Source organism: Priestia sp. FSL W8-0524, assembly GCF_038005965.1.
Lineage (GTDB): Bacteria > Bacillota > Bacilli > Bacillales > Bacillaceae_H > Priestia > Priestia zanthoxyli.
Map to the genome: position 1 here is coordinate 3271159 of NZ_JBBOUG010000001.1, position 57671 is coordinate 3328829.

At 34.7% G+C, this 57671-nt stretch carries 52 protein-coding genes, 2 pseudogenes and 1 other annotated feature (3 of these 55 cut by a window edge); of the genes and pseudogenes, 16 read left to right on the plus strand and 38 right to left on the minus strand.

The window, feature by feature from the left end; all coding sequences use genetic code 11:
* Window positions 1-576, plus strand: the 3' portion of a protein-coding gene (locus NST66_RS17125) for a LysR family transcriptional regulator (protein ID WP_340843576.1). 297 nt of this gene lie to the left of the window's left edge; the window shows 576 of its 873 coding nt (coding positions 298-873); its start codon lies beyond the left edge, outside the window; the stop codon is at window positions 574-576.
* Window positions 577-732: 156 nt separating this feature from the next.
* Here NST66_RS17125 and NST66_RS17130 read toward each other — a convergent pair whose 3' ends face one another.
* The 4 genes from NST66_RS17130 to NST66_RS17145 all read right to left on the minus strand — a co-directional run bounded on the left by NST66_RS17130 (window position 733) and on the right by NST66_RS17145 (window position 2877).
* A complete protein-coding gene (locus tag NST66_RS17130) occupies window positions 733-951 on the minus strand; it encodes a hypothetical protein (RefSeq protein WP_340843577.1) in 219 nt (72 codons plus the stop codon).
* Window positions 944-1321: an immunity 22 family protein gene (locus NST66_RS17135; protein ID WP_340843578.1), complete on the minus strand. Its 378-nt coding sequence runs from the start codon at window positions 1319-1321 to the stop codon at window positions 944-946. The genes NST66_RS17130 and NST66_RS17135 overlap by 8 nt, the downstream gene beginning before the upstream one ends.
* A 239-nt stretch (window positions 1322-1560) precedes the next feature.
* The gene (locus NST66_RS17140) at window positions 1561-2079 is read right to left on the minus strand and encodes a MepB family protein (protein ID WP_340843579.1); all 519 of its coding nucleotides are present in this window, start codon (window positions 2077-2079) and stop codon (window positions 1561-1563) included.
* 492 nt (window positions 2080-2571) lie between these two features.
* On the minus strand, window positions 2572-2877 hold the full coding sequence (locus tag NST66_RS17145) for a hypothetical protein (RefSeq protein ID WP_116740038.1): 306 nt from the start codon (window positions 2875-2877) through the stop codon (window positions 2572-2574).
* Window positions 2878-3423: 546 nt separating this feature from the next.
* Between NST66_RS17145 and NST66_RS17150 the strand changes: the two genes are divergently transcribed.
* Window positions 3424-4332, plus strand: coding sequence for a DMT family transporter (locus NST66_RS17150; protein ID WP_340843580.1), 909 nt, complete (start codon window positions 3424-3426; stop codon window positions 4330-4332).
* A gap of 254 nt (window positions 4333-4586) precedes the next feature.
* Here the strand turns inward: NST66_RS17150 and NST66_RS17155 are convergent, their stop codons facing one another.
* Genes NST66_RS17155 through NST66_RS17165 form a run of 3 tightly spaced genes read right to left on the minus strand, consistent with a single transcriptional unit; the run spans window position 4587 to window position 7001 of the window.
* On the minus strand, window positions 4587-5378 hold the full coding sequence (locus tag NST66_RS17155) for an amidohydrolase family protein (RefSeq protein ID WP_340843581.1): 792 nt from the start codon (window positions 5376-5378) through the stop codon (window positions 4587-4589).
* Window positions 5368-5775 (minus strand): carboxymuconolactone decarboxylase family protein, encoded by a 408-nt coding sequence (locus tag NST66_RS17160; protein WP_221817694.1) that lies wholly within the window; start codon window positions 5773-5775, stop codon window positions 5368-5370. Before NST66_RS17160 ends, NST66_RS17155 begins: the two co-directional genes overlap by 11 nt.
* Complete coding sequence (locus NST66_RS17165; protein WP_340843582.1) at window positions 5775-7001, minus strand: MFS transporter; 1227 nt, start codon at window positions 6999-7001, stop codon at window positions 5775-5777. Before NST66_RS17165 ends, NST66_RS17160 begins: the two co-directional genes overlap by 1 nt.
* Before the next feature lie 104 nt (window positions 7002-7105).
* On the opposite strand from NST66_RS17165, the gene NST66_RS17170 reads away from it, so the two are divergent.
* Window positions 7106-7942 (plus strand): helix-turn-helix transcriptional regulator, encoded by an 837-nt coding sequence (locus NST66_RS17170; RefSeq protein WP_340843583.1) that lies wholly within the window; start codon window positions 7106-7108, stop codon window positions 7940-7942.
* Window positions 7943-8132: 190 nt separating this feature from the next.
* On the opposite strand, the gene ltrA is transcribed toward NST66_RS17170, so the two are convergent.
* Together ltrA and argS are read right to left on the minus strand one after the other, a co-directional pair.
* Window positions 8133-9782, minus strand: a complete 1650-nt coding sequence (gene ltrA, locus NST66_RS17175) for a group II intron reverse transcriptase/maturase (protein ID WP_060744830.1) — start codon at window positions 9780-9782, stop codon at window positions 8133-8135.
* 709 nt (window positions 9783-10491) lie between these two features.
* Window positions 10492-12180 (minus strand): arginine--tRNA ligase, encoded by a 1689-nt coding sequence (gene argS / locus NST66_RS17180; RefSeq protein WP_221817697.1) that lies wholly within the window; start codon window positions 12178-12180, stop codon window positions 10492-10494.
* A 51-nt stretch (window positions 12181-12231) separates the two neighbouring features.
* Window positions 12232-12447, minus strand: a binding site (T-box leader).
* A gap of 426 nt (window positions 12448-12873) precedes the next feature.
* Between argS and NST66_RS17185 the strand changes: the two genes are divergently transcribed.
* Window positions 12874-13290: a hypothetical protein gene (locus tag NST66_RS17185; protein ID WP_221817698.1), complete on the plus strand. Its 417-nt coding sequence runs from the start codon at window positions 12874-12876 to the stop codon at window positions 13288-13290.
* A gap of 343 nt (window positions 13291-13633) precedes the next feature.
* On the opposite strand, the gene NST66_RS17190 is transcribed toward NST66_RS17185, so the two are convergent.
* Window positions 13634-13918, minus strand: coding sequence for a hypothetical protein (locus NST66_RS17190; RefSeq protein WP_221817699.1), 285 nt, complete (start codon window positions 13916-13918; stop codon window positions 13634-13636).
* A gap of 197 nt (window positions 13919-14115) precedes the next feature.
* Between NST66_RS17190 and NST66_RS17195 the strand changes: the two genes are divergently transcribed.
* Together NST66_RS17195 and NST66_RS17200 are read left to right on the plus strand one after the other, a co-directional pair.
* A complete protein-coding gene (locus NST66_RS17195) occupies window positions 14116-14697 on the plus strand; it encodes a DUF2087 domain-containing protein (protein WP_221817700.1) in 582 nt (193 codons plus the stop codon).
* Between the two features lie 92 nt (window positions 14698-14789).
* Window positions 14790-16016: an MFS transporter gene (locus NST66_RS17200; protein WP_098433885.1), complete on the plus strand. Its 1227-nt coding sequence runs from the start codon at window positions 14790-14792 to the stop codon at window positions 16014-16016.
* A gap of 88 nt (window positions 16017-16104) precedes the next feature.
* Here NST66_RS17200 and NST66_RS17205 read toward each other — a convergent pair whose 3' ends face one another.
* The 6 genes from NST66_RS17205 to NST66_RS17230 form a co-directional block, all read right to left on the minus strand.
* On the minus strand, window positions 16105-16368 hold the full coding sequence (locus NST66_RS17205) for a hypothetical protein (protein ID WP_221817701.1): 264 nt from the start codon (window positions 16366-16368) through the stop codon (window positions 16105-16107).
* A gap of 842 nt (window positions 16369-17210) precedes the next feature.
* Complete coding sequence (locus NST66_RS17210) at window positions 17211-18953, minus strand: hypothetical protein (RefSeq protein WP_340843584.1); 1743 nt, start codon at window positions 18951-18953, stop codon at window positions 17211-17213.
* 153 nt (window positions 18954-19106) lie between these two features.
* Entirely contained in the window at window positions 19107-20666 is a 1560-nt protein-coding gene (locus NST66_RS17215) for an ISL3 family transposase (RefSeq protein ID WP_325078032.1), read from the minus strand.
* 120 nt (window positions 20667-20786) lie between these two features.
* Entirely contained in the window at window positions 20787-21551 is a 765-nt protein-coding gene (istB, locus tag NST66_RS17220) for an IS21-like element helper ATPase IstB (RefSeq protein ID WP_047932902.1), read from the minus strand.
* A complete protein-coding gene (gene istA, locus NST66_RS17225; RefSeq protein ID WP_080967575.1) occupies window positions 21548-22810 on the minus strand; it encodes an IS21 family transposase in 1263 nt (420 codons plus the stop codon). Before istA ends, istB begins: the two co-directional genes overlap by 4 nt.
* Before the next feature lie 84 nt (window positions 22811-22894).
* Window positions 22895-25222, minus strand: coding sequence for a hypothetical protein (locus NST66_RS17230; RefSeq protein WP_340843585.1), 2328 nt, complete (start codon window positions 25220-25222; stop codon window positions 22895-22897).
* Between the two features lie 236 nt (window positions 25223-25458).
* Here NST66_RS17230 and NST66_RS17235 point away from each other — a divergent pair, with 236 nt between their 5' ends.
* Together NST66_RS17235 and NST66_RS17240 are read left to right on the plus strand one after the other, a co-directional pair.
* Window positions 25459-26340 carry a hypothetical protein gene (locus NST66_RS17235; RefSeq protein ID WP_221817704.1) on the plus strand — a complete coding sequence of 294 codons (882 nt, stop codon included), beginning with the start codon at window positions 25459-25461 and terminating at the stop codon, window positions 26338-26340.
* Between the two features lie 496 nt (window positions 26341-26836).
* The gene (locus NST66_RS17240; protein WP_340843586.1) at window positions 26837-28102 is read left to right on the plus strand and encodes a Y-family DNA polymerase; all 1266 of its coding nucleotides are present in this window, start codon (window positions 26837-26839) and stop codon (window positions 28100-28102) included.
* A gap of 102 nt (window positions 28103-28204) precedes the next feature.
* On the opposite strand, the gene NST66_RS17245 is transcribed toward NST66_RS17240, so the two are convergent.
* The 5 genes and pseudogenes from NST66_RS17245 to NST66_RS17265 all read right to left on the minus strand — a co-directional run bounded on the left by NST66_RS17245 (window position 28205) and on the right by NST66_RS17265 (window position 33215).
* The gene (locus NST66_RS17245) at window positions 28205-29218 is read right to left on the minus strand and encodes an excalibur calcium-binding domain-containing protein (RefSeq protein ID WP_340843587.1); all 1014 of its coding nucleotides are present in this window, start codon (window positions 29216-29218) and stop codon (window positions 28205-28207) included.
* 99 nt (window positions 29219-29317) lie between these two features.
* Entirely contained in the window at window positions 29318-29980 is a 663-nt protein-coding gene (locus tag NST66_RS17250) for a hypothetical protein (protein ID WP_328153076.1), read from the minus strand.
* A gap of 292 nt (window positions 29981-30272) precedes the next feature.
* Window positions 30273-31097, minus strand: a pseudogene (locus tag NST66_RS17255) (metallophosphoesterase family protein).
* Between the two features lie 584 nt (window positions 31098-31681).
* Window positions 31682-32593, minus strand: coding sequence for a hypothetical protein (locus tag NST66_RS17260; RefSeq protein WP_340843588.1), 912 nt, complete (start codon window positions 32591-32593; stop codon window positions 31682-31684).
* 22 nt (window positions 32594-32615) lie between these two features.
* Window positions 32616-33215, minus strand: coding sequence for a hypothetical protein (locus NST66_RS17265; protein WP_340843589.1), 600 nt, complete (start codon window positions 33213-33215; stop codon window positions 32616-32618).
* 309 nt (window positions 33216-33524) lie between these two features.
* On the opposite strand from NST66_RS17265, the gene NST66_RS17270 reads away from it, so the two are divergent.
* Entirely contained in the window at window positions 33525-33725 is a 201-nt protein-coding gene (locus tag NST66_RS17270) for a cold-inducible protein YdjO-related protein (RefSeq protein WP_033580116.1), read from the plus strand.
* A gap of 232 nt (window positions 33726-33957) precedes the next feature.
* Here the strand turns inward: NST66_RS17270 and NST66_RS17275 are convergent, their stop codons facing one another.
* The 4 genes from NST66_RS17275 to NST66_RS17290 form a co-directional block, all read right to left on the minus strand.
* Window positions 33958-34158, minus strand: coding sequence for a cold-shock protein (locus NST66_RS17275; RefSeq protein ID WP_033580115.1), 201 nt, complete (start codon window positions 34156-34158; stop codon window positions 33958-33960).
* 893 nt (window positions 34159-35051) lie between these two features.
* Window positions 35052-35348 carry a hypothetical protein gene (locus NST66_RS17280; RefSeq protein WP_340843590.1) on the minus strand — a complete coding sequence of 99 codons (297 nt, stop codon included), beginning with the start codon at window positions 35346-35348 and terminating at the stop codon, window positions 35052-35054.
* A gap of 57 nt (window positions 35349-35405) precedes the next feature.
* A complete protein-coding gene (locus NST66_RS17285; RefSeq protein WP_340843775.1) occupies window positions 35406-36587 on the minus strand; it encodes an MFS transporter in 1182 nt (393 codons plus the stop codon).
* A gap of 366 nt (window positions 36588-36953) precedes the next feature.
* The gene (locus tag NST66_RS17290; protein ID WP_034267237.1) at window positions 36954-37232 is read right to left on the minus strand and encodes an ArsR/SmtB family transcription factor; all 279 of its coding nucleotides are present in this window, start codon (window positions 37230-37232) and stop codon (window positions 36954-36956) included.
* A gap of 284 nt (window positions 37233-37516) precedes the next feature.
* On the opposite strand from NST66_RS17290, the gene NST66_RS17295 reads away from it, so the two are divergent.
* Window positions 37517-38395 carry a LysR family transcriptional regulator gene (locus NST66_RS17295; protein WP_179212598.1) on the plus strand — a complete coding sequence of 293 codons (879 nt, stop codon included), beginning with the start codon at window positions 37517-37519 and terminating at the stop codon, window positions 38393-38395.
* 172 nt (window positions 38396-38567) lie between these two features.
* On the opposite strand, the gene NST66_RS17300 is transcribed toward NST66_RS17295, so the two are convergent.
* Both NST66_RS17300 and NST66_RS17305 read right to left on the minus strand, forming a co-directional pair.
* Window positions 38568-38987, minus strand: coding sequence for a MarR family winged helix-turn-helix transcriptional regulator (locus NST66_RS17300; protein ID WP_340843591.1), 420 nt, complete (start codon window positions 38985-38987; stop codon window positions 38568-38570).
* A 228-nt stretch (window positions 38988-39215) separates the two neighbouring features.
* On the minus strand, window positions 39216-40403 hold the full coding sequence (locus tag NST66_RS17305) for an MFS transporter (protein ID WP_340843592.1): 1188 nt from the start codon (window positions 40401-40403) through the stop codon (window positions 39216-39218).
* Window positions 40404-41718: 1315 nt separating this feature from the next.
* Here NST66_RS17305 and NST66_RS17310 point away from each other — a divergent pair.
* Complete coding sequence (locus tag NST66_RS17310) at window positions 41719-41886, plus strand: gamma-type small acid-soluble spore protein (protein WP_033580113.1); 168 nt, start codon at window positions 41719-41721, stop codon at window positions 41884-41886.
* Between the two features lie 51 nt (window positions 41887-41937).
* Here the strand turns inward: NST66_RS17310 and NST66_RS17315 are convergent, their stop codons facing one another.
* Window positions 41938-42978 carry a zinc-binding dehydrogenase gene (locus NST66_RS17315; protein WP_340843593.1) on the minus strand — a complete coding sequence of 347 codons (1041 nt, stop codon included), beginning with the start codon at window positions 42976-42978 and terminating at the stop codon, window positions 41938-41940.
* 299 nt (window positions 42979-43277) lie between these two features.
* A pseudogene (locus tag NST66_RS17320) lies at window positions 43278-43433 on the minus strand (glyoxalase); the annotation flags it as partial.
* 24 nt (window positions 43434-43457) lie between these two features.
* Between NST66_RS17320 and NST66_RS17325 the strand changes: the two are divergent.
* From NST66_RS17325 to NST66_RS17335, 3 genes are all read left to right on the plus strand, one after another.
* Window positions 43458-44669, plus strand: a complete 1212-nt coding sequence (locus NST66_RS17325; RefSeq protein ID WP_340843594.1) for a macrolide family glycosyltransferase — start codon at window positions 43458-43460, stop codon at window positions 44667-44669.
* 233 nt (window positions 44670-44902) lie between these two features.
* Entirely contained in the window at window positions 44903-45133 is a 231-nt protein-coding gene (locus NST66_RS17330) for an HTH domain-containing protein (RefSeq protein ID WP_321201997.1), read from the plus strand.
* A complete protein-coding gene (locus tag NST66_RS17335; RefSeq protein ID WP_321201996.1) occupies window positions 45126-45365 on the plus strand; it encodes a hypothetical protein in 240 nt (79 codons plus the stop codon). The genes NST66_RS17330 and NST66_RS17335 overlap by 8 nt, the downstream gene beginning before the upstream one ends.
* 604 nt (window positions 45366-45969) lie before the next feature.
* On the opposite strand, the gene NST66_RS17340 is transcribed toward NST66_RS17335, so the two are convergent.
* Window positions 45970-47070: an L-dopachrome tautomerase-related protein gene (locus NST66_RS17340; protein ID WP_221816496.1), complete on the minus strand. Its 1101-nt coding sequence runs from the start codon at window positions 47068-47070 to the stop codon at window positions 45970-45972.
* A 425-nt stretch (window positions 47071-47495) separates the two neighbouring features.
* Between NST66_RS17340 and NST66_RS17345 the strand changes: the two genes are divergently transcribed.
* Entirely contained in the window at window positions 47496-47861 is a 366-nt protein-coding gene (locus NST66_RS17345; protein ID WP_321201995.1) for an SDR family NAD(P)-dependent oxidoreductase, read from the plus strand.
* A gap of 415 nt (window positions 47862-48276) precedes the next feature.
* A complete protein-coding gene (locus NST66_RS17350; RefSeq protein ID WP_255219759.1) occupies window positions 48277-48765 on the plus strand; it encodes a CBO0543 family protein in 489 nt (162 codons plus the stop codon).
* Window positions 48766-49545: 780 nt separating this feature from the next.
* On the opposite strand, the gene NST66_RS17355 is transcribed toward NST66_RS17350, so the two are convergent.
* Entirely contained in the window at window positions 49546-50823 is a 1278-nt protein-coding gene (locus NST66_RS17355) for an MFS transporter (protein WP_047933503.1), read from the minus strand.
* 129 nt (window positions 50824-50952) lie between these two features.
* Window positions 50953-51924 (minus strand): sugar phosphate isomerase/epimerase family protein, encoded by a 972-nt coding sequence (locus NST66_RS17360; RefSeq protein ID WP_340843595.1) that lies wholly within the window; start codon window positions 51922-51924, stop codon window positions 50953-50955.
* Window positions 51921-53099, minus strand: coding sequence for a Gfo/Idh/MocA family protein (locus NST66_RS17365; protein WP_016766272.1), 1179 nt, complete (start codon window positions 53097-53099; stop codon window positions 51921-51923). The genes NST66_RS17360 and NST66_RS17365 overlap by 4 nt, the downstream gene beginning before the upstream one ends.
* Window positions 53100-53282: 183 nt before the next feature.
* Window positions 53283-54464 (minus strand): Gfo/Idh/MocA family protein, encoded by a 1182-nt coding sequence (locus NST66_RS17370; protein WP_165636274.1) that lies wholly within the window; start codon window positions 54462-54464, stop codon window positions 53283-53285.
* Window positions 54465-54595: 131 nt separating this feature from the next.
* Window positions 54596-55417 (minus strand): sugar phosphate isomerase/epimerase family protein, encoded by an 822-nt coding sequence (locus tag NST66_RS17375; RefSeq protein WP_034649933.1) that lies wholly within the window; start codon window positions 55415-55417, stop codon window positions 54596-54598.
* 352 nt (window positions 55418-55769) lie between these two features.
* Window positions 55770-56771 (minus strand): LacI family DNA-binding transcriptional regulator, encoded by a 1002-nt coding sequence (locus tag NST66_RS17380; protein ID WP_165636273.1) that lies wholly within the window; start codon window positions 56769-56771, stop codon window positions 55770-55772.
* A 193-nt stretch (window positions 56772-56964) separates the two neighbouring features.
* A protein-coding gene (locus tag NST66_RS17385) for a LytR/AlgR family response regulator transcription factor (protein WP_165636272.1) crosses the window boundary here: on the minus strand, window positions 56965-57671 show its 3' portion. It continues 4 nt past the right edge of the window; 707 of the gene's 711 nt are visible here — the last part of the coding sequence; the start codon falls outside the window, past its right edge; the stop codon is at window positions 56965-56967.
* Window positions 57650-57671: the 3' end of a substrate-binding domain-containing protein gene (locus tag NST66_RS17390; RefSeq protein WP_165636271.1), read on the minus strand. 2966 nt of this gene lie beyond the right edge of the window; 22 of the gene's 2988 nt are visible here — the last part of the coding sequence; its start codon lies beyond the right edge, outside the window; the stop codon is at window positions 57650-57652. The genes NST66_RS17385 and NST66_RS17390 overlap by 26 nt, the downstream gene beginning before the upstream one ends.

Below are 57671 nucleotides of genomic sequence, written 5' to 3' on the forward strand. Positions count from 1 at the left end.
ACTCAATTCTCAGGCGCTTTAAACAAACTTTACAACACCTATCCAGATCTAGCAGTAACATTAAAAACGGGTTCAACCGAATATATCGAAAATCAAATTCTACTTGGACAAATTGATGTAGCTTATACAATTGGATCATTAAACAACCAAAAGATAAAATATAAAAAAGTAGGCGTAGAAGAAATGGTTGTCATTGGTAGCGATATTGATCAACACACGACATTTGATGACTATGTAAGGCAAAAAAATATACTGGTACTTTCAGATAAGTGCTTGTACATGACAATATTACATACTATTTATGCCAGCTTACATATTGAACAAGGTGACATGATCGAAGTCGGCGATCCAGAAACATTAGTACAATTTGCATTAATGGGCATGGAAATTTCCTTAGTCTCTAAGCGTATCGCAAACCGTTATAACATCCATAATTTTTTAGAAGTTCCACCACCTTATCGGTACACTGACTTTTATCTCATTTCCAGGCTGAATTATGAATTTACACCTATCGAAAAACAGTTTATTGAATTGAATAACTTCCTTGGCGACACTTTTAGAAGAGTAGAAATTTAATATTGAGGTTACAGTTTTTCCTGTAACCTTTTTTGTGACTTCTTGGCTATCATTGTTTTTATATAGGTACAGTGAAGAATTTTTCCAATTTACATAAAGCGTATTCTTAGCAGCCATTTATAATAAAGAGCAAATCAATGTTTGATTCGCTCTTTATTAATCTTCCCTCATATCCAACGTGTAGAATTCTACAACGTTATCTTCAGTATCCTTAAAATACAACCGCTTCTCTTTTTGCATATTAATATTAATCTCTTCTATAACTTTATGATCGATACTAGCATCATTTAATACTTTAATGGCAGAATCAAAGCTTTCTGTTTTTATATGTAAAGCAAAATAGACATGAATACCGCCTTGATCATAACTATTCATACCTAATACTTCCTAAATATTTAACACCATTAATTTCGTTATCACTCTTTTTATTGTGCTGAAAATCATAAATTAAAATCATACTGTTGAAATCATCAGGCAAATATTCTCCATATTTTTCAACAAAGTTAGGAATTACTACATCATCATACGAACAGCCTTCCAATAGGTGCGAAAGCTTACACATGTCCTGATTTGCATAATGAGCTTCGCTAAAATCTTCTTCAAAATAATCAACTTTAAAGTCCTTTTCAAATTGTGAGGGTATAGCATCTCCATCTTCCGTATAAGCAATCAACAGATATTTTTCTAGCTCTTCGCTAGTTGAAAACTTACCGACCCATAAAGATACATAACCTATCTGTTCCATACAATCCCTCTTTCAAAAAAACATTTCTTACATTACAATCATTCTTTATACTTTAACTTTACACGAATTAAACATCAATTAGCTCACTTAATCTCATTTTGTTCTTTAAACCAAACGCGTCATTAATAAAAACAAACGGTTCACCTAAGGAATCAAAAAACTGAATGAATCCTGTCTCTGTTATGTATTGGCCTCTCTTATAGTACGTAAGTTAGACTTGTTTATTTGTATGTAAAGCTTCAATCGTTGCGACTCTCGAAGTATAGCTTTAAGAATTTTTGACGGGGGAAATTGTTCGCATCGTTCGTCTCAACAAAATATTCTAATTGCCATTTTTGTGTTTCAATAGCTTGTTTGCTAGTTGGCTTATCCCATATCGGATACACTCTAATTGCCATTTTCCCTTTTGTAGTAGACGTTTTAAGAATTTTTTGTTTTAAAAGAACTGCTTTTGGAAAAATGAATTGTCCAAATCTATTTGTACTAGTAAAGGTATTAATAACTAATAGATCGGTAGCTTTTCCATACGAAAAGGCTTGGTTTTTATGAGTCGCATCTTTTTCCCAAAAGGATACAAACTGCCCTACCTTGTTAGGGGTAGTTTTCGCCACCCTAAATCGTACAGATTTTGAATTTAACTGAAAGATACCAGCGCCATAATCTGAATTTTGAGCTTCTTCTCGAATAGCTTTTATAGCGAAGTGATTGGGTTTATAAAAGTTCTCATTTACATAGGTTAACGCCTCATAAAATTCCATTGTTTTTACCCCTTATGTTTATAACTCTCTTCAATTAATAATACGTGGTTTGTATTTCGTCCCTCGAAATCGCGTCTAAATATCTTAAATATTTCAAAATGTTATAGCAAAGCTATTCTTGCCTTATAACACCTCTTGATCCCTTAAGCATTGCTACCCTCTTAATATAGTTAATGTGCTACATATTAACCTCATTTTTTCACTTTGGTTCGTGATCTCTTTGTATTACTGAAATACTTGGAGGTTCAGTTGAAACCACATCAATTATATGGTTTAAAGCATGTATTCCATAGTGTTTAAACGGTCCAGGGTGTATATCGTCAGCTATGGTACCAATTTCGATAAAATCTAGATATCTGGACTTTAAATAAACTGCAAAAGCGCTTCCTTTATACATTTCATACTTATCCATTACAGTAAAACTTTCGTTTCTAACAGAGTATGCAATGTACCAATCAAATGTAAGGCGAATTATAGGCAGGAAGTTAGGATTTATTTTATCTTGAATATGGTCTTTCTATGATCCTGCTTTATACGTTTCAAGCGCAGCTCTATTTTTCTATCTAACATTTTATGTGCAGTTTGGAAAGTTACACATATGAACAGTAAGATAACAGTAATAATTATAGCGTCTGGCACTTGGAAGCAAAAACATAATACTGCTAAAAGAAAAGATATAGTACAAGTAAAGTTGATTATCCATTTTTTATTTCTATGAGCTTGAAGACTTTTTTCAAGCAGCTGCTTTTGTCCTTCTTCCCTTTTTATATCTTCTGAATTATTGAGTGTAGAGTTCAATGTTATTTCTCCTTAGAAAACTAATTTTATATAATTTGTATATTAGTTACCTTTTCCCTTTAAGATGATAGTATAATTGGATGTTCTTAAAGAGAAAGCCAAATTTAATTAATCGTTTTGGCAAGCGCGTAGGCTTCTTTCGCGCTGATTATAATATCCTCCAACAAGCTCATTTTCTCCTCTTCTTCAACGTTTGCATTTAATATAGAAAAAAACAAAGCAAAGAATGCCTTCATGTCGATACATATAATGACTCTGTTTGGTAGCTGCTCATAATCGATCCAAAGAACCTATCAAAAAGAACATTCGTTCCCTACATTATACACGAACAAACGTTCTCTTTTCAATAAAAACTCTAAAGTTTTCCGAATTATTCCTATGAATAACGTCAAATTTATTATTTTATAAAAAAAGAAATATTTTATATACCTAGAGAAAGATATCAAGATAACGAAAAAAAACATGAGAAAATGTTCTACAAAGCAAAATTTCGGAGTGAAATAATCAACAAAATTTGCCATAATAATTGAAGTAAGGAGGTGTATTATGTTTCGATTGTATGGAGCCTTAATTGGGCTTAGTTTCATTTGGGGTTTATCTTTTGTATTTATGAAGTGGCTGCTTCCCTCAGCTGGTATATGGGGAATTGTATTTTTTCGTTGTCTAGCAGGTGCAATCATCTTGCTTCCTTTTCTATGGTGGAAGCGTAGAAAAGTTAAAGAGAAACTACCCTGGAAGGCGTTGATTGTTGTTGGTATATTTAACTGTGGTTTGGCGTGGGGATTAATTTCCTTAAGCGAAACTGAGATAAACAGTACAACTGCCTCTATTCTAAATGCGACCACTCCAATCTGGACAGGTCTTATCGGATTTATTCTTTTTTCTTATCGACTTACCGGACGTCAGTGGATCGGTATTCTTATCGGGTTTTTCGGGATACTCGTCCTTATGGATTTTCAATTTGGTCAGATTTTCGGGAAAGGGTTTGTCGGAATTGGAACAATGCTTGTTGCTTGTATCTGCTATGGGCTTGCTGGGCAGTTAACAAAGCGGTTTTTGTCTGGGGTGAGCGTATTAACTATAACAACCTTCACCTTACTAACAGGTGCTATCATCGGTTTAATTGGAATGTTGTTTACTGAACCATTCAAATCAGATCTGTTGATTCATCCACTTCCGCTTCTGGCAATTGTGGGTCTTGGCTGTTTTGGCTCAGGATTGGGTCAGTTAATCTATTTTTATATCAATAAAAATGGTGGCCCTGAATTAGCAGCGACGGTTACTTACCTGATCCCTGCCTCGGCCATGGTATGGGGTTATTTACTACTTGGAGAAACAATTACTCCAAACGTAATCGTTGGACTACTTATTATCTTTGCTGGCGTTTATCTTTCATCTAGGAAATCAAAAGGTAAAACTCCGCATGTCACTCTCGTTAGCAATAAACACAATTAAGTAAGTAGATTTTATAATGTGAGTCTTTAAAGTTATCTATGAGAGAAGAATTAAGAAACTGAAGGACTACAGAATATGATATATTTCAAATAGAATTCATCATATGTAGTGATAAAACGTAATTCTAGTTGTTCAATCTTGTTTAAAAGGCAGCCAAACAGAGGGCTGCCTTTTTTTATTTCAACGCAGAAAATAATTTTAAAATTCAGTGCTAGTTATCCCATACAACATAACATCACACAAAAACGCTGAATTTATAGATGAAGCAAATTCGAGATATTTCCACCTAACACTCTGTCTGCAACTTCTCCGCTAGATGTATGACGCTTAACGGCCTGTAGATTTAAATACGGATCTCCATATGGAAAATCTGAACTAAATAACGTTCTTTCAGGTATCTCTTTTATAGCCAAAGACAAGGCGTATGTTGTATAAAATGCAGATATATCTAAGTAAGCATTTTTAGTGTTTTTTATCATTTCTATCGTTTGTAGCCAATGAATTCCGCCCATATGCCCGTATATCACCGGCACATTTTCATATTTTTGAGTGAGAAGAAATAACTCTTGAATATCCTTTAAGTTCAAAGGATGAAAAGTATGTACCCAGATAGGCAAAGACGTATAGTCACTTGCTGCTTTAAATATAGGTTCTAACAATGGAATTTGACCTGGACCAAGAGTAAATTCTCCAAGACCTTTCATCTTTTGCTCTTTGACAAGTTTCTCTACCCAGTCATTTAGAGTTCCATCACCAGAAGAAAAAGAAAGTGGAACCGAACCAAATCCAACAAACCGATTTGGGTGCTGCTTAATCGCAACGCTTACTTCTTCTAGCGCATTTAAGCGTGCTTGTAGAGGATTCACCTCGTTGTTTAGAATTTGATTTAACCTGTTCATTTCGGTTGTAAATTCTTTAACGTTGCTGCTTTTTTCTGGATGAACAAGAGTAGAAAACAATACAGTTTTATCTATTCCACTTTCATCCATCATTTTAATATGTTTCTCTATAGGCAAAACCACATGTGCATGACTATCAATAATCATTTTGTTTCTCCTTTTCATTTCTTTCGTAAAAGACTTCATTGGCTACTATTAAAATCGTATTTAAAGCTACAGGAAATCCAGCATAAATGACCATCTGTAACATTGCTTCTAAAATTTCTTCCTGTGTCCACCCAACATTCAAAGCCCCGTTCAGATAAAATTTTAGCTGTTCCGTATTGCCTAATGCAGTTAAGCCAGCCACTGTAGCAAGAAGGCGTGACTTTAAGTCTAAGCCTGGTCTCGAGAAAATTTGCCCGTAATTAAACTCTACAGCTAGCATTCCTAAATCAGGGAGAGCTGACTGTTCAAAACCTGCCATTATATCCTCATAATTCTCTGGATCAATCTTAGCTAATATATCTAATCCTCGTTGAAAGTTATCTGTACGTGTTCTCATTACACATTACTTCCTTTCTTATTCATGAAGTTCCCTATCGTTTTTTTAGAGATGTTCATCGGAATTAAAGAACAAAAGCTAATGGCTATCATCAGTATGGCTATGGCACACACTCCATCCCACTCCCATTTACTCCATGCAAGTAAACCCACATAAGACCCTAATGAACCTCCTAAAAATGTGGAAACCATATATAATCCATTTAATCGACTTCTTTTTCCTTCTCCTAATTGGAAAATAGTAAACTGACAGGCAACTTGGTTCGCTTGAGTCCCTACCGTTATAAGAAGAGCTCCTAAAATTAATCCAGGTAACCAGTACCCTCCCCTTATAAGGCCTATAAAGGCAAGTAAAGATATGGACATACACAAAAGACTTGCAAACTTTGCCCCTCTTGTATCAATTAAACGTCCGATAATCGGCGTAGCAAATGCTCCCGCTATCCCGACTAACCCTATTACCCCTACCATGTCACTTCCATACGAATAGGGATGTGTATGTAATAAAAAGACAAGCGTGGTCCAAAATGTGCTAAACGAAGCAAACATCATTCCCTGACTTACACATGCTTGTTGCAGGGCTCTTTCTTTTATAAATAGCGGACCTAACGACATGAGCAATTGTTTATAACTGGTCCCCTTTCCTCCTTTACTTTTGGGAAAATAGACGTAAACTAACAAAATCATAAAAAGTGTAGCCGCAGCAGACGTCCAATACACCATTCGCCATCCAAAATGTACATCAATAAAACCACTAATAAGCCGAGCGCCTAAAATACCACAAACTAATCCAATGGCGACATTTCCTAAAACTTTTCCTCTATTATGATCTGAAGCGATATTCGCAGCCAGCGGAACAATAATTTGAGGAACAACCGTTACGATTCCTAAAGCTAAACTTGTAGCCATCATCCACGTTTTGTTAATAGATAAAGCGTTTAAAGCGAGAACGATACATATAGCGAATAATAAAAACAAAATCAATTTTTTTCGTTCGAAGATGTCTCCTAACGGTACTAAAAGGAGATTTCCTAGTGCGTATCCAATTTGAGCTAAAGTAGCTATAATGCCTATGCTAGCCGCTGAAACATGAAAATTGGCGGACATGCTTACTAAAAGAGTTTGGTTCAAGTAGACGTTAGCCACTGAAAACCCGCAAACTGTAGCCATTAAAAGAACTAACCCTTTTGATATATCAGACGTCTTTTCGCTATCTTTTACTATCATCTGTTTCACCTCCCTTACCTAGATCATAAAATAAGGATTATAATGGTAATAGGAGTCTAGTTATACTAGTAGTAAAAGTACTACCTACACAAAGGAGTAAAATCATGGTAAGTGATAAAGAAAGAAGAAAAGAATTAGGGGATTTTCTAAAGATAAGACGAGAACGATTGTCTCCAAAAGATTTTAACTTGCCTATTGGACCGAGAAGAAGAGCTAAAGGATTACGTAGAGAAGAAGTGTCTCAACTAGCAGGAGTCGGCATAACTTGGTATACGTGGCTGGAACAAGGACGAGATATACAAGTATCTTCCGAAGTATTAGAAGCCATATCCCGTATTTTCAAATTAAATAAAGAAGAAATGGAGCATTTATTTTTATTAGGCAATCAGCCGCTTCCATCTGCAACCGTGCAGAATGAAAGAGAAAATATAGATCGTGTCGTAAAAAATCTATTAAGTCAATTAGGCCATTGCCCTGCCTATGTAACAGATGAAAAACTTAATATCGTAGACTGGAATGAAGCTGCTGTGATGGTATTTGGGGACTTTCATGAAATGGACGAGCGAAACCGCAATGCAGTGTGGCGCTGCTTTACTTCCAAAGAATATCAAAACCTTTTTCAAAATTGGGAAGATCATGCTCAACGACTAATTGCCCAATTCCGCCTAGCTTACACGCGTTTCGTCGGGGATGAGTGGTTTAAAACCATGATCAGTGAGCTTAGCGACAAAAGCCCTCAGTTTTACAAGTGGTGGTCTAATCATGAAGTTTTAGGTACACCTTGTGGAAAAAAGACCATTATCCACCCTGTGGCAGGAAAAATGATTATGGATCATGTTACGCTCCAGGTGTATGATGCACCTGAATTAAAGGTAACTGTTTATCAACCTTGTGAGGAGAATGAGACAGAAGAGAAAATGAAGAAGTTACTAAGATCATAATATTAGCACTAAACATATCATTACTGTTAATTACTAGAACCCTATGTATTCCTGACAAGTTCATAGGGTTTTTATTTTTGAATTGAGTCGGGTAGGCAGGCACTCTCACGAGCGCCCGCCCCCCTAAGAACCGTACGTGACAGATTTCCCGTCATACGGCTCAAGCCTTCTTTTTATCCGAACAACTTATTTATTTATTACACGGTGCATGTACTAATTTAGCAGTTTTACCTGTAGAAACTTCTAAGTTTCGTACAGTGACTTTTTCGCCATTTTGTAGAGTGTATTTACACAATGCGCAACGGTAACCTTGTTTCCTTGCGAGTTTCATCCTGTCTAGCGTATTTTCGCTATTAAAGACCTTACGGTCTCGCTTTTCCCAATATTCTTTTAGGCTAGGATCATCTGGGCTGTTTTTATAAGCTACCATCACATGACGCTCTATTTTAATCCACGACATTTTTAATAATTGAATATTGGTAAGTGGACATGTGAGAATCCATCTATCATTTCCTCCATGGTGGGGTTTCTTAAAATAACGCTCTCGAATCCATTTCCAAGACTTCTTTGGATGCAATTGTCTAAGGTGTTTTCTTATTTTCAGGAAAACATAATTGTCCATATACCCAAACGTCTTTTTTGATACGACATGTTTCCAATACTGTCCGTAACCACGAATAATAGGGTTTAAAACACGTATTAGTTCTTTTACTGGTCGTCCTCGCATTACTGCGAACGTATCTTTTATCTTACCTTTTGCTTTTTTGATACTGTCTTTGCTAGGTTTGATCAATAACTTATTTCCTTGCTCAGTCTTGTATTGACGAAGTGAGAAACCGAGAAAATCAAACCCACTCTCGATATGTGTTACTTTTGTTTTATCAACACTCAATTTAATTCCTCGCTTTTGCAAGTAAGGATTGAGTTTCTGATACATACTTTCAACTTGTTCCTTCGTTTCCGTTACGATGACGAAGTCATCTGCGTAAGCGACACGTCCCATCTTACACTTTGGATCAATCTTGTAGCCCGTGCCTGATTTGTATGTCTTTCGGTAAACAATACCAATCTCTTTTTCCATTCCATCTAGCGCTATATTAGCTAGAAGGGGAGAAGCTACACTTCCTTGAGGACTTCCTTCCATTGTGTTGTGAAACATACCTTGCTCCATATATCCCATCTTGAGCCACCTTTTGATGAGAGTATTTCCTGGAAACATAGACGTTTTTTCTACTATCCAATGATGATTAAGGTGGTCAAAACACCCTAGGAAATCTCCTTCAAACACCCACTTTTTCTTACTATTCGTGTTCAGCTTGTTAAAGAGATTACTTATGGCATCATGAGTGCTTCTCTTAGGACGGAAACCGTAGGAACTGGCTTCGAACCTGACTTCCCATTGCGGTTCGAGTGCGTTCTTTACAACATTTTGATAAACTCGATCTCGTGTCGTCGGGATACCGAGAGGTCTTAATTTCCCATTCTTCTTAGCAATAAACGTTCGTTTCGCTGGCTTTGGGCGATGTCGAAAGACATTGCATTTAACTAGTTGTTGATATAGCTTGATACGTTCGCTTGGTTTTGAGGCCGTGTAGCCGTCTACACCAGGTGTTTGCTTACCGGTATTTTGTTGCGTCACTCTGCGTATGGAGAGTAATAAATTGGCTTTACTCCGGAGCAGTAAACGTTGAAGTTTTCTTACTCTTCTTCGTTGATTTTGTTGTTCGGCACGATAAATTCTTTGTCGTAACTTCGTTACATAGTGTTGTATAGTATTCCAATCAATAGAGTACCAACCTTTATGCGAGACGTGCGCCGACGCTCGTAGAGAGGTATTCATAACAGCACGCTCCTTTTCGTTAGAAGATAGCCACAAATTTATTTTCGTGTTGAAGACCAATGAGAAGTAGGCACTCTTTCGAGCCTGTCATTGTCTGTAAAGACGACAGTATCCGTCCAGTTATACAATGTTTCTGCTTTCCTGTCCCTTTTCAGGGTAACGGCTTTCGCTTTTTCTCATATCCCATACCCTCTGTCACATCGTTTGACTTTGCAGTCATCCTACTGCTTATGCAGATGACATAGGGCTTACCAAGTTCCACTTTCTACAGATGCAATAGGGGTAGGTAGGTTCTTTACTCCGGGCAAGATGCGGGACGCATCAGAGCAGCATTATGATTCTACTTTTCCTCTTGCCAAGACCCAAGCAAAACTATGCATTATCTTGAGCTAACGCTTACGAAGCTTACAAACCTTCACTTTCGTTTACCATACCTATCTTCTCCTAGCAGTATTCTGGACCATGCAATTGTCCTCTGTTTCCGCATTTCCTCATGCAACCGACAGGCTCGTTACCAAGCATGCCGTTTCGGATGGAGATCATCTTCGCGTCTAGATGAGTAGCGTCAGCTACACTGTAAGAAAGCGACTTCTTGTCGCACCATAACAGGTGTTATCGGTAGAAAAAATAAGTGAACCCTTACTGCTAGGATTTACTTATTTTTTCTAGATTAATTTATAAACATGTTTATTTAAAAAATTCTCATCCTTTACATTTCTCTTGGTGTCTGAATTCCTAGTAGTCTTAACCCCTCTTCCAAAACAATCGTTGTACTTTCTACCAAAGCAAGGCGACTTTCCTTCTCCTTGTCTTCTATAAGGATTTTGACTTGACTATAATATTTATTAAACTCTTGTGACACATCAATTAAGTACTTAGCAATATGGGATGGCTCGTACTTCTCAAAACTTCTCTCAATAATCTTAGGAAATATCATGAGTTGTTTTATTAACAACCAATTGTATTCATTTGCTCCTTCACTGAAGACGAAATGTGTAGGTTGAGCTACTTTTCTTAAAATGGAGCAAGCACGAGCGTATGTGTATTGAATATACGGTCCTGTTTCTCCCTCTACTTTTAACATCTCTTCAATTGAAAATTCAATATTATTGAGTCGCTCATTTTTTAAATCTTGAAAAATAATAGAACCTACAGCTACTTGCTGGGCAACCTCATCCTTGTTTGGTAACGTTGGATTCTTAACAGCAATATTTTGTTTGGCTAAGACTATTGCTTCTTCAATAACTTTTTCTAAAAGAACTACCTTACCTTTACGAGTAGACATCTTTTTGCCTTCTTTTAAAATAAAGCCAAAAGGAACATGAATTAATTCTTTTGCCCAGTTGTACCCCATTTTTTCTAAGACTAAGAATACTTGTTTAAAATGAAGGCTTTGCTCGTGCCCTACTACGTATAAAGCTTTCGTAAACTGATAGGTCTCTTGTCTATATAATGCTGCTGTTAGATCTCTTGTTGCATATAATGTAGCACCATCTGACTTTTTAATTAGACATGGAGGTAAAGAATCGTTTTCTAGATTCACTACCTGAGCTCCTTCTGAATTAGACAACAGGTTATTATTATTTAATAGCTCAATTGTTTTGTTCATTTTATTATTGTAGAAAGCTTCTCCGTGATACGAATCGAAATGAACACCTAAAAGCTGGTAAATACGAGAAAATTCTTTAAGTGATTCTTCTCTAAACCATTGCCAAAGCATTATTGCTTCTTTATCGCCGTCTTCTAGTTTTTTGAACCACTTTCTTGCTTGGTTCTCTAGCTCCGGTTTCAACTCAGCTTCTTCATGAAATTTCACGTACAAGCTTAATAGCTCATGAATTGGATTTTTCTTTATATCGCTTTCCTTTCCCCATAATGTATAAGCAACAATTAACTTTCCAAATTGTGTTCCCCAATCTCCCAGGTGATTTATACGCACAGTCTTGTAACCACATTTTTCAGCTATGTTGGCTAATGAGTTTCCTATAACTGTTGATCGTAAATGGCCCATTGAAAATGGTTTAGCTATATTTGGAGAGGAGAAATCAATAGTAATAGTCCCTTCCTTTTTTACTCTAGGTGTTCCATAGAGACTTTTCTGTTGTAAGATAGTGTTTATAACCTTTTTTCCAACTGTCTCCTTATTAAAGAATCCATTTACATAGGGCCCTTCAGCTACAATCTTAGCAAACAAGGGATGTTTTAATTGTTCAGCCAAATTTATGGCGATAGCTTGAGGTGATTTCTTAAGTAGTTTAGCTAATGTGAAACAAGGAAAAGCAATATCTCCTTGGGTACTATGCTTAGGCTTTTCAATTAACTTCATAATACTTTTAACTGTCAGTTTATTCTCTAATATTTTGCTTATTTCTTCAGCGTATATTTTATCAAATTCCATGTTATCACCTAATCCCTTTTATTTTTAGAGAACAAAAAAATCTCGTCTCTTATCAGAGACGAGATTTACCCGCGGTACCACTCTTATTGTTCAAATTGAACCTTCTTACCAAGAACATAACGGATTTTGATCCGGCTCACCCTACTCTGCAAGATTTCAGGTTGCATCTCAGAAGTGCGCTTCACCTTAACTAGACTGTTAGGCTTGCACCATCCCTAACTCGCTTTAAGACTTCATTAAGATTACTCTCTTCTTCATAGATTTTCAATATTTTAACAATCTTATAATAGGTCGAGCTTAAAGTCAATATGATCTATAAGAATTAACATTTTTTAGTTACCATAATGTACCTTCTAGGAATAAAAGTATTTTAATGTTTATCTATAAGTGTTTTAATAGAAAAATAAATATTTCAAAACAAGAAAGTGAGAACAAATGAACTTTATTTTTAATTTTATAGTTGAATTTATTGAAACAATAATTATAATGTGGCTTGTTTCGTTTGCATTAGAAAAACTGAATGTCTATCGGCTAGAGAAGAAAACTAAATGGATATTCATACTTACCCTTTCACTCATATTAGGTATTATCTTTGCATTAATTGACCTATTATTAAATTTACATCGTATACCAATTTAATGATTCTCTGATGAAAAATTCTATATAATAAAGATTACTCAAGGAGAGGATTGAATGGATAAAGAGCTAGAAGAAAAAGTAGTAAGATCCTTCTTTACTAAGAGAATCCAAGATAGAGTGATATTCGAACTTTTCTCTGAAAAGAAAAGAGAAGACGCATTACATCGTCTTAATCATAATTACACAAAAACATTGAGAGAAGAATATATGATTGAGATTCCTAAACTAAATTCTTGTGCCAATGAAATAGCCAAATTATTAAAGCAGCACGGGGCAGGAAAAGAGTGTTATTCAATTTCATGGAACAAGAAAATAGACGGAGAAGAATTACCTTTACTTACAGCTCTTAAAGATGCAGTAGGTTATGGTTTTCCTTCTATTGTGGTTTGTATTCCAAATAAACTAGCATATTTTGAAGCAGAACAAGGATATGGACCTCCACCAAGATATATTTTAAAAAGAGAAACATAAGATGTATACTCCATAAATTTTCAGTTTAAATAATCAAAATTATCGTTACAAGAAAAGCCTTATGATTAAAGTATATTTTAATCATAAGGCTTTTCTTCAGGCTTCATTTTAGTAAAATCATATAAAAATACAGTGAAATATGTTGCAATATATATAATTACGATAACCCAAATTTTAAAAGGGTCGATTATAAAGTTAAAAAGATGAGTTTGAGTAATAAGAAAGTGTATCAACAGAGGAATAAACATACACAACCATATAAAGTTCCTGTCTTTAACAATATTAAAAATAAAAATTATTGAAACGAGAATTGTACAAACTAAATAAACCAAGCACATCCCTCCTAACGACCAAATGTTAGGCCAATAATAGCTACAACTAACATAATAATTAGCATTAATACAGTAACTTTAACCAGGAATAAAGCCCACTGCTTGTTTTTCATGGCGAAGTAAAAAACAACAACATAAAACAATACAGAGATTGTCCCTCTTGTAATAAATTTCGTTCCTAATCCGTAATCTGTGAAGAAAAAGTACAAACTTAGCAATAAAGAAAGAATAAAAACGGACAAGTATGAGTTATGAATTAACTTTTTTCTTTTTTGTTCATGTTCAAATAAATACATATGAATACCTCAACATTGGATTTTATACCATTTTATCAATAATATAACTTCTAATCACTATGTATATCATCTTCATTTCTAGTCAACATAATCCATATTATAGGGAATTATCAATCTGGTACTTTTTGACACAGACCTCCAATTCGATTATTATCTAATTAGATAATAATCGAATTGGAGGAGGAAGGTATTAAATTATGCAACTAGATAAATTAGTCAATTACCATAAGGCAGTTGGAGACCCCACAAGAATTAGAATTATTTCCTTATTAAAAAAAGGCCCTCTTCATGGGCAAGCAATCGCTTATAAACTTGGGTTACAACCGCCAACCATTACTCACCATATCTCAAAATTGAGAGATGTAGGGTTAGTTTATCAAAGAAGACAAGGGAACATTATTTATTTTTATCTCGATAGTGAAAGGCTAGAATATAATTCAAAAGCTATCTTAAATATTGGGGAGGAGTCTATGGAGAACCAAGATAGTAAAATCAATAATCAAGATAAGTTATCTATTGTTAAAAATTTTATAAATAGCGACGGGACATTGAAACAAATTCCGAGTCAAAGAAAGAAAAAGAACGTTATATTAGCGTATTTAATACGTGATTTACATCAAGGAAAAACGTATAAAGAAAGGGATCTTAATAAATATATAAAAAACTATCATGAAGATTATGCGACTATTCGTAGAGAATTAATTATGCAACACTTTATGTATAGGCAAAATGGAGAATATGAATTAAATCCAAAAGAGATGTGGCCTGTTACCTTTTAAAATGAACGTTTCTTCGTTCATTTTTCAATCAATCTAATTCGATATCTATCTAATTAGATAACTGTTATTTTTAATAAGAATGAGGTGTAAATGTGATTCCAATAACTAAAGAGGCTAAAGTACAAACAGGTATTTGGAAAGGAAAGTTTATTTATCTATGGGTAGCAAGTATATTTTCAAGCCTTTCTATTTCAATGTATTTAACTATTGAGCAGTGGTATGTAGTCAATTACCTAAACTTGAAGAGCTCTTTAGGAATTATTTTAATGGCGACTACGATTCCTAGAGTATTATTAATGGTCATAGGAGGCGTTGTATCAGATAAATACAGACGATCTAAAGTTATATTCTTTTCATTACTAACTAGGTGTTTTATGCTACTTCTGATGGCTTTATTCTATACAAATAATTTATTATCTCTTTCCGTTTTATTTATATTTGCATTATTATTCGGGGCATCTGATGCCTTTTTTTGGTCAGCTAGAGATTCAATTGTTCCAGGGATTGTTCATAAAGAGCAACTAGTCAGAGCGAATTCAGTAATACAAACAACCAATCAGCTTTCTGTCATGTTTGGCCCTGTCTTAGGTGCTACTCTCCTTTCATTTTTCTCATATTCAACCATCTTTCTGGTAATTGCCTTTACACTTTTGATAAGCATAATCTTGTTACAATTCATCAAAGAAAAGAAGACATTAAGGCCCAAGAAAACATCTATCTTAAGGGATTTAGCTGAAGGAATTAATTATGTTAAAGATTCCTCGTTTCTTCTGACAGTCATGGTGACATTTATTATTGTCAACTTATTCTTTATTGGACCTCTCATGTTAAGCATCCCTATCCTTGCAGAGGATCGTTTTAAAGGAAATGCTTTTTACTTAAGTATTTTACAAAGTTCGTTTGCTAGTGGCATGTTGTTAGGAGCTATAATCATGGGCTGGTTGAACATAAAAAGGAATAGAGGAAAACTTGCAATTTCTTTCATATTCTTGGAAGGGTTATTACTTATGATATTTAGCCGAGAAATTGATCTCTGGCTTGCTGCTGCTATTTTGTTGGCTATTGGATGTTGTGTATCGAGTATTAATATTCCCATAGTTAGTTTAATACAGGAGAAAACACCCTCAACCATAGTAGGTCGAGTTATGAGTGTAAATACAATGGTTTCCATGGGACTTATTCCAGTTTCTTATGGATTAGTTTCCACTCTTCTTAGCATTAATGTCGATATTAAATTTATCCTCTTATGTGCTGGTATCGTGATTGTATTATTTAGTGTACTACTTCTTTTAAAGGCTTCAGATCTTAAAAATACATGAGGCATCTACAATAAAACCAGGCCTTATTTAGTCACCATAATACAGATTACAGGAACCAAAAAGAGCACTTAATGTGCTCTTTTCCTCGTTACCTTATAGTACTTCTTAGAATCTTGTTAAATATTTTGTTTAAAATAAAGAAAACAAAATAAAAGAAAGCAATATTAAATACGATGCCTATTATATCAGGAGTTAATCTTGGACCTTTATAATATATTAAACAATCAGCAGGAAAGCCAAAATAATAATAATGTCCTTCAATCCTAATACCAACCTTTGGAATAAAAGCAAAAATTATAGTTGCGATAATACTAAGACTCCAAAATGATTTTAAACCACTTTTCTTCTTCATGAAATGCCCCTTACATAACTTTATATACCTTAATTACTGTAATTTAACAGAAGTTATCTAAGCAAACTACCCTCTTTATAGAAATTAAATGTGAATATCATATACAGAGCTAGTTTACATAAACACTCTTTCCGGAACACACGAAAAAAAAGACCCCCGTGGCATTGGGGTTCTCGATGAGGCCTTGTTTCTTCTTTATGCAGCTTTTTATGCACCCTTGATACATCAGCTTTTCCTCTTGAGGTGATTGAAGCTACGATGTATAAAAAGCTTACCTTTTATACATATGCAAAACAAGAAAAATATATATTTATTGGTAAAATATGATATAATCTAATCGTTGTAGCATTCATTCTTCAACGAGCATAAAAAGCAACCTCACTCCTGTGACAAAAAGTTGAGGTTGCTTTTTATTTTGTTAAATTGTCATTACTTTGAGATTTTGCCCATGAAAGTATAAGTTTGTAGTTAATATAAGATTTTTTATAGGAATTAAGATTTTATTTATTGCTTAATCCATGCTTTAATAAAAATAGGAAAATATTACATAAGTAAGTATAAGAAAGTAAAAATAAAATGGCATTTACTCAAGCTGAAGTTAAAAATAAAAAATGATATCAAATATAAAAGATTGACTATGGCAAGAAAAAAACTAAGACAGGCTGTGACTTTATATCATTCACAAAAAATAAGTTTCTTTAAGATTCAGGAAGTTACTGTTATTTTTTGAACAAATCTATACAGGGAAAATAAAAAGGAGTGAATCTCCACTAATGTGGGATTACTCCTTTTTATTAATTTACTCAACATTAAATCTTAATATAAAAAATTTATACAGTATCCTAATTAAAACCTAATTCAGTTGCAAGTAAATCTATTGATAAAATATCATTAGCTATGCTTTGTATATTATCAATAGAGCTATCGTCCATTTCTATTTTCTCATTAAAGTTATTTTCTAGATAATCTGCAACAACCATTAGTTTTTCTAAAAGCTCTATTTCTAAATTTGAATCTAGCTCCTTTTTGTTACAAATGAAAGATGTAATTTGAGTGAGTTCACTAAAGAATTGTGAGAAGCTATCCTCTAATTTCTCTTTACAATTTTCTTTTTGTAAATACCTATCAACAACTTTTTGTGAGAACTTATTACTATCTGAACTTCCATTGATAATGGCATTAAAATATTTCATAATGTTTAATATTTCACCATACCTGTCAAAAAGATTTGTGCATATTTCATTTTCAATTTTTAGTTCATTTTTTATTTGATTATTGAGCACTTTAGGAAGCCAGTGAACTTGATTTATATCATTAAATTCTTGACTAAATACATAAAATGGAATGATGTAATTAAAACTTCTAAATACCCGTTCCCTGTAACTTGGTATTATAATAACCCTATTTATTTTTGATTCTATGTCCAAATATAGATTAGTTTTTTGATCTATAGTACGAACAGCTTCTGAGATTTTTATTATAATCCGTTCCAACAGTTTAGAAATTTTTGGAACATCCTTTTCTAAATCAAATTGAACAATAAGCATATTTTCTTCTATATTATAATGTTGTACTTTTATAAAATTACAACTATCTTCTTCTTTGGGTATTACTTCCACTTTTCTAGTTAGATCATTCAAAAATAGTGTGACATCTCTTTTATGTGCACTTTCGAGGTTATAATAGTTTGAAGCCTGATTTTCTATTATTCCTGCATAATAAGCTAAAATTATATTAAGTTTTTGGATTAAATCTTTTTGATCTTGCAGTTTAACTATAATATCCTCTTTAAACCACTCTTTAAATACTTTATTGAACTCATGTGAGAAATCAATTAAATTCTTTAATGCCTTTCTTATATTATAAAGTATGATTCGATCGTCCACTTTTGAGTCTGTAATTTTTTTGAAATCTTCTTTTTTATATTTGTGAAGGTGATTTTTCTTAATTATATAGTTGTAACATATGTTTATTTCTATGTCCCTAGTAAGATTTTCTATGTTTGTTCTAAAATCTTCCCAATATTTTGTTAGGTTTTTATATTTTTCTATATTAGGTATTAACAAGTTAGATTCTTCAGGTCTCTTAGTAGCTATCTCACTCTCTTTTAGTAAAAGATGTTCATCTACGGTACCAAACTTATCAATTAGGTTACTTGGTAATAGTAGACGAGTTGTTTTTCCTATTCTAGATAAGTTTTCACTATATGCTTTTACAGAGGTAGTAAATGCCTTAAGATTGTTTTTCCTGAAGTAATTTGTTAATAGCTCTTTTATAGAAAAAATCATACCTTTAAGTATCCCTTGATTTTTTTCATACCAACTAATGAATTGGTCCCAGTTATCTACCCTATACTGGTTACGTATTAATGCCATAGCTACTCTATTTAATTCCGTATATTCTTTCAATAAAATATTGTCTATAGAAACTTTTTTATAACTCTCATCAAAATTTTCCTTTAAATGATCTAGTACAAATTTATGACCGACAATTTGGCTTATATAATACGTTTTATAAGGTAGTAACTCACGCAATATATAAATCTCTTCTGTTACCAATCTACCTATAGATTTTTCGTTATTCATTTCAAAAAGCTTATAAAATTTAATACTTTCAGGGGTCTGTTCTATTTTGATAATGTTACTGTCAACAACGTTTTAAATTTGGTTCTCCCGTAATTTTGGTGAAAGCCATCGAGTAGAAGTATTGATGTTGTCTAACGTTTTTTTCAGAAAACATTATTGGAATTGATACAGAACTTTTTTACTCAATAAATCTAATTTTGCACGTCCATACATTTGACGTTTAATAACTTTCAGACGATTAACGTTTCCTTCCACAATACCATTGCTCCAAGAATAGGATAATGCATGTTTAACAGCCTCTATATCTGTTTGAATATATGCGACAAATTGTTTTATTTCATTTATATTGCTTTTTTGGGCATTCGAAAGCCAGTTCATGAGTGATTGTTCGTTTTTTTGATGATAGATGAGATGTTGGAATCCTTGAATAATGCATTTGAGTTGATGAAAGCTTTTATGTAACTTAAATAAACGATTAAATATAAATTGATCTTTCTTTGTAGGAGTAAGACGAGACCATAAGTAAGCCTGCAATTTTAACCTAGACACAAAAACCTTGGTGACAGAAACGTTTTGTTTCCTTCTTCGTTTCAATTTTGTAATATAATCACTTAATGTAGAGAACGACCGATCATACCCTTGTTGTTTGATGACAGAAAAGATATAAGGAATGGTTGCACGCTTTTGAAGAAGGCTCACTATAGTCGAACGATAAGGATCCGCACTATGAAAGCTTTCTCTTGTGACCTTAGGCGGGCATGTTAACTGTAGGTATTTATTCAATGTTTTTCGATCAATTGAAAATTCTCTTATGACATCAGCCTTTTTACATCCCTCCTTGTATCGTTCTTGAACACGTTGAATAAACGCCCATTTCCTTTTCTCACCTTCGGTGAGACTAGGTAGACTGGACAATAAGGAATTAACCTTTTCTTCTCTTCTTTTCACCCGGCAAGATAGACTAATTCGATGAGGGAATATTCTCTTCACATACTGCTCTACTTTTTGGCTTAAGTTATGGAAAAGATGCCAACGGTCCGTAATTTGAATAGCACCTGGACATCCGTCTTTAATTCCTTTCGCAAATTCTATCGACCCATCTCGTGTGACGATTTCAATGGAAGGATGGGCCTTTAGCCATTTTGATACTTCCTCCACAGTCCGACTTGGAAGTAATGCGATAGGTTTTCGAGTTTGTAAATTACATATGACGCTGCCATAACGATGTCTTTTTCGAAAAGCCCAGTCATCAATTCCTACAATCTTAGGAGAACCAATGGAAGGCAGTTCTTCCTTTCGGATAAGGTAAAGAAAGCTATCAGGGCTTATAGATGTTCCATAGGAAACAGAAACTTTGTGAGCTGCTTCCGCGCTTAATGTAAAACCAAGTTGTTTAAGAAAAGAGCTAAGCCTATTGGTGCGTCTAGCATATGGAAGCCACCATTTTTCTTGCCTTTCTGTAAAAATTCGCTGATCACAGCTAGTGTTATCACAAAAAAACTTTCTAGAACGGACGTGTAAATGAACAGACAAAGATAAAATAGACAGATCTTTAACGGTTCGCCAGTAACGACTGTGAATACGAGAAGAAATTGTTTGACACGATGGACAATGGTTAGAAGATTGATTAGCTTGAAGATAAAGTTGAATATCAGAATCGTTTATCTTAGAGAATAATAGAATCCAATCCTTATACAGTGACTGTAAATTCATCTAAATCCCTCCCACATGACTGTTTACTACTATAATATCATGCAGGAGCTTTCACCAAAATTACGGGAGAACCTTAAATTTACCCAATATCAGCGAAAACAAATTCCCCGTTATAAACGGTTAAGTAGTCAACTTGGCAGGATAAATTCCTGCCTTTTTCTTTTCGCGTAGACGATATGAATCTCCCTTTATATTAAATGTAATCGCATGATGAAGAAGCCGATCTAATACAGCTGTTGCCAACACTTCATCTCCAAAGACGTTTCCCCAATCAAGATAGGATTTATTTGATGTTAAAACCATTGCTCCTTTCTCATACCGTTTAGATACAACTTGAAAGAAAACATTTGCTGTGAGTTCGTCAAATGGAAAATATCCTACTTCATCTATAATTAAAATATCTGGCCGGCTCCATCGATTGACAAGCCGATGGAGGGTACCTTTCTCATTTGCCTTTCGGCATTGTTCTACTAAGTCATCTGAGGTTAAGAAGAGAGCTGTATATCCTTTGGTAATGGCCTCTACCGCGAAAGAAATAGCTAAATGCGTTTTCCCTACACCAGGTGGACCAAGTAAAATTCGATTTTCTCCATTCGAGATAAATCGGCACGTAAGTGTCTCTTTTACTTGTTTCTCACTAAGACTTGGTTGAAATGTAAAATCAAAGTCGTGAATCGTTTTGTTATAAGGGAGTTTTGCCTGTTTCATTCGTTTTTCCAATTGTCCCGACTCTTGCTTCTCTATTTCCTGTAAAACGATGGTGTGAAGAAATTCAGAATATGATACATTATCTTTAGATACGTCTTCTAATACACTATCTAGTTGGTTAGCTGTATGGTGCCAACCAAGCTTCCTTAGCCGGTCAATTAAGAGCTCATTCATCATACATGTTCACCTTCTTCTAATGCTGCGTAAGCAGCGAGAGGACGTTTCTCTACTTTAGGGGATGGGTCTTGTGATTGAGAAACATCGGTCGCCAAACCTTCAATGTGTTTCTCTTTCTGACCCATCTCTGTCTTCTGTAAACCTTGATAATGTTCCATCCGGATATGTGTCGTTGCGTTTCCAGTAAGAATAGGATGTTTTGCTATACATTCATGTTCATCGTATATTTCTATATGATGATTTAATGTTTCCTTTACTTTAACGGTCTGTCCAACATAACGATAAGGAACGGAGTATTGTTTTCCCCCGTATGATATAAAACAATCTCGACTAACCTCTCTATGCTCCCAATGGGAAGTAGGAAATAAAGGTTTTTCCCCCCAGGCCTTCAGGAACTTCTGTTCCTGCTCAAACCTCTTAAAGGGTGCTTCATTTGTTGTCTGATTTTCCTTTTTATTAGCCACCTGATTTAACCATTCTTTTATATCCTCGTTTAACGCATTCAGTGTTGGTTCATGTTTTCTTTGAAAAAAGTTATCTTTTAAATACTTTACCGTTCTTTCTACTTTCCCTTTTGTTTGAGGCCTCCTTGGACGGCAGGCCTTTGGCACAATTCCATAGTAAGCCAAGAAATCTTCGAATTTCCGATTAAAACGAACTTCCACTGGGCTGTGCTTGATCACCACTGTTTTCATGTTATCGTAAAGGATTTGGTCTGGTATCCCATTAAAATAAGAGAAAGCATTCATATGGCATTTCATTAAAGTTTCTAGGTTCATATTCGTTGTGAATTCTACATATTTCATCCGGGAATAACCCAAAATCATGATAAATCCATATACATCTTGCAGCACATCATTTACTAAGTACTTCCCGACATACGCCCAGTCCATTTGAGCTTGCTTTCCAGGTGGCGTTTCAAACCGTAAGGTTGCCTGTTTCTTTGGTTGTTGGCGAAGAGGACGAACAAAATCTCTTAAGATTGTGAGCTGACCTTCATAACCCATTGCTTGTATTTCTTCTAATAAGACTACGCAATTAGTGGTACCCTCTTTAAGCCGTCCAAGTATGTACGGTTTGTAAGGGGTTAATTTGCTTTCTTTTTTCTGTTTACTTCCTTTACGCTTAGGTAACTGGTTATCTTTTAGGTATTTACTGACTGTTTTGCGATCGAAACCCGTTGCTTCTGCAATAGCTGTTTTCGTCCAACCTTTTTGAAACAATTCTCTAATCATAAAAAACTCCCCAATCTTCAGCACCGTTTCTCCACTCCATCCATGATGTTGTCTTGAAACGATTATCTGTTATTATTGGGGAATTTGGAATCGCTGTTATTGAGTATTTTACAGTCGCTGATTACAGTTACGTTGCAATTGATATTTTTCTAATAAAAACCTACTATTTTCTTCGCAAAATCGTTGAATTTTTTCTGGTGTAATCGTATAGATACCTACAATTATCTTTGCTATTTCTTCTATTGAATATTCTAATTCAAGAATTCTATTGGTATCCATTTGTTCAATTGCTTTTTTTAAATAACCCTTACATTCTGCTTTTTTAATCCATAAACTAGAAAAACCTAGTGCTAACCATTCTTCTTTGGATTGAGGATGACTGACTATGTAGTTAATATTAGAAATCCATTTTCTTAGATATTTAAATACATTATTTTTTGGAGTTTGCCTTTTTCGATAATTTTCTATTTCATCTAATGCACTATTTCCAAGAAGACTTGCAAGCATTTGATATGAAGGTTCTTTTAATAAATTAGAAACATCAAAATCCAGAATAAACAAGCTTGCAGTTGTATAATCAAACCTTTCACTAACTTCGGCTATCAAGCCTTTATTCTCCTCAACATAATCTCTAACACCTAACCAGAGAAGACTAGAAATAACTGCTTTTACCCCTATCCAAGATGATAGCGAAAATAATTCCTCATTGGATATAAAATTTAAAATATCATCTATGTTTCTCTTTTCATAAAAAAGATTTTTTAAAAACAACTCATAATCTTCTTCTATAATAGAATTTAAACTGTGTTTTACATAACGTATAAATGGATTAAATACATCATCAATAATTATATCTTTTATTATTAATGACCTGACATAATGCAGACCCTCTATTACATTATCCTCTGCATCAATCTTAATAAAATACTCATTCTCTAAATACCTAATAGAAGTAATATCTTTTAAGTCTAAACATCTTATTACTTTTTTTAACGAAACTCTACTGTTATAGACTGATGCAATAGTAATTACCTTTAATAGTTCCAGCTTTTCGTAATTTTGTTCTCTACTACATTCTTCTTCTATTTTCTTTATTTGTATTATTAATTTCTCTTTTAATTGCATACCTTCATTTAAATAATATGCAAACTCTAATAAAGGGCCTTTTCCTCCAAAACCTATCCAAGCCTCATTAAAGTCTAAATGATGTAGTTGGGGTGATTTATAGATATGTTCTTCATAATATTTTTCTGCTTCTTCTTTGGAAAAGGACAATTCTATTTCTTCCCAACTAAGTCCATAGACTTCTCCACTTGAACGCTGCCAATCTTCTTCTCTAATTGTTATTAAAAGAAAGATATTACTAAAATCTTTTAATTCCCTTAAAATGTCCAACCATTTGAGTTCTCTAGGGGGAATATCTATATAAATCCCAATAGGTATTTCAGGTATTCGAGAAGCAAAACCCTTGATTGCATGTGCAATGTCCAAAATAACATCTATAGAAGATAGTCCTTTAGATGTTATTTCAAATCGAAAATTTTCAGCGAAGTATTCCTTCATGTATCTATATGCTAATGTCGTTTTTCCCTGACCTGAAGCTCCATGTATGATTACTAAATGATTCTTTAAGTGGGCTTCTGAGATTTGTTCTAACCATCTTTCTCTTTTAATATCTAAATTTTCCTCAATGTGATTAAAAGTTGTAAAGGTCCCCTTAACAAAAGCATCTTTGTTTATCATATCTTTTTTTTCATTTCCACCAAGAACAGTAACAGTTTTACCCCAATGTTGTTTGTGTTGCGTTTGCGCATTAGCATTATCACCAATGCTATATATTTTCTTAATTAGATCATTAAGATTTATCTCAACAGAAAATTCTGAGCAATGGTACAGCCAAGCATTTAAAATATCAAATGTAGTCTCTACCGAACAAGCTAAAGATATTTTTTCTATATCCTCAAATATTTGTTCTTTTAAAGTGTTTTCATCTATTAACTCTATTGATATATTATTAAAGAAATATTCAATTTCATTTGTTGTATAATTCGCATCCAGTAGCTTTTTTTTTACTCTTTCTTGATCAATAGGCTTTTTATCATTAAACGCGCCTATTAATTCAGGACCTACTGTATCAAAACTTAAAATCTTAATTTTAGGCCTTTTTTGCTCATCTTTATATTTAGATATCCTTCTAAAGAAACTATCTGGTTTACTAATTTTGAAATCCGATAACTTCAGATTACTACTAGCATGTGCTTTAATTTGTATAATTTCCAGAAAATTTTTATCTTCGTCCATAATGCTTAAATCTTCCTCTTTTTCTGGACAGTAAATATAATCTCTTTCAGCATTCAAAATTCTATTAATAATATATAGCGTTTGTAACCTGTATCCTCTAAAAGCTGCCGGTGCGCCTAAAGTTGACTCACTCATAAAGTTGTTCCCTCCTAAGGCTAAAACTAATATAAGTATTATTTGCTCTTACTATCTGTTTACTTTTAGATATTCATAGTTGAATACAATTATAGAATAAATTGTTAAATAAGCCTATTTAATAGTCTTTAATAATTAGCACTAAGTGCTTAGGTTAATAATTTCCTTAATTACAACTTTATTATATAATAATGGTGGAATTTTCTAGAAACTAGAGGGATTGGAGGAATTAAATCTTGAACATTTACTTAAAACAGCACTATTCAATTAGTGGTGCTATTCATATTAAGGGTGAGGGATATAGTTTTAATTTTCCGTTTGAGAATAGATGTGAAATTAACGTAACTACATCCCATTTAGAAGTAAATGCGGTATTTAGTACTGAAGAAATAATAACTGATAGTGACTTGGTCAAGACGAGTCCTAAGTTTAAAAAAGTGGTTACCCATAACTTAGATCTTATGCGTCAAAATGCTTTTTATTTAATAAATTTATTAAAGTATTCATTGAATAATGATTGGATAACTGAAGAACTATTAACATTGAACACATCAGAAATCTCAATCGATAATTCGAATTGGAAGGATATCCCTAAAGAGTCTATGCTCCAAATGGGTCCTAGTACATCACCGAGATATTTAACACAAGAATCTTCTATAACAATTCAAAATTATATCAACCAGAAGATAGATCCTTTTGTTGCATTAAAACACCTCCATAGAGCACGTAAAGATGAAGTGCCCCGTCATATGTGGATCGAAGCAACTATTGCTGCTGAACTTGCTATAAAGGAATTTTTGATACGATTAAAGCCTGATATGGAATTTATTTTATTAGAGCTTCCATCCCCTCCTTTAGGTACATTATATGGGAAAGTATTAGAACATTATATTGGGGAAAAATATCCTAAATATAATAAACTAGCAGACGGAGCTAAAACCAGAAATAAACTTATTCATAGACCCAAAGAGACTGATATAACCTACGAAAAAGCTGTTGCATATGTACAGATAGTTGAAGAAGCAATCTATTTCTTACTAAGAAGGCTTTATCCTGAAGATCCAATAATTAATTCCGGCGGAGTTGGCCAGATACAAGTAAGGCATCTTGAGCAATAAAGGAATTTAGTCCTTATTTTATGATGAAATGAAGTGGAAGCATTAAGAAAATAAGGGTACCAAAATAAAGAAACCTTTTGTCCTGAATCTCACGGTAATAGTGTATATAATCATATTAATTTTAAGTATAAAAGCCGGTGGTTTCTAACCAATCGGCTTTTATTACGTAATAATATCCAATGTCTTAACTTAATCCGTTTTTTAAGTTTAAATAAAAAACTCAATAAACCATATATAATCCAGAAAGTCTATCCAATATCATTATAAAATCATTCTAGTTTTTAAGGTCTATCCTTCTGCTAATAGTATAGGGGTTTTTTCTTCCCGAAATTTTAGCAAAAAAGAAAGTCAAACCAAAAATTAAAAGAATCATATATATTTCATTTCCGATAGAATAGCAATAATCGGGAAAACTTTAGAGTTTTTATTGAATAAAGAACATTTGTTCGTATATAATGTAGAGAACAAACGTTCTTTTATTTAAGGAGTTCTTTCAATGGATTATGGGCAGCTACCAAACAGAGTCATTATTTGTATCGACATGAAATTGTTTTTTGCCTCGGTTTCCTCTGTCATACGGGGATTAGATCCCTTGAAAACAAGGCTTGCGGTGGTAGGAGATATCAAAAGGTCAGGATCGGTTGTGTTAGCTGCCACCCCTTTATTAAAGAAAGAAGGGATCAAAACAGGAAGTCGCCTTTTCGACATTCCTAAAAGGAAAGATATCCATGTGGTGAATCCATCCATGGAGAGATATATCAAGGCTTCGAACTATATTTCGAGTTTGGTGTTACAGTATGTGGCTCCTGAAGACTTTCATGCCTATAGCATTGATGAGTTATTTATTGATGCGACAGCTTCTTTGCATTTATTCGCTAAAACACCAGAAGAACTGGCCCATAAAATCATCAACGAGATTCATCGCGAGACACGGCTGACAGCTACCGCAGGTATCGGTCCGAATCTCTTACTGGCGAAGGTGAGCTTAGATCATGAAGCCAAGAACAGCCCAACAGGAGTTGCCTATTGGCGATATGAGGATATTCCCTTTAAGTTGTGGTCCATTCATCCGATGAAGGATTTCTGGGGGATTTCGTCTGCTACGGAAAGACGCTTAAATCGTTTGGGTATTCACTCTATCAAAGAACTCGCTTTTTCTTCAAAAGAGATGTTACGAAAGGAATTTGGCATACTAGGAGAAGAGTTGCACCAACATGCGAATGGCATTGATTTTAGCCGCATTTCTGATGTGTACATTCCTAGCTCTCGTTCCTTTGGAAAGAGTCAGATTCTATTTCGCGATTATACAAACCGAAAAGAAGTGGAGTTATTACTGGTAGAACCATTAGACGATGTGTGTTTTCGTTTACGCATGCATCAAGTGGTAGCACAAACGACCCATTTATCGATTGGTTACAGCAAACAAACAGGTGGAGGCTTCTCAAGACAAAAGAAAATGGGAAGAGCTTCGAACTTAAGCCAGGATATCTTCCCATTTTGTTTAATCATTTTACATACCTATGATAGTGGCATGCCAATTCGCTCTATTGGCATTTCATTATCCAACACGAGCATTCAAGAAAAGGAGCAAATGAGCTTATTTGAGGACATCAATCAGCGTGATAGAGACTATGCTCTTGCCAAAACGATTGATGACATTCGGCTGCGTTATGGCAAGAATAGTGTACTACGTGCCTCTAGTCACCTTCCTTATTCAACAGCTCGTTATCGAAATGGCCTTATGGGTGGTCATAAAGCTTAAGAAGGAAAAAGAGATGAAACCTAGAGGAATAAAAAGAGACCTCCAGTAATGAAGGTCTTTTCCTTTATTATATTGCCTGTCTATGCTCATTTTATTGAGTTATTACTGATCACAGCCAACTCCATCACCATCACGGTCTAGATGTTTAGCGTAACCCGGTTGTCCTTGGTAAACAGGTGCTGCTCCTGCTGCCCTAGCCTCCGTACAGTTTTTAAAGTACACTGTCTGAGATTGTTGTTGTTGCTGTTGCTGCTGTTGTTGAGCCTCAGCTTGAGCCTTTTCTTCAGCTTCTTTACGTGCTTGTTCTGCTTCAGCTTGTTGTTTTGCTTGTAACTCTTCTTGTTCTTTTTGCTTCTGTTCTGCTACACGCTTTTCTTCAGCAATACGAGCTGCTTCTTCCTGCTTACGTTTCTCCTCAGCTTCTTTAGCTTGAGCTGCTTCTTCCTGCTTACGTTTCTCCTCAGCTTCTTTAGCTTGAGCTTCTTCTTTGGCTTTCTGCTCTTCTTGTTTCTTTTGTTCATCAGCTTTATTTTGAGTTTCTTCTTTCTTAGCTGTCTCTGTTGCTTTTTCTTTATTTACAGAAGCAACTACTTTCTTTTCTAGGTTGGGGCTCATCTCCACTTTCTTAACTACATTGTCTTTATCATCAAATGTTGCTTGAATCCATTCTCCCGATTTATCTACATCAGCATACATGTAAACATGGTCTTTCATCTTAGTAGTAAGATAACCTTTCATGACGCTTGTTTTAATAAATTTGGCTTTAGTCATATCGACATCTGCACTTCTTGTTTCCCCTACCATTTTATAAATGATTCCTGCTGCTTCTACAAACTTAAGGGTAGGCTTTGCAGTTGCACTAGCTGTAGTGGCTGTTTTCTTCTCAATTCTTGCTTCTCTTTCAGCTTGCATTTTAGCCTCTTTAGCTTGTTGCGCTTTCTCTTCTTTTTGCATTTGTTGTCCACCAATAATTGCAAAAACTAAAAAGAGAATTAAGCTACCAACAGAGATTAAGAAATATTTTTTAGCTTTCTTCTTTCGTATAGCTCTAACAATTCCCCAAATTAAAAACACTATAAACCCTAATAAACCAATAATACCCAAAAAATCTATCATTTCTTTTTTCTCCCTCGACATCGTTTTATATTGCAACCCTAGAAAAATCCTCTATAATCGGGATGCATAATGTCTTTTTATACTCACTCTGTTACGTTATTATTGAGTCTTCACGAACTTATTAAACATCTCTTGTCGTTTAGTCTCATTATAAATATATTCATCTGAAAACTTAGTTCTCCATGCCTCACTATCTTCACCTAGACTCTCAATCTGAAAACCTAAGTAGCTGTTTAACTCTTCTCGTGTAATTTCTGTAGAGTATATTTTGCCTTCAAACGGTAAAGTTAGTGATACTGATTCTAAACCTTCAAACTGTTTCAGTAGCCTCGCTGGCTCTCCTACCATAATCTTTTGAATTGCGTCTCCACTTTCAAAATACATCTTGTAATCATCTTCTGTTACAGAGCTATTTGGATTTTCTGCTTTGTATGTTGCGAATGAGTCAGCATATTTAACAATAGCTTTGTTTCCGTCTTGTAACTTAGTGGTAGTAATGAACGGACCACCTGTCAAGCTTCCAGCGTACATATTGAATTGACTTTCATCTACAGTAGAAGGCTCTTTTTCTTCTTTAGGTTCCTCAGTTTTTACTGTTGTTTCTTTTGATTTTGTATTAGTTGTATCTTCTTTAGGCTTTGTTTCTTTTTGTGGCTTTGTCTCCTCTTTCTTTACTTCTTCACTAGTTGAAGTATCCTCTGTCGTACTTGAGCAAGCAACCAACATTCCACACATAGCCATAGCAAATAACATTTTTTTCATTTTCTTTTTTCCCCCTATATATCGAAACTACTTAGCATCTTTTGAGTTTTCCCTGAAGGATATAACTATTATTCACTGCATTCCTATAATTATATTAAAAAAGTCACATTTACCATTATAGCAAATGATTTCTATTAATAATGTAGTTATTTACTTTTTATTGAAATTAAATGAATCTACAAACTCATTACACTTGATGAAATTACTTTATATCATGGTGAGAAATAATACAGTTCTTGGAGCAAATTATGAAAAACTTTACAAAGAGTAAAACCATTGAGGAAATTAACCTTTATTTCTTTTTAAAAAAGTTAATTACTTCGTCTTTATAATTAAATTTTGTAACAGTTCAATTTCGTGGGAATAAGTTTTTCCTGTCTTGAGCGTTTTTCGATATAGGTCAACAAAGGGAAGATTACTATTAATAGCATTGTTTACTTCCTCTTGGACGTCATAGGAAATTTTTTAAAATCTTACTTCTGCAACTCCCGTCTCATCAATTTCAAGGATTGCATATTGAGCACGTAAATCAGAACGTACCTTCCCCCATATGTAGAAAGGTTGTCCCATGCTTCCTGGATTAATAATCAGTTGATCATTGCTGCTATAACGTAATAATTGATCATGAGTATGGGCATAAATCGCAACATCATAATAATGCTTAAATAACTCATCAAAGTTTTTCTGGTCACTAGTGGGCCATAAGTCTCCTCCATAATTTTTATTTTGTAGATTGTGACTAACATTGATAGATAAATTATTAACTTGTTTTGTTAGATGTAACGGCAAGTTCTTAATAAGATTAATATGGTTTTTATCCAAATTTTCACACTGATATTGTACTAACCTAGAAACATAGATATCTGTAGCGTTATCAAGATCAATATTCTTATTCAGTACATCAAGGAAACTGTCTTCACAGGTTTCTTTAACATAATCAGAAACTTTAATACTATCTAACATTTCAAATAATTCATTCACTCCAGGACCCGGCATGATTAAATCTCCTAAAAACCAATAATCAGTGACACCTTCTTGAATTGAATCTTCTATAACTGCTTTTAAAAGCAGTTGCATTTCCATGGACATCCGCTAATAAAGCAATTTTATGTTTCATGTATTTCATATGTCCTCCCCCTGAAATTGAAAGTATAAGCAAAGTAGAATGCACATTCTATAACTCTATCATTTTATGGTATATTGTGGAACCTGAAAAATGCTCTATAAGTTCAAGTACTAATTTTCATAGTCTCTTCTAAGGCATACAGATATTTTGTTTTGATAAAGTATAGCCTAACAGTCTTGCTCTTAAATTGAAGATAAAGAATAAGCTGCTTGGTATCTACTATTCCTTGAGATCTTGATCACACACGCATATTAGAACCAAAAAAAGTTACCAAGGGTAACTTTTTTTATTTATGACCTATTATAAAAAATCTGCTTTAATCGTTAGGATACGTTAAATCTGTTAACTCATAATGCATTTTCCTTTTATTACGATCTCTTAATGTAAAAATCCTCATTTGATGTATTTGATATTTCTTTTTTAAAGGAAAGGTTTTAATGGGTTTCGATAATCAAACTTATGTGAACTAGTAGAATTACTGTTTGAAACAAATACATCAGAATAAACGCTTACCAATGTTTATAATTTTTTTATGTGACTTCAATTTTAACATTAGAACCTCTAACTTCTCCTCTTCAATTATTATAAGCATCCATCTGCTCACTGTACTCATACTGAACCATTTCAAAGTCATAGCCCCATCTGCTTAATGCGTTTTCCATTTGCGTTTGTTTCACTTCACTATCAACCGCTACGTTCTTCAACTGATTGTAAGCTGACGTTTGCTGCTGCACCTCATAGTCTTGCATTTGATAGTCATCTTTCCACCTTTGTTCTGCATTTGATTTAATTGTACTAGCTACATTGCTTGGATTAAAATCAAGAACAGGGTTATGAAAACTACCTGATGATGCAGTTTCTTTTTTAGGTTCTTCTGTTACTGGCTCTTCTTTAGCAGGTGCAGGTGTTTCTTTCACTTTAGCCAATGCCTTTTCAGTTTCTGCTTTTGCCTCTTCCGTTTTCGCATTGGCCGTTTTCACTTCATCTTTGGCTTTCGCGACTTGATTGTTAGCTTCCTTTAATTGTTTTGTTAACTCAGTTACCTTAGCACTCGCACTATCTAATTTATCCTTAGTCTCTTTTAAATCACCTTTCGTTTCTTTTAAGTTGCTTTCACTTTTAGCTAATTTGTTTTGGAGTGCTTTCGAATCTTTTTTACCAGCTTCTTTTTTATCTTTTGATGCAGACTCTGCTTTCTTCAGCTTTGCTTCGCTATCCGCTAGCTTGGCTTGAGCGTCTTTAAGAGAAGATTTTGTTTGTTCAATTGAAGATTCTACTTTCTCTCGTCTTGCTTCACTCTTATCTAGTTTTTCTTGAACCTCTACCTTTTGCGAGGTCACTTCTTCTACTGATTCTGGTGTAATCCCAATGCTGATAATCAGAGCAGTAAAAATAAGAGCAATACATGCAACAGGTACTAGTGCCCATGCCCACCACTTACTAAATAACGTTTTAAAGAACCCTTTTTGCTCCTGTTGTCGCGACATTCTCTTTCCCCCATTATTTGATTTAATCAATACGCACTTCTAAACTATTTAACTTACTTGCCAGTTCATTATCTTTTTCATTTGTGATTTGAGAATAAGTCTGATAAGAACCGGAAGGATTTACGTAAGTATTCATATCTTTAACAGCCGTATAAGCATCAAGAGCGACGGTATATTCATCTTTAAACTTAGCCGGAGGATTCTTTAACTCATCCATTGTCTGGTCTAACGAAGTCATAGTAGCTTCTACCGTGGCTAAGTCTCCATTCATATCATAAGATGCCATTTGAGCGGCTAATGCCATGTTAAAATCTGTATAGTGTTGATCATCGATCGTAGCTCCATCATTCCATATAGCTGCATGCCAAACTTCTGTATAACCATTAATGATGTCTTCCATCATTGAGCCAGCAGCTACCATTTGGTCATAGGCTGAGGACAAATTCTCTTTATATTTTTGCTCGGCCTTTTTCTTTTGCTCGGCTGCTACGCGTTCTTGGTGCTTATGATAAGCACCAATTGAAGCAAATGCTGCAATAATGAGCACAAATGTCAAAACAATAAGCATCAGTTTTCTTTTCTTTTTTTCTTTTTCTCTGTCTTCCTGTGCTAAATTACTCACATTCATTCCCCCTCTTAACAACATCATATTACGATTGGAATATTTTTAACTCATAATATAAAAAAAGAAGCAGGGAACTTTCCCTGCTTCTTCTCACTTTGTTATATGTTTTTGCTATTGATCTGCACTGCAAAATGAATGTGGAAAGTGTAGAAGGAAATACAGTAAAGAATAGAGACTCTCAGATTAGATACTGGACTGCATGTCTAACTTTTAAACAATAAAATCCCCCACAAGAAAATGTAAAAGTATAAAGTATTTATGCTCTCTTTATAAGGTATACTTCTAAGGAGAGGAGTAGTGATTAATATGCATTATAGTAAAAGAAATCAAGAACCTCCGATTCAAGAGGAAACAGAAATTTGGGAATGTACAGTAGAAGAGTGTAAAGGCTGGATGAGGAAAGACTTCTCTTATGATAGTCATCAGAAATGTCCTTTGTGTAAAAGTCAGATGGAAGCTAAAAAACGGCTTATTGATAAAATCCCCCGTAATCCGCATAAAAAATAATATAAACCTATGCTTTCTAAAAGATTAAACACTATTTATCCATAAAGAAGTCTTGGTTCCTATTTGCTTTCTATTTCTGTTGTATGTTATAACTAGTTAACCTTGTACCAATCGTCTTGTCTAAAACCCAGGCTTTTTTAAAGCCTGGGTTTTCTATTGAACCAATAGTATGCTAATTATGACACCATAAAAAAAAGACCCCTTCACAGGAGTCTTTTTTTATCACTTTTAATTATGCTTTGTGAACATTAGCAGCTTGTGCTCCACGTTGACCTTGCTCGATATCAAAAGTAACTTTTTGACCTTCTTCTAATGATTTGAAACCTTCACCTTGAATAGCACTGAAATGAACGAATACATCTTCTCCGCCTTCAACTTCGATGAAACCGAAACCTTTGTCTGCATTAAACCATTTTACTGTACCTTGTGTCATAATGTTGCCTCCTGCTGTGGAATACTCCACAAATGTATTACTAATCTTGCCCAAACATACTATTTCAAGATAAAAACTTCTACTTAGGGTTTTTTCTTTTCTCAATATACCGAACAAAAATAAGTTATCTGTAGTATAACATATAGTAGGATTGATAGCAAATAAGGAAAGTATCCCCTTCAACAAGTTCTAACTATTCACCTTCCCCCTACCAAGACTTATGATAGGCATATGTAGCATAGCTATTCCTAATAATTCATTATTTAATCTTTCTTATAAATAAAGAGCATATGTAATCCAAAAAACACCTGTTAACTTTACTGAATTATAAAGAGGCTATTGGGATATTCTAATTAGGGAAGAAGGAAAACAAGTTATTGATTACAACTAATCATTACAAAGCTTCTTACATTTAGGATGAGGTGTCTACAGCAGGCATATTTCAGAAAACCTTATTGTAAATCGATGTATGTTTGATTCATAAGGGGATGGTAGTTATGGACGTAGTAAGAATATATATAATGGGTAGACAATAATATTCATTTATCACTATACAAATGAGGTGTTTGTCCCAGACCAAGAACGATTTCGTTCACATTGTATATTTTTTAGCTCAATGCTTAAATGAGGTGTTTGTTAAAGAGAATATACTTTTTCAAGTTACTGTTTCATTAGGCAATGGAATTACGTAAATGAGGTGTTCCTTAAAGATCATATGCTGCATTAAAAGCTGATTTTTCCTTCTTCACATGACGGGGTGCATAATCGTTTGCATCTCGTTTTTGTTATACATACTATCTAAGGTATACTGGTTTGTTTGCATGTAAGGCTTCCATTAAGGTGTACAGAGTTCTCTACATAGGTTTTCTTTAATTGTACCCGTACCCTGTTACTCAGTAATCATCACCGTAATCTACTGTAACAGACACCTCTTTTTTCTTCTCTTTACCATTAGCATATCCGTGGACTAATACTGTACTTAAATCTTCTCCACCTAAAAATTCAACATCTTTGGGAACAAAATCAATGTCTTCTTCGTCTTTCATATACGTAGCCGCTACCGCTAAAGCAAGTTTACTAATTTCCTTCTTATCCATTTCAATGGATGGTTTATGAAGGAACAAAATGAGGTTAAGCGGTTTAATCGATGTTCGCTTTGTATAGTGATCCAAAATAAAAAAAATAGCCAACGTAAAAAGCCACTTGTATAAAACAAATGGCCTTTTGCTACGTTAGATATGAGACTTTTATTTTTCTATACAAAGATTGCTCTGAGTTTGTTTAGTCTGTTTTCGTTTAGATAGAACGTTGTCGGCAACAATTACTACGACAGAAACGGCAAGAGCAAAAGCACCAATCCAAGGAATATAATTCAACAAGCCATTTTTGACAGCAACACCGCCGATACCAGCTCCAGCTGCCATTCCAAGTTGTCCAAAAGCGCTGTGTAAACTAAGTACAATGCTTGCTGCAGCAGGAGCAAGGCTTATAAGCTGAAATTGTATTGGCGCGCCGGAAGACCAAGCTGAAAGCGCCCAGAAAATAAGCAATACATAGAAAAGAAAAGCAAATTGACCGATAAACGGGAATAACAGTAGTGCAATAGCATGGAGTAATATTCCTCCAGTTAATGTACGAAATGACCCCCACTTATCTGTACTAAAACCTCCTAATTTGGATCCAATAGCGCTAGCAATACCAAATATAAAGAGCGCTGTAGTTACCCCTTGATTGCTCATTCCGAATGTATTTAAGAAATACGGTGAAATGTACGTAAATACAATGGAATATGAACCTAACCATAGAAACGTAATGAGCAAGTATGCTGAGATACGTGGTTTCATAAGAAATTTAAACTGCTCACGCAAAGGTACAGGTTCTTCAGCAACTGTTTTTGGTATAGTAAACGACGCTAAAGCGGTGAAAAGTAATCCTACTACACCAAGCCCAATGAATATTACATTCCAATCATAATGCGAAGCCACAACTCTTCCTATAGGTACACCTACAACCAAAGCAGTACTTTGCCCCGTAACAACTGTAGCAATCGCACCTCCCTGCTTTCCTGGAGCTGCTAAAACTGCAGCAAGGGTTAAAAGCGTAACTTGAATAACGCCGGCACTAAGGGCAGAGATGATTCTAGCTGCCATTAGCATTTCATAACCTGTTATAATCGCAATAAGAATATTGATGACAGAGAAAACGGTTAAAGCATAGACAAGAAGTTTTTTTCGTTCCAGTCGAGCAGTCATAGCAATTAGAAAAGGTGTCCCTGCTCCAAAAGCTACTGAGAACACGGTAATTAGCTGTCCTGCAGATGAAACTGAAATGTTATTGGCCTCAGCAATTCTGTCTAAGATTCCGGCAATAACATATTCTGATGTACCATTAAGAAAACTAATGGCAGCTAACAAATAAATTTTCCACATATTTGACAAAATAAATCACACCTTTTGTTTTTATATTTCGGTATTTCTAGAAATACAGATTTAAGTTCGTAAATTAACCGAGTGTTTGAAAAGTTCACTGTAAAGAGCTGATCTTTGCGCGTAGACAACGTGACCTTTACAGTTTCTTAAAAAATGTTTTATAAAAATGACACACCATGAATTTAACGCGCTTATGATAACGATAAGTGATTTGCTTTAGCCTTTTTATGTGAAGTGCTAGTAATGGATATACTCAGAATTTAGATGAGGATACCTATTAAGCAATTTAGCCATAATCCAGACAAGAAAGATCATACCTCTTATTTCTATATTTCTTTAAGTATAGAAATATAGAAATAAGAGAAATTACTCCATCACATATGGAGCATACTTTCCAATTAACTCACGGTCTAGGCTGTAATATATATATGTTCCTTCTTTGTAAGTACTCAGAAGTCCGCAATCAGTTAATTGTTTTAAGTGATGGGATAAAGTTGACCCAGCAATTGATTCAAGTTTTGTCCCAATATCCGAACAACATAAATTTGCTTCATTAGCAAGCAAACGAGCAATTTTTAATCGTGTTGGTTCACCGAGTGCTTTATATATTTTTATCGCCTGCTGTAACTTCGAGTTATTCTCCATTTGTTAGCACCCCGCTTTCCTAAATCAATTAGATACATCATATGAGTACAAGCTAACATTACAGTAGCAAATACACTATTGAGATCTCATTTACTAAAGCCAAATACACTTTAAAAATAAAATCCTCAAAACAGTACTATAAGCACAAATGAAAATAATTTATTACAATCGCTAATCCTAATTATCTTCGGTTAATTTCTTGAAGTTTAATTCTCTTTCATGATACATTGGATTCTAATACAAATGAAATGCATATTAATTATACAGGAGATAACAAAATTGATATGAACAAATCACAAATTGAACTTATTGTCCGGATATCAGAAACAGGAAGTTTTACAAAAGCCGGTGAAGAGCTACATATGACACAACCTGCGGTAAGTCGCGCTGTAGCAACAATTGAATCGCAACTAGGAACGAAGTTAATCAAGAGAGATAAGAAGAATGGATTATCTTTTACAGATGTAGGAGAGCGCATATTAATTACTTTTAGAACAATCCTGAGTGAATTACAAAAAGTAGATGAATTAATTGTGGCTGAACAGGGGTTAGAAATTGGGAAGGTACACATTGGCGCTTACCGAACTGCTTGTACTAGGTTTATTCCTAAGATCATACGTACAATGGAAAGTCAGTATCCTGGTATAGAAATCAAGCTTTCGGAAGGTAATGTAGATCAAGTCAAAGAGTGGTTACGTTCCAAATGCATTGATGTAGGAATTATTATTCCTCCTGATAAAGATTTTGATACCGTACCTTTAATTAAAGATCAACTGATTGTACTTATGCACTCAAGCAATCCTTTATCTCAGAAAGAAACAATAAGTATTCCTGACCTACAAGGTGAAGATATACTAATTGGAAAATGCGGTTATGAGGTACAGATTCATGCTTTATTCAACGAGTATAACTTGACTCCTAAAGTACGGTTTGAAATGGATTATATAGAGACAGGATTAAGTATGATACAAGAAGGGTTAGGAATTACCATTACAACGAAACAAAATATTTGGTGGTTGCCAGACCAAGTCGTTTTTCGTGAATTAAAACCAGATACGTTTAGAGATATCAATATAGCAGTGCTAGATATGAAAGATACATCCAAAGCAACAGATGCCTTTATTCAAACAGCTCTCACTCTTTTTGCTCAAGAAGATGCTTAAATAGCACTTAAAGAAACATGTGTTGCTATTTAGTGCATATAAAAAAGACAGCCGGTTGATTCAAAAAGTGGCTGTCTTTTTTATTTCTACTCTTTTTAATCGTTGTTAATCAAACAAAAGGATGATGGAAGAATCCGTATAGGATCCAGAAAGGAATATTCAGTAACACGGCTTATTGTATACCATTATATACTTTGTTTAACAATATCTTTAGTTGAGTATTCTCTTCATCACTTAAGTGACGCGTGACGAAGAGGTGAACGTCTTTAACTAAAGGTAAAAGAGTTTTCTTTAACTCTTCCCCCTTTTCTGTAAGAAACAGATAGTGTAAGCGACGATCTTGTTCACCGTATATTCTTTTTATGAGTCCTTTTTCCTCCATCGCATAAATCATGTCTACAATAGTTGTTTGTTTCTTATCAATTGCTTGTGCTAGTTCTGTTTGGGTTATCCCTTTTTGAGAGTCTAGAACACTAATGATGCTCCATCGTACTGGAGTCATGCCATAAGGCTTGAGCTTTTTCTTAAAATAATTCATTGCTCTTACATCTGTACGATGAATAAGATGGCTTGTTAAATCATGTAAATCCATAACGTCACCTCAGAAAGATAGAAAAATATGTATTAAGAATCGAGTAATATAAGTCTTTATTAGTAGGCGATACCCACGCGTGATTCTATATAATCGCTACTATTTATCTGACCAAATGTATTCATGGGACCCCCCTCTTGCACACAGTAATATCACTCTATACTTTAAAAGTTGTTATATAGGCTTTCTCAAAAGTTAAAATAAAAACCACGATTTACTTCGTGGTTTTTATTTCACAGGTAGACCCTCAGCTTTACCCCTAGCTGGTTTTGTGATTTTCCATCCTAATAAGATGGCAATGAACCCTATAATTATAAGAAGATATAACGTCGGAACAAAACTTCCTAGATAATCATGAAGAAATCCAATTATGAACGGGCCGACTGCACCGATCATATATCCAATTGCTTGAGTCATTGCTGACCAAGTACTTGCTTCCATAGGGGAAGATGCCATATCTAATGGTAACAACAAAGTTAGCGACACAAGACCACCGGCACCAATCCCTAAACATATACTTGAAACGATAGGTGTTACGTTTGTAAAACATAACAGAGATAAACCAATTATTATACTTAAGGTAAAGGCTGTAATCCAAAACCTTCTGCTCGGTAGCACTTTTAAAAGACTAGGTAATAAAAAAGTAGCTGGTAGCTGTGCAATCATAGCAATTGTACCTACAAGACCACCAAATGCTGGCGTCCACCCTTTTTCCTCTACAATGGCTGGTAGCCATGCTGAAAAACAATAAAACAACAGAGTTACAATCCCTACAAAAGAAGTTAATAGCCAAGCTTTTTTATTTTTTAACGGCAAAGAAACCTTCGTCTTTTGTGAAAAATTACTTGCAGGAATACGAGATGGTTTTATTACCATAAGCCAAAATGGAATAGCGAGTAGCGCAAGAATACTCCAAAATGCTAATCCATTTTTCCATGAATGATTGAACCAGTGTTGAAGTGGTGTCGTTAGCCCAATAGAAATAGATGCACCCACTACCATTGAAGTAGAGTATATGCCTATCATCCATGCTGCCTTGTCTGGAAAATGACTTTTAATGAAACCAGAAAGCAAAGGGCTTACAACACCAATTCCTGCACCAATTAATAAAGCCGTTATTAACAGGTAAATTGAGGAATTTGTAAAGGCCCTTAGAAACGTTGCAATACCTATGCAAGTTATAGCGAAAGTAATCATCTTCTCTGGTTGATAGCGATTTGCTAAACGACCAGCAAATAACGAACAAAAACCAAAACATACCAAAGGAATGGAAGTGAGCAAACTAGCTAAAGTTGAACTCATACCTAGATCCTTCGTTATTCCATGCAATACTGGGCTAACTGAAGTTAGACCCGGCCTAAGGTTAAATGCAGCTAGTATAAGTGCAAGCAGAAACAATTTATTACGATTGACCATACTAATTACCTCCGGTTGATTTCTTGAAGTTTAATTCTCCTTTATGGTACATTAGGTTCCAACATAAATAAAATGCATATTAATTATATGGTATATAACAAAATTGATATGACAAAATCGCAAATTCAGCTTATTGTTCAGATATCGAAAACCGGAAGTTTTACAAAAGACGGCGAAGAACTACATATGACACAGCCTTAAGTATGGTACAAGGAGGATTAGGAATTACGATTACAACAAAAAGAAACTACTTGTCACTGCCAGAACAAGTAGTTTCTAGAGAGTTAAAGCCCAACACGTTCAGAGAAATTAATATAGCAGTGCTAGGAAAGGTACATCAAAAGAAACGGATGCCTTTATCCAAACGGCTCGTGACCTGTGTACTGATGAAGATGCTTAGATACTTTTATCACTTACCCAATAAAGGAATGCTCCTATTAATGCTCCTCATTATCCGACTTTATCTCTAGTTTCTTCGACATTATAAACTCACTCATATGTTGAAAACCATATAACAGAAGTTGTCTAACAGTCAAAATGGTTACGTACTGAAAAGGATTAATTTTCTTAAGCTTAAAGATGCTGCCCTTTTTTAATTTAGGTACAACTACAAATGTAAATGTAGTATGAATCATAAAGTTTACAGCTATATACAGAGGCAATTTACGGTATGTGGATTTAAGCACCCACATAGATACAGTAAAAAAGGGCCCCCATGTCCACACATCTTCACCAGGAATTTTCGGATGTATACTTTGTTTAAAAGACCAAAAATTCTTTCTCTTAGCATAAGAATTAAGGTATTTAGTTACCATACAAATAGCAATGGACGCTGGAAGAAAACGTTTAAAATCTTTGCCCTTCATAAATGAAAAGCTGGACCAACAAGTGATAACTAACAGTATTAAAAATAGTCTATTCTTTTTCATGATTCTATACACCTCTCTATTTTAAGGTGTACATCTATTCTAAAATTACACAATGAATTATCTTAAGAGCATGCTGCCTAAGGATTATAATATATAATCGGTAAAAATTCGAACAAACTATTGACGGTGTTTTCTTGTACATGTTACCTGATAGAACAACTTGCTAAGAGTGGCAGCAGGTTGTTCTATTTTTCAACTCCAAAGCTTAATTGCCTTAAGGCAATTTAAATCAACGCAATGTTGATTACTATAGCTTTTAAATACGTTCTGTTGCCTCATAGTGATATGCCCAACACTTCCTGAAATTTTCAATTTTTTCTTACCAGGTACTTCGAAGAATACTGTCTGTCCACTTGGAGATATTAATTCTTGTGGAGGTGATAGTAATGGAAAACAAATACTCTAACAAGACAGCTTCAGGAACAGATGTACAACACGTGAAGCAAAAGAATGCTCAAGCATCTTCTGGCAAATACGGTACGGAATTTGCTAGCGAGACTGACGTACAACACGTTAAACGTCAAAACGCTCAAGCAAACAAAAACCAAAAATAATGTTAAAAGGGTTCTTTCATACTCGTTGAAAGAACCCTTTGTGATACAAGGTTATTCTTGGGTAAGTAATAAAATTTTCCCTAACTTCCCTTTATTTTTAAAATACATTTGGGCTTCTTTTGCTTTGTCTAAAGGGAAAATTTTATCGATAACTGGTTTAATTTTCCCCTCAGAAATTGCCTTAAGCATATCTTTAAACTCTGCTCTCGTTCCCAACACAGATCCATACATTGTAATATGTTTTAGATACAATGTTCTAAAATCAAAATTTGTATGCTGACCACCAGCAGAGCCTGAAATGCAAAATTTCCCTCCGTTTTTTAAAACTTGAAGAGATATGGAAAACAAAGCATCTCCTACAACATCTAGAACGGAATCGACCGGACCTCCGTTCAGTTCTAAAATGTCTTCTGAAAGAGTATCAGATTTATATGATAATACGTGTGTGGCTCCCAATTCCTTAATTCTTTCTTGATTCTCTAAGTCCCCCGTGATTGCAATAACTTTAGCACCAAAGACTTTAGAGGCAATTTGTACATTTAATGATCCCACACCACCATTTGCTCCAGTTACTATCACTGTCTCACCTGGTTGAGCTTGAATTTGGTTGACCATGTGCCAAGCAGTTAACCCACTTACCGAAAAAACAGCACTTTCTGAATAGCTTGATAGGGGCATGTCAAAGCAAAGTTCAGCAGGCCAAACCACATATTCAGCATAACCACCATCGTATTCTGAACCTATAAAAGACATATCATCAGAAATATGTTCGTACCCTTCTTCGCCACTAGATATAAAAGGGAATAAAACAACATCTTTTCCCACTATAGACGCCTCTACTAATTTTCCTGCTTTTACTACTTTTCCCGTTATATCAGATCCTGGTGTACGTGGAAACTGGACTCCTTCCGGTCGCCATCCAGATTTTGAGTCAGTACCGTAAGCACCCTCTCTCATCCAAATTTCTGTATTGTTAATAGCACAGGCCTTCACTTTTATAAGAACTTCATTTTCTTTCGGTTCAGGTATAGGAATTTCTACTAGGCTTAATTTACTTACGTCTCCATAACCTGTTACTTGTACAGCTTTCATAGAACAGTCACCTTCTTTTTTTACGAATATAGTTTTTAATATATTTCATACGGCTGCTTATAGTTTAGAAAAAAACATGCATATTTCATTATGCACTCTTCTTTCTATTATCATCAAGTTTGGAGTCAGTATACTTTTACGGCCTTTTCTTTTTAATTCTGTTTCACAATGTCAAAAACCACTGGATCATTAAATTTAGAAATGTTAATAAACTCTCTTTTTTATTGTTTTGTAACATGGCGCTACCATATAATAAAAAACACCAGCAAAAGATTTTGCTGGTGGAAAGAGATTATTTATTAGTAAGCGCCTTGTGAATAAGTTAACTCATAGCTATGCGTATAAATTCCGAAAATATTTCCAAATGGATCTTCTACACAAACCATTTTATATGGTTTTTCTGCTGGATAATATTCTCTGATAGGCATACGTTGTTTACCACCATATTGCTTAATTATCTTGTAAAAGGAGGAATTAAGATGGGAAAAGTTTTATTCCTTAATTATCCAGAAGAAGGCCACGTCAACCCTACCATTGCATTAGTGGAAGAACTAATAAAAAAGGGTGAAGAGGTTGTCTATTACTGTATAGAAGAATATAGAAATAAAATTGAGAAAACAGGAGCTACATTTCGTCCCTATAAAAATTTCACACGCGATGCAGATCTAGTGAAAAAAATGGCAAAAAGAATGGACCCTCTTGAAATGCTATTATATATGGTACGGTCTGCGGATACAGTCATAGCAAGTGTTCTAGAGGACATAAGAGATGAAAAGTATGATTATGTTATTTATGATAATAATTTCGCCGCAGGATGGATGATTGCCGATATATTAAAGATACCTAAAATATCTTCTTGTACAACGTTCGCTATCGATGAAGAGGTCTTTTCGAACGTGATGAAAAGTCGAGGAGAAATGGATAAGAAATCTCCAACATATCAAAAGCTTGAAGAGATATTAAAAAAATGGAGACAAAAATATGGTATAACAATCAACGATAATCATAAGCTGATGTCTTGCCCTGGCGATATTACTCTTGTATACACATCAAGATCATACCAACCTCGTGCTGAAAAGTTTGACAACTCGTTTATTTTTGTTGGTCCTTCTATTGCGCCGCGAAAAGATGTAGAAACTCTTTCTTTAAAAAGTATTCCTGGTAATAAGCTCATCTTTATTTCAATGGGAACGATATTTAATCAGCAACCTGAGTTATATACTACCTGTTTTGAAGCATTCCAAGAAATACAAGCTACAGTTATATTATCGGTAGGAAAACAGACGGACATTAGCCAATTTAAAGATATTCCATCTAATTTCATTATACGTAATTATGTACCTCAGTTAGAAATACTAGAACAAGCAGATGTTTTTATTACTCATGGTGGAATGAATAGTACGAGTGAAGGACTTTATTTTGGTGTTCCCCTTGTGGTTATGCCTGTTGTAGGCGATCAACTAATAGTAGCTAATCGGATTGAAGAATTAGGAGCTGGTCTACAACTTAATCGTCAAGAACTAGACGCCACTACATTACGAAACAAAACAGAACAAGTGCTATCGGACTCTTCATTCAAGGAAAAGAGCTTAGAAATCGGAAAATCCTTAAGGGATTCCGGAGGGTACAAAAAGGCAGTAGAAGCCATTTTAGAATTTAAAAAGAATGCAAAAATAGAGGATCTTATTTAATTCTAACATTTAAATCAGTCTGGAAATAAAAAATTAATAAATATTGAAAAGAAGTCTCCATGGAGACTTCTTTTTTATCACTGCCTATAAGCTGTTTTATTTTAATTAAAAAGTAAAAGCTACTGAACAGGGGTCAGTAGCTTTTTAACGAAGCATGTTGTTAACTCAACAAGTAATGAGGATTTCCAAACAGAAGCTTCACAGCGTCATAAATAGTCTCCCCTAAAAATTATTTGTTATTACCCATTAAAGAATTAGCTGATCAGTATGATGTAAGTACTCGTACCATTCAATCAAAGATTAAGAAATTAGGCTATGAATGGGACAGTAAGGAAAGTATTTATCGCTACGTTGGAGAAGAATCAGAACCTTTGGATGTTAATTTTAATACGCTTATTTCTAAAAACAATAAAATGCCAGCAAAACAAAAGCTAGCCACTAATGAAGTAGCAGCTAGTGGCTAGCTTTTTAAATGAAAGTGAAAGTAGTAATGACCGCTTTGAAAAAGCTAGTACAGTAGATGCAATTGATTTGCTGTTGCAAAGTCCAAAAGACCGTTCAAAGCGAGTGTATCGAGGTTTTTATTTTGATGATGATGTTTTAAGTATTATTGATCGAGTCCCAAAAAGTTATAAATCAGAATTAGTGAATGAAGCTCTGAGAAAAGTGTTTAAGGAAAAGGAATTATTAGACTAAAAAAAAAAGCAGGCTTAAAGGCACTTATATGGTTATGAAATGCGTATTATCTTCTGTGAAGGTTCTTGATGTAGATTTTGAAATTGGTGAACAGCGTCTGTCATAGATTCCGTATTCAATTTCTTTAAGATACTTTTTCTTTAATTTTTAATGGTGCTTTCTTCTTTATGAAGAAGGCTTTGTATTTCTGAAATGGAATGACTATCAATAGCAAGAGCAAAGACTTCTTATTCTACTTTAGTAAATTGTTTCATAAAGAATTTCTCTTTAAGGATTTTGCATTCTTCAGTCGAGCAACTTCATTAACTAAAGAGGTATTATGTTAACTAGATATGTATGCGACATTCATGTTATTAAATAAGCGTATAAGGATTACCCTGCTTGAGATCCAAACGAACAGATGCGTTTGGATTTAAATAATATTAATACTGCATTGAATTTACCGATATTATAAAACATTTCCTGGAACAGTTTAACACTAACCAAATAAACTGTTTCTATTAAACCATTTTGATGTTATTTGGCAGAAGTAAATAAAGCTAATACTTCTTGCTTACTCGTGTTTGTTTTACACTATATAATAAAAACAATTAATTGACTATTTTTATGATGAAAAGGTTGGAGCAGGAAATTCATCAATTTTGATACGAAGTAAACTATAAGGTTTCTCTCGTAAGTCTTTTCCATAATGAAATCTAGGCTGTCGATGTAGTTGGTTCACAATGACATACAAATATTGATCCGGACCGATTGAAAAAGTATCCGGCCACAAAATTCTCGGATCATGTGCGATAGTTTCCATTGTGCCATTTGGAAATATCTTACGAATACTGTTGTTTTCGTAATCTCCAGCATAAACAGTTCCCTTTGCATCGGTGATCATTCCATCAGACGCACCTTTTTCTCCCCAATACTCCGCATGATAAATTAAATCTTTATCTGGTATAGTTCGGTCCCTTAGAACTTCTGTTGGGATCGAGAAAAGATGACGACTGGTTAGTGGACAAAAAAATAAAACTTTGCCATCGGGAGAAATCGCTATTCCATCAGAAGCCAATCTAAATGGGGAAGTTGAGCCATCTATGTTTCTATTCATCAAAATTTCACCTTCTACCTTCGGTAAAAAATAGGGATCGGGTGAAGTTGATTTTGCTCCATTTAACCGTCTAAACGCGTTTCCATTTGATAAATCTACGACAATAATAGCTCCTGGTCCTTTTGAAGAAGAATCTGTTATATAGGCATAACCTGCTTTTCCAACACGAAAATCAAAACGGACATCATTCAGATAAGTTGTAGGTAGAACAACATCTTCTGTAAAGGTATATACTTTTCTTATTGTATTGGTTTCTAAATCAACAGCGACTAATTTCGCTCCCCCTTTAATAGGTTCAGAAAAATTGGGTGCTGCTGTATCTAATATCCAAAGCGTTCCCCTTCCATCAGCGACTACACTTTGGACACTGATGAAAGTCATTGTGATATTTTCGGAGTTAACCAAATTGGTTTGTAAATTGGGATAAGACTGCAATTTATCTTGAACAATTTCCGCCACTGTAAATTTAACATCGTCTCCCCATTTCGGAAAGCAAATGAAAATACGACCGGTTTCTGAAACAGTAACACCTGTAGGCATAGCCCCATAAAATGCATAAACTAGTTCTAAATTACCGAAATATTTTTCACTAGGTAACATAGGTTTCATAATACCCTCCTCAAACATTCAAACGGGATATCTCATATATATGATCTATATTTTTTCTAATGCATGTTTCTTAATAAGGTTTTCTATACGAAAAGAAGATTGAATTGATTGTTTTCGAAATTTAATAAGTCTCTCAGAAGAAAGGAAACATTTTAATTTAAAGGTCTCCAGATGAAGTAGAATTCAATTAGCAGTTACTGAAGTTCAATGTTCCCGTATCAACGGTAAGCTGTTATAAATAAGAAATTAGGAAAATTTTCTTTTTTAACTTTATGAAGAAATGTATTTAAGCTAAACCGCCTCTTTAGCAATTTAAGTCCCCTACTCTTTTATCATAGCTTTGCTTTTTAAAGAAATTTCGTATAAAGTGATGATTACCTAGAATACTGTATCAGTCAGTGGTTTAATAACATTTCGGAGGGAAAATGCCAATGAATACAAAAGAGTTAAGAAATATCCATGCACTCGTAACAGGTGCTTCAAGCGGCCTAGGATTTTCCATGGCGGAGGCTTTGCTTCAAGGTGGCGCCACGGTGGCGTTAGCTTCTAGAGGTGGAACTAAATTGGATCAAGCAGTAGAGAAATTAAAGCGCGAGGGTTATCCTGCTGTTGGAATTCCTTTAGATGTTCGATCAGAACAATCCGTCAATAACGCGGTCGAATGGGTGAAAAGAGAATGGGGGAAACTCGATGTTCTCGTCAATAATGCGGGAATTGGGATGAGGACAGTAAACCCGCGTTTTTTAGTCGATCCTCAGCTGCTGCAGAGGGAATCACAGGTGAAAGAATAATTGCCACCGATTTTCAAGACTGGCTTCTTAAAAGAAAATAAGTTTTTAATCACAGGGGCGGATCCTTTCCTCTTTGAAAAAGTAGAGCTGTCCCTATGATTATTCTTTTATATTTTATAGAATGTCCAGCTCCAGCACGGGTATCAGCCAATCCGTCAAGAAGACTAAAGAGCAAACCTTCTCGCCAGCTTGTCTAGAGTCACGGTGACCGTTTCTATTTCAAATAAGTGAGAAAGCGATTGTACATATTAAGCATTTGCTACCCGTTAGTTTAAGTGAAAATGTTCATAACCAGGAAACAATTTTATATCAAAATAGAACCTTGCTTATTCACTGTTTACTAATCTAATTATGGAATTTCCTTAGTATAACCTTCTGCATTAAAGATAAACTATCTTTGTGGAGGTGCTAAACATTGGGTCGAAAATTTGAAATAAACCTTATAAAATTCCTTTATCTCTTTGGTATTAGTTCTTTTATATATTTAATAAAAAAACCACTTGCAAAGGAATGGCTCCTTGTTTTCTTTATAAAAAGTTACTATGCATCATTGGTCGATAATCTGATTGTAAAAAGAGGCTATGTTCAATATCCCACCCGATTTCCAAGACAAGTTAAAACAAGCGTGTTGTTTGATTACATCCTTTTCCCAATTACTTGTGTCTTTTATAATCAACTAACTAAGGATTCCCGCATCATTCAGTGCCTTTTAAAAGTTCTGTATTTCAGTATACCTATGACTATTGCTGAGCTATGGTTAGAAAAAAATACACGCCTTATTAAATATAAAAATGGATGGAATTGGAGAACTACTTTTTATTCTCTCTCCTTTTCCTTATTATTGGTTAGATTTACAATGTCTGTTATAAGACGTATTTTTAATAATGAGTACGATTTATCTTAGATAGTGCTTGTTAATCAGCAACAAGAGGCAAAAAAATATAGGAACATTTGAAGAATCATTAAATCTGCCTATTTGTTTCAATTATTCGCAATTTCCTCTCTACATTAACTTAAATATCCTACTGATTTTCTGTTAATAAGAAACAAAAACGGTCAGTTGTATGGAGAATTTTTTTTAATGCGTTAAAGGTATCAATCGTTTCTTTAGTCACTTCGATAATTTTGTATGTAGTTACAATTCGATTGTTTCTTTTATCAGTTGATACAGCAAGTAGTCTTGGTATTATAATTAAGGTTACTGTGCCTATTCTATCTTTAGCTACAATCTTAGAGTTTATTTATTCTTTCTTTATCATCAATAGAAGAAACACGTCAAAAAAATGAGCTTTACTCTACAAGAGCAAATAGGTAATTGCTTTATTAAATGTGGAGGAGATCGCTGACTAAGAATTAGAGCAGCAGCGCTAAGAAAGAAGAGTTATTTATTAATTTTGCATATGAACAACCTTAATACAATGGATACTTTATTTCTGCAATTATCTCATTTGATTCATACACTTTAGGCAGAGATTCTTTAAATGGGAGTATAAAATAACTCATGCATTGCTAACATCTCTAAAGAATTCACCTGTTAACTTGTCCATTAGGAAAATAAAAAAATCCATGAAATTATTTGAATTTCATGGACTTTTTTATTATATTTGCTATATGACATCTACTCACTTAAGTACTTGGTTAAAACAGTATAAAAGCCTGTATGCCATATTGATTGTCCTTACTTTCAACCGACTTGTTTCTCAGGTGAATAACTGCTCTTGTTTTGTTTTTCTTCACCTGGTAATTTCATAAATATCATCAAAATAGCACTAACAAAATACAAACCAGCAAATATCCACATGACTCCGTGTACACCCATGCTACCAATGAATGTTCCTACAATTGCAGGTGCAATAAAGTAAGACATTCCAGCCCCAAAACTTACAATAGCCATAGCTGAGCCTTTCTTTTCGGGTGCTAATGAACTTACTAGAGCAGAGAGTGGTACATAACCACATAGAACGATTCCAAAAATTATGCCTACCACAGTTAATGCCCAGAAATTATGCCCGAACATTTGAGGAGTATAAAGCATAACCAGAGTCATTACACCGCAACCGACACTGCCAATCCACATAATTGTCTTTCGCCAACCTAACCATTTGTCACTGATATAAGGAATGACTAAGTTAAAAGAGATATTGGCCACCCACATAGTTCCCCATACTTGTAACCATTCTTCTGTACTGTATCCATATTCAGAGGACAAGTATAGAGGGAAAAAGATTGGAAGAGCACCTACGCCGGTGGAGTTTATTATACGAACAACTCCGCCTATTGCGATTTTTGGCTTTTCAATACAAATAGTTAGTCCACTGAGTAAACTTTTCAATTTTTCCTTGCCGTTACCCTCACGCTCATGTACTTGGCCTTTTACAACAACAACTCCAATTAACCCACCGATTAACACCCATACGACCGCACTCCACATTAATCCGATATATCCGATTTTCGGAATCATATAAGCTGGAAAATAACTTCCAACAACATAAAGACCGCCACTCCATGCTGCCCAAAATAGCCCTATTGCCGTAGCTAAAATACGTTCAGGACTGCGATACGTAACCCAAACTAAAAACGAATAGCAAAATAAAGGATAACCAAATCCTCGAATAGCATAAGTCGGTAACATAACTGCATAATTATGGGGTTTTAGACCATATTCAATAAAAAGAATTTGACCTACTAACCAGATAACCAAGCCTGCTATCATAACCTTTCTTGGTCCCCATGCTTCTGTAAGGACACCCGAAAAGTAGGAGGCGATTGCTAATATAGCTCCGTATGCTGCAAAGAGAGTAGAAGATTGTTGAACGGTTAAGCCATGTTCAATAAGATACGGTGAAAGCCAACCATGTTCGAGACCATCTCCTACCATAAAAATTAGAGTTGCGATATAGCCCCAAATCATAGCTGATGGAAGACCTTTGGTGTTTTGCTCTCTTTTTGAAATCGCATTCATTTTAATCACCTCAAAATTATATATTTAACAATGCTGATAGTCACATTTACTCATTAGATGGTTCTCTTCAATGGTTAATGATAAATACCCAACTGGGTATTTATCATTAATTATATAGAAAATATACTGTTACGCCCACCACATTTCAGTTAATTGTTCTTTAAATTGTGCGCCTTTTAATAAAGAGACGGCCTTACTTAATCCTTCATCTAACGAAGCTAGTATATCTTCATGTTCAATGGATATCACATAGTCATATCCTACCGCACGAAGCGCACTCACCATATCTTTCCATACTTTTTCGTTTTGCCCATATCCTACGGATCTAAATGTCCACGAACGATTCAAAGTATCACTGTAATGTTTTGTATCTAATACCCCATTAACACTAATATTTGCCTGATCCAAATACGTATCTTTTGCATGAAAATGAAAAATAGCCTCTTCTCGACCAAGTTTTTTAATGGCTTCTACTGGATTAATTCCTTGCCAAATCAAATGGCTTGGATCAAAATTAGCTCCAATACTTGGCCCAGCATGCTCTCTTAATTTCAAGAGAGTTTCAGGGTTATACACAACAAAACCCGGGTGCATTTCAAGTGCAATTTGATGGATACCGTGTGACTCTGCAAATTTCACTTCCTCTTTCCAATAAGGAATGACTACTTCATTCCATTGCCAACCTAGGATTTCTGTATATTCCGGCGGCCAAGAGCAGGTTACCCAGTTCGGATTTTTGGCACCTGGGTGGTCACCTGGGCACCCAGAAAATCCGTTAATCACCGGCACTTCTAAACGTTCAGCTAATAAAACTGTTTTTCTCCACACGTCATGAGCCTTTTTGGCAACCATCTTATTTGGATGCAGTAAATTGCCATGACAACTTAGACCACTTATTGTAAGTCCTCTACTTGTAAGGGCAGCTTGAAATGTTTTTAATTTCTCTGAGTTCTCTAGTAATTCATCCGGATTACAATGACTGTTTCCTGGATAATTGCCTGTGCCCAATTCAACGGCCTCTACACCCATTTCACATAGTTTGTCCAGCATCTCTTCAAAAGGCAAGTTTTGATAAAGAACTGTAAACACCCCTAATTTCATGCACGGACCTCCTGCTTTACCTTCACCTTCATCCATTTTTGTTGTTCATGACTTGCTAAAATGGCGTCGGTAATGCACATGGACATATGTCCATCTTCAAATGTCGCGAAAGTGGCTTTATCACTTAAAGGATTTTTACCTTCTCGAATAAAGGTATAGAAATTCAACAATCCATTTTTTAATGCATCTGGCCAGCCTTCATTATGGCCCCCAGGATGATGAATGGACGATTTTGCTTCCGGATTAAATAAAGTAGGATCTGCAAGAAGAGTTTGATTTGGTTGATCTCGATAGCCAATCCACAGCTTTTCTGGTTCTTCTTGATTCCAAAAAGCAGAATTTTGACTGCAAGCGATTTCGAAGCTTAGCCTATTTTTTCGCCCTGCACTTACTTGAGACACAGTAAATAAGCCTTTTACCCCGTCTTCAAAACGTACAAGAACAGATGCATAGTCTTCTGTGTTAATCGGAACATCTTCATATGCTTCTTCTTGTCCTTTTTGTCCCCCGAAAGTAGATCCTTGAGAAGTAGATTTTTTTCTTACTGGTATAACAGTTGCTAAATCAGCAAAAACTTCGACGATTTTTTTACCTGTTACATATTGAACTGTATCACACCAATGAGAACCGATATCCGCTACCGCTCGTGATTTCCCTCCGACTTCAGGAGCTAAGCGCCAATTAAAGTCTGTTTCGAACAATAACCAGTCTTGTAAATAACTTCCGTGCACTAAGTTGACTTTCCCTAACTCACCGTTTCTGATCATCGTTTCTAATTGTTTTACAATCGGAAATTGGCGATAGTTAAAGTTTACGCCATGTACGACCTGGTGCTCTTTAGCTAATTTCAATAGCTCGGCTGATTCTTCACTAGACATAGCTAATGGTTTCTCCGATAACACATGTTTGCCTGCTTGAATAATTTCTTTATTAATTTGAAAGTGAAGGTGATTAGGTGTACAGTTATGAACAACTTGAATCTCGCTGTCTTTTAACATGTCACGATAATCCCCATAAGCTTTCGGAATTCCAAGTTCAACCGCTTTTTGTTCTGCTACTTCCTGCCCATGTTCTGCTAATCCAACTACTTCTACAAAACCGAGTCTTCTGATAGCCTCAATATGAGTAGGTCCAATAAACCCTGTCCCAATAACTCCAACTTTTATTTTTTCCATTTCTTTCTCCACCTTAATAAACTGTATTTTCCATAATTTCTTTTACTTACGTAGTAGCTAAAAAGAGAATTAAAACCTTTATAGCCGCTTGCTGACTTGCCTCTATTGATCCGAATCACAAATCAACAACTCTATTTCTAATAAAGGCTAGTCTACTAGGACTAGCCTCTACTAAACTATTATTTAAGCTTTCACTAAATTTTCTGTAAGATTAACCCACACACCTTTTTCAGCTGATTCAAGGATAGCATCTGAAATAACAGCGATTTGATAACCGTCTTCAAAATCTGGTGATACGCTTGTATTTTCAGCGATTGATTTGAGGAAATCATATGTTTCAATAATTTTTGTTTCCCCGTACCCAATTCCTAATGCCGGGATTGGCCATAGACCTTCTCCATATGGATGTGCAGGTCCTGTATAAACCGTTCTGAATCCGCGGCTATCACTTGGATCATCGGAGAAACATACTTGAAGCTCATCACGGCGTTCATAGTTAAAGTATAATGAACCTTTCTCTCCGTGAATTTCAAATGTTAAGAAGTTGTTGCGACCCCAGGCATTACGGGTCGCTTCAATGCTTCCTACTGCGCCGTTATCAAATTTAATTAAAGTTGAAAACTCATCGTCTACATCAACTTTACCTTTTGGTACATCAGCTTCTGCTTTTACAGTTCCTAGTTTATCTACAGCACCACTTTGAATCGGTCTTTCACCAATCCATGTCTTTGCAACAGCCATTACCTCTGAAATGTCACCCACAAGATATCTCGCATAGTCAATCACATGTGTTCCGATATCACCTAATGCACCTGAACCAGCTCGTTCTTTTTGGAAACGCCATGATAAAGGCGAGTTAGGATCCGCAGACCAGTCTTGCAGGTACGTGCCTCGGAAGTTTAAAATCTTTCCGATTTTTCCTTCCTCAATGTATTTTTTTGCTAGAGCAACGGCTGGTGTTCTGCGATAGTTAAATGCGACCATATGCTTAACACCTGCTTCTTTTACTGCGTCAAGCATTGTTTTTGCTTCTGCTGCAGTTCGTGCTAACGGTTTTTCTGAAATGATATGTTTACCTGCTTTGGCAGCTGCAATGGCAATTTCTGCATGAGAGTCATTTGGTGTTACAATATCAATAATATCAATTTCAGGATCTTCTACTACCTTTCTCCAATCAGATGAATAGTTTTCAAATCCTAAACGTTCCGCTGCATCTTTTGCTAACTCTTCGGTCACATCAACGACTGTGTGTCGTTGAGGAACTGCTGGTGCCGGCCAAAAAAACATTGGCATACCTGCGTAAGCGAGTGCATGCGCCTTCCCCATAAATCCTCCGCCAATCATACCTACGTTTAACTTTTTCATTTTTATTCTCCTCCTATGAAAGTAGTCTATTTATTCTGATCTACTATCTTTTAAATAACATTTTCTATATCGTTATGGTAAATTAGACTTCAAGTTTCTAATATATTATCTCTGCTACTTTCTTCTTGACCTTAAGACTTATTTGCCGTTTCAAAACTTAATAAGAAGTTAAAACTGATTTCTGCTCCTTTTTTCGGATCATTATAGCTATCTAATTCTACTGTAAGCCATTCATCATATCCAATTTCATCCAGAACTTGGATCATTTGATCAAACTTTTGATGTCCTTCTCCTAAAGGAAGAAATTCTCCATTATAATAATCTTTGAAATGAATATATTTAATGCGATCTGCATATTTTTTAATTACTTCTACCGGATTCCCTCCACCTGCTTCGATATGCGCTGTATCCGGACATAAATTAATCGTTGTTAGTGCCATTAATTTGTCCAGCTGGTCTGGGGCCTCTACGTTTGTTCCTAAATGCGGGTGATAACTTGGAATAAGATTATATTTCTCTGCAATTACTACTACTCGATTAAGAGCATTGCCTAAATCAGTGTAATCGCTTTCTAAAATACCATTCGCACGGATAGCTCCTCCGCCAATTACTAGATGCTTCGCTCCTAGTTCAGAAGCAAGAGCTGCAACCTCTTCAATTTTTAATAATTCTTCTTCCAAAATATCTGGAAAAATAAAATTCCCTCCAGTGTAAACTCCAATAAAGTCTAAAGAGTAACGGTTCAGCAATGCTCTAAATTCTTCTTTTCTATCTTTAAATTCCATTAGATTTCCGTCAAACATTTCAAATCCTTTATATCCAACTTCTGCAATATCCTTTAAAGCTTCTTCTGTTGATCCATTTGCAAGGTAATAAAGGTCTTTTATCGAAGTGACTCCGGCAGGATGCCCTACTACCCCGCCCCACGTATTTGTCTGATATCCTAGTTTCATGGTTTCTCTCCTATCTTTAAAGATTCCTTATGAGTACATGGTGTATTAATACTGGGATTTCATCACCTCCCTAAATTAATTTAGATAAGAAATAATTGAATCAAAATACATGTAATCGATTACAAAGCATTCTAGAAAAAGACTATATTTTTTAATTTATTATAAGAAGAAGCTGTGTTTACTACCTGTACTTGTAATTGATTGTACTTATCAAAAACCCAAACTAAAAATCCCTTTTTAATCAGATATTAAGCAATTCTTTTTCCAACCATTTGTAATCGATTACATCTTAATTTTAAAAAACAAGAAGATTTAAATCATCAGACACATTTTCAAAAGAACTCTTATTCCCTTATGAAAGATGTGTTGAGCACGAATCACGTATGATAAGCTGATCTTCCATTAAATATTGATGTCTTTCAATTTCTTCCTTATTCATCAACTTTATAAGTAATTTCATTGCCATCGTGCCCATCTCAAAAGCTGGCTGTGAGATGGTTGTAAGAGCCGGTTTGAAAATAGATGAAAATTTTATATCATCAAATCCTACTACGGAAATATCATGTGGAACACTTAATCCTTTTGAAGAAATAGCATTTATAGCTCCAAATGCCATCTCATCATTTGCTGCAAACACGGCTGTTGGAGGATGATTAAGACCCAAAAATTGATTCATTATATTAAAACCGCTTTCATAAGAAAAATCACCCTCCTGCACTAAAATAGACTCAACTGTCAGGTTGTATCGTGTCATTGTCTGATAAAATCCTTTTAATCGATCCTGGCCTATCACTCCACCTAGGGGACCTGATATAAATCCTATCCTTTTATGTCCTAACTTAACCAAATATTCTGTTGCTTTTTGAGCCCCGCTGATATTATTAATAGAAACGGTGGGGATGGCTGAACCTTCTATATATTCACATGCCAAAACTACAGGATATTTGAGAGCCATTTCCTCAATGTTCTTCGATTCCATTCTCGCCGTTAGTAAAACCATTCCATCAGCTTTTTTTTGGAGAAGTATATTTAAATACCCATTTTCTCTTTCCAAATCATTGCCCGTATCCCCAAGCAGAACTTGATATCCTTTTATGACGGCTACAGACTCAATTCCTCTTAATACCTTAGAAAAAAAAGGATTTGTTATATCAGGTACAATGACTAGAATGGTTTTGGTTTCTAATGTTCTTAACTGGCGAGCTAATGCATTTGGCTGATAGTTTAATTCTTTAATTACTTGTAATACTTTCTCAGTCGTTTCTTCCGTTACAGTGTTAGGTTTACTTAGCACTCTTGACACTGTAGCAGTTGAAACATTTGCTTTTTTTGCTACATCTATTATTCGCACCATTTTACGACTCTCTTTTCTTGTTCTTCTCTATAACAGAATTGTAATCGCATACAAAAATATTGTCTAATTGGATTCAGACAACATTTTCTGAGGTTCAAACTCTTTAAAAATCCTTTTAAGCGTCGTTTTTATCCATATAAACAAAAAAACAACAAATTAAAAAAACTCAGCACTTATTGCTGAGCTCCCTGTTTTATAATAATTTGTACCTTTGCAGATTGTCTACTTTATGCTTGGAAATCCTTGCAGTTTCCTTATAATCTTTAAAATAGGCTTTATACATTTGACCCGTTGCTTCGATTCTTGTTAAAAGTTCCACATTTATAATATAAGATCTATGAGATATCATAAACCTAGAATCAACGGCACCTTCTAAGCTAGTTAAAGCTTCATTTGTCTCGAATTTACCATTTTTAGTATGAATGACAGATTTCCGATCAAGTCTTTCAATAAAGATAATTTCTTCTAATGGAATAAAAATTATATTTTTCTGCTGTTTAATCATTAAATCCTTTTTAGATGAATGTTCTTTATCGACTAGTGAAATAGACACTTGGGAGGCTCTCTCTAAAGCACCATATAAACGATTTCTATCAATTGGCTTTAAAATATAGTCTACTGCCTTTACGTTAAATGCCTCAAGTGCATAATTATCATGACCAGTAATAAAAATAACTTGTAAAGCCGGGAAAAGTTCTTTACATGCTTTAACTGCTTCCATCCCATTCAATAAGGGCATTCCGATATCGACTAAAGCAAGATCCGGTTTTTCTTTCGTAACATAGTGTATCAATTCTTCACCGTTGGCGGCCTCTCCAACAATTTTATATTTGGATAAACTCCCAATAAAGTACCTTAACAATTTTCTTGAGGTAACATCATCGTCTGCGATCAATACTT

What these genes read in the sequence shown, in the direction of transcription:
- NST66_RS17315 (WP_340843593.1), bottom strand. Translation starts at nt 42,978, where the DNA reads ATGAAAGCTGTACAAGTAACAGGTTATGGAGACGTAAGTAAATTAAGC.
- NST66_RS17205 (WP_221817701.1), bottom strand. Translation starts at nt 16,368, where the DNA reads ATGAAGAAGAAAAGTGGTTTAAAATCATTTTGGAGTCTTAGTATTATC.
- NST66_RS17270 (WP_033580116.1), top strand. Translation starts at nt 33,525, where the DNA reads ATGCATTATAGTAAAAGAAATCAAGAACCTCCGATTCAAGAGGAAACA.
- istB (WP_047932902.1), bottom strand. Translation starts at nt 21,551, where the DNA reads ATGATGAATGAGCTCTTAATTGACCGGCTAAGGAAGCTTGGTTGGCAC.
- NST66_RS17375 (WP_034649933.1), bottom strand. Translation starts at nt 55,417, where the DNA reads ATGAAACTAGGATATCAGACAAATACGTGGGGCGGGGTAGTAGGGCAT.
- NST66_RS17300 (WP_340843591.1), bottom strand. Translation starts at nt 38,987, where the DNA reads ATGGATTTACATGATTTAACAAGCCATCTTATTCATCGTACAGATGTA.
- NST66_RS17250 (WP_328153076.1), bottom strand. Translation starts at nt 29,980, where the DNA reads ATGAAAAAAATGTTATTTGCTATGGCTATGTGTGGAATGTTGGTTGCT.
- NST66_RS17195 (WP_221817700.1), top strand. Translation starts at nt 14,116, where the DNA reads ATGCAACTAGATAAATTAGTCAATTACCATAAGGCAGTTGGAGACCCC.
- NST66_RS17295 (WP_179212598.1), top strand. Translation starts at nt 37,517, where the DNA reads ATGAACAAATCACAAATTGAACTTATTGTCCGGATATCAGAAACAGGA.
- NST66_RS17380 (WP_165636273.1), bottom strand. Translation starts at nt 56,771, where the DNA reads ATGGTGCGAATAATAGATGTAGCAAAAAAAGCAAATGTTTCAACTGCT.
- NST66_RS17165 (WP_340843582.1), bottom strand. Translation starts at nt 7,001, where the DNA reads ATGATAGTAAAAGATAGCGAAAAGACGTCTGATATATCAAAAGGGTTA.
- NST66_RS17325 (WP_340843594.1), top strand. Translation starts at nt 43,458, where the DNA reads ATGGGAAAAGTTTTATTCCTTAATTATCCAGAAGAAGGCCACGTCAAC.
- NST66_RS17360 (WP_340843595.1), bottom strand. Translation starts at nt 51,924, where the DNA reads ATGAAATTAGGGGTGTTTACAGTTCTTTATCAAAACTTGCCTTTTGAA.
- NST66_RS17305 (WP_340843592.1), bottom strand. Translation starts at nt 40,403, where the DNA reads ATGGTCAATCGTAATAAATTGTTTCTGCTTGCACTTATACTAGCTGCA.
- ltrA (WP_060744830.1), bottom strand. Translation starts at nt 9,782, where the DNA reads ATGAATACCTCTCTACGAGCGTCGGCGCACGTCTCGCATAAAGGTTGG.
- NST66_RS17170 (WP_340843583.1), top strand. Translation starts at nt 7,106, where the DNA reads ATGGTAAGTGATAAAGAAAGAAGAAAAGAATTAGGGGATTTTCTAAAG.
- NST66_RS17355 (WP_047933503.1), bottom strand. Translation starts at nt 50,823, where the DNA reads ATGAATGCGATTTCAAAAAGAGAGCAAAACACCAAAGGTCTTCCATCA.
- NST66_RS17340 (WP_221816496.1), bottom strand. Translation starts at nt 47,070, where the DNA reads ATGAAACCTATGTTACCTAGTGAAAAATATTTCGGTAATTTAGAACTA.
- NST66_RS17285 (WP_340843775.1), bottom strand. Translation starts at nt 36,587, where the DNA reads ATGTGGAAAATTTATTTGTTAGCTGCCATTAGTTTTCTTAATGGTACA.
- NST66_RS17345 (WP_321201995.1), top strand. Translation starts at nt 47,496, where the DNA reads ATGCCAATGAATACAAAAGAGTTAAGAAATATCCATGCACTCGTAACA.
- NST66_RS17190 (WP_221817699.1), bottom strand. Translation starts at nt 13,918, where the DNA reads ATGTATTTATTTGAACATGAACAAAAAAGAAAAAAGTTAATTCATAAC.
- NST66_RS17290 (WP_034267237.1), bottom strand. Translation starts at nt 37,232, where the DNA reads ATGGAGAATAACTCGAAGTTACAGCAGGCGATAAAAATATATAAAGCA.
- NST66_RS17230 (WP_340843585.1), bottom strand. Translation starts at nt 25,222, where the DNA reads ATGAGTGAGTCAACTTTAGGCGCACCGGCAGCTTTTAGAGGATACAGG.
- NST66_RS17310 (WP_033580113.1), top strand. Translation starts at nt 41,719, where the DNA reads ATGGAAAACAAATACTCTAACAAGACAGCTTCAGGAACAGATGTACAA.
- NST66_RS17185 (WP_221817698.1), top strand. Translation starts at nt 12,874, where the DNA reads ATGGATAAAGAGCTAGAAGAAAAAGTAGTAAGATCCTTCTTTACTAAG.
- NST66_RS17150 (WP_340843580.1), top strand. Translation starts at nt 3,424, where the DNA reads ATGTTTCGATTGTATGGAGCCTTAATTGGGCTTAGTTTCATTTGGGGT.
- NST66_RS17140 (WP_340843579.1), bottom strand. Translation starts at nt 2,079, where the DNA reads ATGGAATTTTATGAGGCGTTAACCTATGTAAATGAGAACTTTTATAAA.
- argS (WP_221817697.1), bottom strand. Translation starts at nt 12,180, where the DNA reads ATGGAATTTGATAAAATATACGCTGAAGAAATAAGCAAAATATTAGAG.
- NST66_RS17370 (WP_165636274.1), bottom strand. Translation starts at nt 54,464, where the DNA reads ATGAAAAAGTTAAACGTAGGTATGATTGGCGGAGGATTTATGGGGAAG.
- NST66_RS17245 (WP_340843587.1), bottom strand. Translation starts at nt 29,218, where the DNA reads ATGATAGATTTTTTGGGTATTATTGGTTTATTAGGGTTTATAGTGTTT.
- NST66_RS17365 (WP_016766272.1), bottom strand. Translation starts at nt 53,099, where the DNA reads ATGGAAAAAATAAAAGTTGGAGTTATTGGGACAGGGTTTATTGGACCT.
- NST66_RS17240 (WP_340843586.1), top strand. Translation starts at nt 26,837, where the DNA reads ATGGATTATGGGCAGCTACCAAACAGAGTCATTATTTGTATCGACATG.
- NST66_RS17275 (WP_033580115.1), bottom strand. Translation starts at nt 34,158, where the DNA reads ATGACACAAGGTACAGTAAAATGGTTTAATGCAGACAAAGGTTTCGGT.
- NST66_RS17135 (WP_340843578.1), bottom strand. Translation starts at nt 1,321, where the DNA reads ATGGAACAGATAGGTTATGTATCTTTATGGGTCGGTAAGTTTTCAACT.
- NST66_RS17260 (WP_340843588.1), bottom strand. Translation starts at nt 32,593, where the DNA reads ATGTCGCGACAACAGGAGCAAAAAGGGTTCTTTAAAACGTTATTTAGT.
- NST66_RS17155 (WP_340843581.1), bottom strand. Translation starts at nt 5,378, where the DNA reads ATGATTATTGATAGTCATGCACATGTGGTTTTGCCTATAGAGAAACAT.
- NST66_RS17130 (WP_340843577.1), bottom strand. Translation starts at nt 951, where the DNA reads ATGAATAGTTATGATCAAGGCGGTATTCATGTCTATTTTGCTTTACAT.
- NST66_RS17215 (WP_325078032.1), bottom strand. Translation starts at nt 20,666, where the DNA reads ATGAATTTACAGTCACTGTATAAGGATTGGATTCTATTATTCTCTAAG.
- NST66_RS17160 (WP_221817694.1), bottom strand. Translation starts at nt 5,775, where the DNA reads ATGAGAACACGTACAGATAACTTTCAACGAGGATTAGATATATTAGCT.
- NST66_RS17210 (WP_340843584.1), bottom strand. Translation starts at nt 18,953, where the DNA reads ATGAATAACGAAAAATCTATAGGTAGATTGGTAACAGAAGAGATTTAT.